53 protein-coding genes, 1 other RNA gene and 3 pseudogenes (1 of these 57 only partly in view) are annotated in these 55,587 nt (G+C 73.4%); 24 read left to right on the forward strand and 33 right to left on the reverse strand.

Annotation, left to right across the window (positions count from 1 at the left end; all coding sequences use genetic code 11):
* Positions 1-96: 96 nt before the first annotated feature.
* Positions 97-1,470: a glycine betaine/L-proline transporter ProP gene (gene proP, locus ACIQR3_RS07390; protein ID WP_403535486.1), complete on the reverse strand. Its 1,374-nt coding sequence runs from the start codon at positions 1,468-1,470 to the stop codon at positions 97-99.
* 389 nt (positions 1,471-1,859) lie between these two features.
* Here proP and ACIQR3_RS07395 point away from each other — a divergent pair, with 389 nt between their 5' ends.
* Entirely contained in the window at positions 1,860-3,938 is a 2,079-nt protein-coding gene (locus tag ACIQR3_RS07395) for a bifunctional glycosyltransferase 87/phosphatase PAP2 family protein (RefSeq protein WP_403535489.1), read from the forward strand.
* Positions 3,939-4,045: 107 nt separating this feature from the next.
* Here ACIQR3_RS07395 and nadE read toward each other — a convergent pair whose 3' ends face one another.
* The 6 genes from nadE to ACIQR3_RS07425 form a co-directional block, all read right to left on the reverse strand.
* Positions 4,046-4,882, reverse strand: coding sequence for an ammonia-dependent NAD(+) synthetase (gene nadE, locus ACIQR3_RS07400; RefSeq protein ID WP_403535491.1), 837 nt, complete (start codon positions 4,880-4,882; stop codon positions 4,046-4,048).
* Between the two features lie 202 nt (positions 4,883-5,084).
* The gene (locus ACIQR3_RS07405; protein WP_403535493.1) at positions 5,085-5,909 is read right to left on the reverse strand and encodes an ECF transporter S component; all 825 of its coding nucleotides are present in this window, start codon (positions 5,907-5,909) and stop codon (positions 5,085-5,087) included.
* Positions 5,906-7,606 carry an ABC transporter ATP-binding protein gene (locus ACIQR3_RS07410; protein ID WP_403535495.1) on the reverse strand — a complete coding sequence of 567 codons (1,701 nt, stop codon included), beginning with the start codon at positions 7,604-7,606 and terminating at the stop codon, positions 5,906-5,908. The genes ACIQR3_RS07405 and ACIQR3_RS07410 overlap by 4 nt, the downstream gene beginning before the upstream one ends.
* A complete protein-coding gene (locus ACIQR3_RS07415; protein ID WP_403535497.1) occupies positions 7,603-8,700 on the reverse strand; it encodes a CbiQ family ECF transporter T component in 1,098 nt (365 codons plus the stop codon). The genes ACIQR3_RS07410 and ACIQR3_RS07415 overlap by 4 nt, the downstream gene beginning before the upstream one ends.
* Positions 8,690-9,352, reverse strand: coding sequence for an SCO2322 family protein (locus tag ACIQR3_RS07420; protein WP_403535499.1), 663 nt, complete (start codon positions 9,350-9,352; stop codon positions 8,690-8,692). The genes ACIQR3_RS07415 and ACIQR3_RS07420 overlap by 11 nt, the downstream gene beginning before the upstream one ends.
* Positions 9,349-10,545: a prenyltransferase/squalene oxidase repeat-containing protein gene (locus ACIQR3_RS07425; protein WP_403535502.1), complete on the reverse strand. Its 1,197-nt coding sequence runs from the start codon at positions 10,543-10,545 to the stop codon at positions 9,349-9,351. The genes ACIQR3_RS07420 and ACIQR3_RS07425 overlap by 4 nt, the downstream gene beginning before the upstream one ends.
* Positions 10,546-11,031: 486 nt before the next feature.
* On the opposite strand from ACIQR3_RS07425, the gene ACIQR3_RS07430 reads away from it, so the two are divergent.
* From ACIQR3_RS07430 to ACIQR3_RS07440, 3 genes are read left to right on the forward strand one after another with little or no spacing between them, the layout of a single operon-like run.
* Positions 11,032-12,741 (forward strand): glycosyltransferase, encoded by a 1,710-nt coding sequence (locus ACIQR3_RS07430; RefSeq protein ID WP_403535504.1) that lies wholly within the window; start codon positions 11,032-11,034, stop codon positions 12,739-12,741.
* Positions 12,735-13,469: a class I SAM-dependent methyltransferase gene (locus ACIQR3_RS07435; RefSeq protein WP_215174597.1), complete on the forward strand. Its 735-nt coding sequence runs from the start codon at positions 12,735-12,737 to the stop codon at positions 13,467-13,469. The genes ACIQR3_RS07430 and ACIQR3_RS07435 overlap by 7 nt, the downstream gene beginning before the upstream one ends.
* Positions 13,466-14,539, forward strand: a complete 1,074-nt coding sequence (locus ACIQR3_RS07440) for a prenyltransferase (RefSeq protein WP_403535506.1) — start codon at positions 13,466-13,468, stop codon at positions 14,537-14,539. Before ACIQR3_RS07435 ends, ACIQR3_RS07440 begins: the two co-directional genes overlap by 4 nt.
* Positions 14,540-14,552: 13 nt before the next feature.
* Here ACIQR3_RS07440 and ACIQR3_RS07445 read toward each other — a convergent pair whose 3' ends face one another.
* From ACIQR3_RS07445 to ACIQR3_RS07475, 7 genes and pseudogenes are all read right to left on the reverse strand, one after another.
* Entirely contained in the window at positions 14,553-14,840 is a 288-nt protein-coding gene (locus ACIQR3_RS07445) for a hypothetical protein (RefSeq protein WP_215174602.1), read from the reverse strand.
* 148 nt (positions 14,841-14,988) lie between these two features.
* Entirely contained in the window at positions 14,989-15,846 is an 858-nt protein-coding gene (locus tag ACIQR3_RS07450) for a hypothetical protein (RefSeq protein ID WP_403535508.1), read from the reverse strand.
* Positions 15,847-15,937: 91 nt separating this feature from the next.
* Positions 15,938-16,903 (reverse strand): N-acetylmuramoyl-L-alanine amidase, encoded by a 966-nt coding sequence (locus ACIQR3_RS07455; protein WP_403535510.1) that lies wholly within the window; start codon positions 16,901-16,903, stop codon positions 15,938-15,940.
* Between the two features lie 22 nt (positions 16,904-16,925).
* Positions 16,926-17,576, reverse strand: coding sequence for a class I SAM-dependent methyltransferase (locus ACIQR3_RS07460; RefSeq protein WP_403535513.1), 651 nt, complete (start codon positions 17,574-17,576; stop codon positions 16,926-16,928).
* Positions 17,577-17,667: 91 nt separating this feature from the next.
* Positions 17,668-19,422, reverse strand: coding sequence for an MFS transporter (locus ACIQR3_RS07465; protein ID WP_403535516.1), 1,755 nt, complete (start codon positions 19,420-19,422; stop codon positions 17,668-17,670).
* Between the two features lie 148 nt (positions 19,423-19,570).
* Complete coding sequence (locus tag ACIQR3_RS07470) at positions 19,571-20,212, reverse strand: response regulator (protein WP_403535519.1); 642 nt, start codon at positions 20,210-20,212, stop codon at positions 19,571-19,573.
* Between the two features lie 841 nt (positions 20,213-21,053).
* Positions 21,054-22,190, reverse strand: a pseudogene (locus ACIQR3_RS07475) (sensor histidine kinase); the annotation flags it as partial.
* 220 nt (positions 22,191-22,410) lie between these two features.
* Between ACIQR3_RS07475 and ACIQR3_RS07480 the strand changes: the two are divergent.
* Positions 22,411-23,331, forward strand: coding sequence for a MaoC/PaaZ C-terminal domain-containing protein (locus tag ACIQR3_RS07480; protein WP_403535521.1), 921 nt, complete (start codon positions 22,411-22,413; stop codon positions 23,329-23,331).
* A 66-nt stretch (positions 23,332-23,397) separates the two neighbouring features.
* On the opposite strand, the gene ACIQR3_RS07485 is transcribed toward ACIQR3_RS07480, so the two are convergent.
* Complete coding sequence (locus tag ACIQR3_RS07485; protein ID WP_403535524.1) at positions 23,398-23,571, reverse strand: hypothetical protein; 174 nt, start codon at positions 23,569-23,571, stop codon at positions 23,398-23,400.
* A gap of 97 nt (positions 23,572-23,668) precedes the next feature.
* Complete coding sequence (locus ACIQR3_RS07490; protein ID WP_403535527.1) at positions 23,669-24,814, reverse strand: hypothetical protein; 1,146 nt, start codon at positions 24,812-24,814, stop codon at positions 23,669-23,671.
* A gap of 208 nt (positions 24,815-25,022) precedes the next feature.
* Here ACIQR3_RS07490 and ACIQR3_RS07495 point away from each other — a divergent pair, with 208 nt between their 5' ends.
* From ACIQR3_RS07495 to ACIQR3_RS07505, 3 genes are read left to right on the forward strand one after another with little or no spacing between them, the layout of a single operon-like run.
* Positions 25,023-25,862, forward strand: a complete 840-nt coding sequence (locus ACIQR3_RS07495) for a Nif3-like dinuclear metal center hexameric protein (RefSeq protein WP_403535530.1) — start codon at positions 25,023-25,025, stop codon at positions 25,860-25,862.
* Complete coding sequence (locus ACIQR3_RS07500) at positions 25,859-26,602, forward strand: zinc ribbon domain-containing protein (RefSeq protein ID WP_403536756.1); 744 nt, start codon at positions 25,859-25,861, stop codon at positions 26,600-26,602. The genes ACIQR3_RS07495 and ACIQR3_RS07500 overlap by 4 nt, the downstream gene beginning before the upstream one ends.
* A gap of 20 nt (positions 26,603-26,622) precedes the next feature.
* Positions 26,623-27,885, forward strand: a complete 1,263-nt coding sequence (locus ACIQR3_RS07505; RefSeq protein ID WP_403536758.1) for a bifunctional RNase H/acid phosphatase — start codon at positions 26,623-26,625, stop codon at positions 27,883-27,885.
* On the opposite strand, the gene eda is transcribed toward ACIQR3_RS07505, so the two are convergent.
* Both eda and yaaA read right to left on the reverse strand, forming a co-directional pair.
* Positions 27,871-28,527 carry a bifunctional 4-hydroxy-2-oxoglutarate aldolase/2-dehydro-3-deoxy-phosphogluconate aldolase gene (gene eda, locus ACIQR3_RS07510; protein WP_403535532.1) on the reverse strand — a complete coding sequence of 219 codons (657 nt, stop codon included), beginning with the start codon at positions 28,525-28,527 and terminating at the stop codon, positions 27,871-27,873. The two genes, ACIQR3_RS07505 and eda, sit on opposite strands and share 15 nt — an antisense overlap.
* 65 nt (positions 28,528-28,592) lie before the next feature.
* Positions 28,593-29,375, reverse strand: a complete 783-nt coding sequence (gene yaaA / locus ACIQR3_RS07515; protein WP_403535535.1) for a peroxide stress protein YaaA — start codon at positions 29,373-29,375, stop codon at positions 28,593-28,595.
* 136 nt (positions 29,376-29,511) lie between these two features.
* Here yaaA and ACIQR3_RS07520 point away from each other — a divergent pair, with 136 nt between their 5' ends.
* Together ACIQR3_RS07520 and rnpB are read left to right on the forward strand one after the other, a co-directional pair.
* The gene (locus tag ACIQR3_RS07520; protein WP_403535538.1) at positions 29,512-30,090 is read left to right on the forward strand and encodes a Uma2 family endonuclease; all 579 of its coding nucleotides are present in this window, start codon (positions 29,512-29,514) and stop codon (positions 30,088-30,090) included.
* 33 nt (positions 30,091-30,123) lie between these two features.
* An RNA gene (gene rnpB, locus ACIQR3_RS07525) (RNase P RNA component class A) lies at positions 30,124-30,526 on the forward strand.
* A gap of 331 nt (positions 30,527-30,857) precedes the next feature.
* On the opposite strand, the gene ACIQR3_RS07530 is transcribed toward rnpB, so the two are convergent.
* Complete coding sequence (locus ACIQR3_RS07530; RefSeq protein ID WP_403535541.1) at positions 30,858-31,556, reverse strand: class I SAM-dependent methyltransferase; 699 nt, start codon at positions 31,554-31,556, stop codon at positions 30,858-30,860.
* Between the two features lie 103 nt (positions 31,557-31,659).
* Positions 31,660-32,124: a glycine-rich domain-containing protein gene (locus ACIQR3_RS07535; RefSeq protein ID WP_403535544.1), complete on the reverse strand. Its 465-nt coding sequence runs from the start codon at positions 32,122-32,124 to the stop codon at positions 31,660-31,662.
* Between the two features lie 188 nt (positions 32,125-32,312).
* On the opposite strand from ACIQR3_RS07535, the pseudogene ACIQR3_RS07540 reads away from it, so the two are divergent.
* The 4 genes and pseudogenes from ACIQR3_RS07540 to ACIQR3_RS07555 all read left to right on the forward strand — a co-directional run bounded on the left by ACIQR3_RS07540 (position 32,313) and on the right by ACIQR3_RS07555 (position 35,989).
* Positions 32,313-33,610, forward strand: a pseudogene (locus ACIQR3_RS07540) (helix-turn-helix domain-containing protein).
* 437 nt (positions 33,611-34,047) lie between these two features.
* On the forward strand, positions 34,048-34,878 hold the full coding sequence (locus ACIQR3_RS07545; protein ID WP_403535547.1) for a helix-turn-helix domain-containing protein: 831 nt from the start codon (positions 34,048-34,050) through the stop codon (positions 34,876-34,878).
* Positions 34,875-35,069 (forward strand): DUF397 domain-containing protein, encoded by a 195-nt coding sequence (locus ACIQR3_RS07550; protein WP_403535550.1) that lies wholly within the window; start codon positions 34,875-34,877, stop codon positions 35,067-35,069. Before ACIQR3_RS07545 ends, ACIQR3_RS07550 begins: the two co-directional genes overlap by 4 nt.
* A 71-nt stretch (positions 35,070-35,140) precedes the next feature.
* Complete coding sequence (locus tag ACIQR3_RS07555) at positions 35,141-35,989, forward strand: hypothetical protein (protein ID WP_403535553.1); 849 nt, start codon at positions 35,141-35,143, stop codon at positions 35,987-35,989.
* Positions 35,990-36,366: 377 nt separating this feature from the next.
* On the opposite strand, the gene ACIQR3_RS07560 is transcribed toward ACIQR3_RS07555, so the two are convergent.
* The 5 genes from ACIQR3_RS07560 to ACIQR3_RS07580 all read right to left on the reverse strand — a co-directional run bounded on the left by ACIQR3_RS07560 (position 36,367) and on the right by ACIQR3_RS07580 (position 39,743).
* On the reverse strand, positions 36,367-37,581 hold the full coding sequence (locus ACIQR3_RS07560; RefSeq protein ID WP_403535555.1) for a phosphatidylserine/phosphatidylglycerophosphate/cardiolipin synthase family protein: 1,215 nt from the start codon (positions 37,579-37,581) through the stop codon (positions 36,367-36,369).
* Between the two features lie 25 nt (positions 37,582-37,606).
* Positions 37,607-38,104, reverse strand: coding sequence for a hemerythrin domain-containing protein (locus tag ACIQR3_RS07565; RefSeq protein WP_403535558.1), 498 nt, complete (start codon positions 38,102-38,104; stop codon positions 37,607-37,609).
* 89 nt (positions 38,105-38,193) lie between these two features.
* On the reverse strand, positions 38,194-38,616 hold the full coding sequence (locus ACIQR3_RS07570) for an ATP-binding protein (protein WP_403535561.1): 423 nt from the start codon (positions 38,614-38,616) through the stop codon (positions 38,194-38,196).
* Between the two features lie 25 nt (positions 38,617-38,641).
* Positions 38,642-38,884, reverse strand: a complete 243-nt coding sequence (locus ACIQR3_RS07575) for a DUF6411 family protein (RefSeq protein ID WP_403535564.1) — start codon at positions 38,882-38,884, stop codon at positions 38,642-38,644.
* 166 nt (positions 38,885-39,050) lie between these two features.
* A complete protein-coding gene (locus tag ACIQR3_RS07580; protein ID WP_403535567.1) occupies positions 39,051-39,743 on the reverse strand; it encodes an SDR family oxidoreductase in 693 nt (230 codons plus the stop codon).
* A 167-nt stretch (positions 39,744-39,910) separates the two neighbouring features.
* Between ACIQR3_RS07580 and ACIQR3_RS07585 the strand changes: the two genes are divergently transcribed.
* Positions 39,911-40,840, forward strand: coding sequence for a helix-turn-helix transcriptional regulator (locus ACIQR3_RS07585; protein WP_403535569.1), 930 nt, complete (start codon positions 39,911-39,913; stop codon positions 40,838-40,840).
* A gap of 18 nt (positions 40,841-40,858) precedes the next feature.
* Here ACIQR3_RS07585 and ACIQR3_RS07590 read toward each other — a convergent pair whose 3' ends face one another.
* Positions 40,859-41,842, reverse strand: a complete 984-nt coding sequence (locus ACIQR3_RS07590; RefSeq protein WP_403535572.1) for an ABC transporter substrate-binding protein — start codon at positions 41,840-41,842, stop codon at positions 40,859-40,861.
* Between the two features lie 178 nt (positions 41,843-42,020).
* Here ACIQR3_RS07590 and ACIQR3_RS07595 point away from each other — a divergent pair, with 178 nt between their 5' ends.
* A complete protein-coding gene (locus tag ACIQR3_RS07595; RefSeq protein ID WP_215168735.1) occupies positions 42,021-42,752 on the forward strand; it encodes a hypothetical protein in 732 nt (243 codons plus the stop codon).
* A 353-nt stretch (positions 42,753-43,105) separates the two neighbouring features.
* Here the strand turns inward: ACIQR3_RS07595 and ACIQR3_RS07600 are convergent, their stop codons facing one another.
* A complete protein-coding gene (locus ACIQR3_RS07600) occupies positions 43,106-43,438 on the reverse strand; it encodes a MazG-like family protein (RefSeq protein ID WP_403535575.1) in 333 nt (110 codons plus the stop codon).
* Between the two features lie 23 nt (positions 43,439-43,461).
* Entirely contained in the window at positions 43,462-44,007 is a 546-nt protein-coding gene (locus ACIQR3_RS07605; RefSeq protein WP_403535578.1) for a DoxX family protein, read from the reverse strand.
* A gap of 236 nt (positions 44,008-44,243) precedes the next feature.
* On the opposite strand from ACIQR3_RS07605, the gene ACIQR3_RS07610 reads away from it, so the two are divergent.
* A complete protein-coding gene (locus ACIQR3_RS07610; protein WP_403535581.1) occupies positions 44,244-44,570 on the forward strand; it encodes a nuclear transport factor 2 family protein in 327 nt (108 codons plus the stop codon).
* A gap of 60 nt (positions 44,571-44,630) precedes the next feature.
* Positions 44,631-45,602 carry an aldo/keto reductase gene (locus ACIQR3_RS07615; protein ID WP_403535584.1) on the forward strand — a complete coding sequence of 324 codons (972 nt, stop codon included), beginning with the start codon at positions 44,631-44,633 and terminating at the stop codon, positions 45,600-45,602.
* Positions 45,603-45,905: 303 nt separating this feature from the next.
* Here the strand turns inward: ACIQR3_RS07615 and ACIQR3_RS07620 are convergent, their stop codons facing one another.
* Positions 45,906-46,922 carry a Gfo/Idh/MocA family protein gene (locus ACIQR3_RS07620; protein ID WP_403535586.1) on the reverse strand — a complete coding sequence of 339 codons (1,017 nt, stop codon included), beginning with the start codon at positions 46,920-46,922 and terminating at the stop codon, positions 45,906-45,908.
* 89 nt (positions 46,923-47,011) lie between these two features.
* On the opposite strand from ACIQR3_RS07620, the gene ACIQR3_RS07625 reads away from it, so the two are divergent.
* The 5 genes from ACIQR3_RS07625 (at position 47,012) to ACIQR3_RS07645 (ending at position 52,142) form a co-directional block, all read left to right on the forward strand.
* Positions 47,012-48,355: a multidrug effflux MFS transporter gene (locus tag ACIQR3_RS07625; protein ID WP_403535588.1), complete on the forward strand. Its 1,344-nt coding sequence runs from the start codon at positions 47,012-47,014 to the stop codon at positions 48,353-48,355.
* Positions 48,298-49,482: a serine hydrolase domain-containing protein gene (locus tag ACIQR3_RS07630; RefSeq protein WP_403535591.1), complete on the forward strand. Its 1,185-nt coding sequence runs from the start codon at positions 48,298-48,300 to the stop codon at positions 49,480-49,482. Before ACIQR3_RS07625 ends, ACIQR3_RS07630 begins: the two co-directional genes overlap by 58 nt.
* 87 nt (positions 49,483-49,569) lie before the next feature.
* Positions 49,570-50,559: a small ribosomal subunit Rsm22 family protein gene (locus tag ACIQR3_RS07635; RefSeq protein WP_403535594.1), complete on the forward strand. Its 990-nt coding sequence runs from the start codon at positions 49,570-49,572 to the stop codon at positions 50,557-50,559.
* A gap of 38 nt (positions 50,560-50,597) precedes the next feature.
* Entirely contained in the window at positions 50,598-51,269 is a 672-nt protein-coding gene (locus tag ACIQR3_RS07640) for a TetR/AcrR family transcriptional regulator (RefSeq protein WP_403535597.1), read from the forward strand.
* A 144-nt stretch (positions 51,270-51,413) separates the two neighbouring features.
* The gene (locus ACIQR3_RS07645) at positions 51,414-52,142 is read left to right on the forward strand and encodes a bifunctional DNA primase/polymerase (RefSeq protein ID WP_403535600.1); all 729 of its coding nucleotides are present in this window, start codon (positions 51,414-51,416) and stop codon (positions 52,140-52,142) included.
* A gap of 55 nt (positions 52,143-52,197) precedes the next feature.
* On the opposite strand, the gene ACIQR3_RS07650 is transcribed toward ACIQR3_RS07645, so the two are convergent.
* The 4 genes and pseudogenes from ACIQR3_RS07650 to ACIQR3_RS07665 all read right to left on the reverse strand — a co-directional run bounded on the left by ACIQR3_RS07650 (position 52,198) and on the right by ACIQR3_RS07665 (position 55,156).
* On the reverse strand, positions 52,198-53,172 hold the full coding sequence (locus ACIQR3_RS07650; RefSeq protein ID WP_403535602.1) for a hypothetical protein: 975 nt from the start codon (positions 53,170-53,172) through the stop codon (positions 52,198-52,200).
* Positions 53,159-53,248: pseudogene (locus ACIQR3_RS07655) on the reverse strand (iron transporter); the annotation flags it as partial. The pseudogene ACIQR3_RS07655 and the gene ACIQR3_RS07650, both read right to left, overlap by 14 nt.
* A 16-nt stretch (positions 53,249-53,264) precedes the next feature.
* On the reverse strand, positions 53,265-54,098 hold the full coding sequence (locus ACIQR3_RS07660; protein WP_403535605.1) for a heme ABC transporter ATP-binding protein: 834 nt from the start codon (positions 54,096-54,098) through the stop codon (positions 53,265-53,267).
* Entirely contained in the window at positions 54,095-55,156 is a 1,062-nt protein-coding gene (locus ACIQR3_RS07665; protein WP_403535608.1) for a FecCD family ABC transporter permease, read from the reverse strand. The genes ACIQR3_RS07660 and ACIQR3_RS07665 overlap by 4 nt, the downstream gene beginning before the upstream one ends.
* Positions 55,157-55,230: 74 nt before the next feature.
* Between ACIQR3_RS07665 and ACIQR3_RS07670 the strand changes: the two genes are divergently transcribed.
* Positions 55,231-55,587 carry the 5' portion of a PhzF family phenazine biosynthesis protein gene (locus ACIQR3_RS07670; RefSeq protein ID WP_403535611.1) on the forward strand. 333 nt of this gene lie beyond the right edge of the window, so only the first 357 of its 690 coding nucleotides appear in the window; the start codon lies at positions 55,231-55,233; its stop codon lies off the right edge, out of view.

A 55,587-nucleotide genomic window follows, 5' to 3' on the forward strand; every position in this document is an offset into this window, starting at 1 on the left:
GAGGACGGACACCCCCCACCCCGGCCCCGACCCACCCGCACACGACTGGGCGCTACGCGCACCCCCACCGGACCCGCACAGGCGCCGCAGGCACCGTCACCGCTCCACGGACGGTCCGGACCCCGGCAGCGGACGCCCCGCCGACTCCGTCATGAACCACACCGCCACGCCACCGACGACGGCCGCGGCCATCATGTAGTACGCGGGCATCATCAGGTTCCCGGTCGCCCCGATCAGGGCCGTCACCACCAGCGGCGTCGTCCCGCCGAACAGGGACACCGACACGTTGAACCCGATCGACAGCGACCCGTACCGCACCCGCGTCGGGAACAGCGCCGGCAAGGCGGACGGCATCGCGGCCGTGAAGCACACCAGCAGCAGTCCCAGCGCGGCCATGCCCAGGCCGACCGCCGGCAGGCTGCCCTCGCGGATCAGCAGCAGCGCCGGTACCGACAGCACCAGGAACCCGACGCACCCCGCCGCGATCACCGGCCGCCGCCCGACCCGGTCGGTCAGCGCCCCCGCGAACGGCTGGACGATCATCATCAGGGCCATCACCGCGAGCACGACCAGCAGACCGTGCGTCTCGTCGTACTTCAGCTCGCTCGTCAGGTAGCTCGGCATGTACGACAGCAGCATGTAGTCGGTGACGTTGAAGACCAGCACCAGCCCGACACACAGCAGCAGCGCCTTCCACTGCCCCTTCACCATGTCCCGCAGCGGCACCTTCACCCGCGCCGTCTCCGACTTCTCGACCTCCGCCGCGAACGCCGGCGTCTCCTCCAGCCGCATCCGCAGGTACAGGCCGATGATGCCCATCGGGCCCGCGATCAGGAACGGGATGCGCCAGCCCCAGGACGTCAGGTCACCGTCGGACAGCAGCGCGGTCATCAGGGTCACCAGACCGGCCCCGCCGATGTATCCCGCGAGCGTCCCGAACTCCAGCCAGCTTCCCAGGAACCCGCGCCGCTTGTCCGGCGCGTACTCCGCGATGAACGTCGACGCCCCCGCGTACTCACCGCCGGTCGAGAACCCCTGCACCAGTCGCGCCGCCAGCAACAGCACCGGCGCCCACACGCCGATCGTCGCGTACGACGGGATCAGCCCGATCGCGAACGTCCCCGCCGCCATCAGGATCATCGTCAGGGCGAGGATCTTCTGCCGCCCGATCCGGTCGCCCAGCGGACCGAAGACCATGCCGCCCAGCGGCCGGACCAGGAACGCCGCCGCGAACGCGCCGAACGTCGACAGCAACTGGGCCGTCGGATTCCCCGACGGGAAGAAGACCTTGCCCAGTGTGACCGCGATGTAGCTGTAGACGCCGAAGTCGAACCACTCCATCGCGTTGCCCAGCGCCGCCGCCTTCACGGCACGCCGGACGAGCGCGGGGTCGGTCACGGTCACACCGGGCGGTGGCGCCTGCGTGCGGGAGGGCGGAGGAGAGACAAGGGCAGCGGTGGCAGCCGACAAGACTTCGCTCGCCTACCTTTCGACGGGGACAAGGACGCGACCCGCACGGCGGCGCTGTCGCCGGGCCGAAAAACGACCATAGGCGGCAATCCCCTGCTCACACCCCGTGCCGAATTCATTGCACAGTGCACCAAAAGGGCGTCCACGCAGGGACGTCTTCCGGCCGCGAACGGTTCCGGACCGGCCCCCGCTGTGATCCTTGTCGCTCTCCGGAGGGGCGCTCGAACCGCGACCGCACTATCGTCATCCGGACAAAAGGAGAGCGGCCGTCAGGTGAAGACGGGGTTGCCTGCGTCCCTCTCCGGGGGTGGTGCGAGCCTCATAAGGTTCGCAAAGGAACTCACACGCACGGGACGCGTGGGACGAGCGGGGCGGGAGGCCGACGAGGCGTGGCGAATGCGGAGCACAGCGGGCGAACGGTGGCGGCGGAGGCCTTCGGGGCGAGAGCCGTCGGAGCCGCCGGGGGACGCCTGCACCTGGCGCGAGCGGGACTGTGGCTGATCGCCGCCGTCCTCGCCGTACGGCAGCTCGCGGTGGTGCTCAGCACCCCGCGCGGCGAGCGGCTGACGGACCTGGAGACCTGGGTGGGGCCGCAAGGGGTCCTGCACGTCGAAGGGTCCCTCTACGACTCGACCCGATTCACCGGCACCCCCTTCGCCGGACTGGTCCTCAAACCGCTCACCCGCGCCGCCGAACAGGCCCTCGGCTGGGGCTGGACCTTCGGCACCCTGCTGCTGGTCGTGGCCCTCGGCCTGGTCGCCGCCCGCGCCCTGCCCCGCCCGGTCGGCCGCCGTACCGCGCTCCTCGCCGCCCCGGTCGCGGTCAGCCTGCTGATGATCTCGCTGCCGGTGCGCAACACCCTCTGGCTCGGCCAGACCAGCATCGTCCCGGTCCTGCTCGTCCTCCTCGGCTGCCTCGCCGTCCGCGGCGAACGCGCCGGCGGCCTGCTCATCGGCATCGCCGCCGCCTTCCAGCCGACCGTGCTGCTCTTCGTACCGCTGCTGTGGTTCACCGGCCGCCGCCGCGCCGCCGGCGCCACCGCCGCCGCCTTCGCCGTCTGCACGGCGCTCGCCTGGGCCGCGATGGCCCAGGACTCGTACACCTACTGGGTGCACCACATGGCCGGCGTCGGCCTCGGCGGCGCCGCCGACGACCTCGCCAACCAGTCCCTGCACGGCGCCCTGCTGCGGCTCGGCCTGAACGGCCCGCTGGAGATCGCCCTCTTCGCCGTCCTCGGCGCCGCCGTCGCCGTCCTCGGCCTGCGCCGCGCCGTGCGCTACGCCCGCGACGGCCAGCTGCTCCTCGCGGTCGCGATCACCGGCTGCGCGGCCATCGCCATCTCACCCACCACCTGGCAGCACCAGCTGCTCTGGGTACTCCTCGCGGTCGTCGGCCGGGTCGGCAAACGCGCCTCCGACCGGTACGTCTGGCCGGTCGCCGTCGTCCTCGTCATGGCGCTCCCGGCGAAGATGATCCTGCCGAACATGGCGGCCCTGTACACGGTCCGCGACAACGTCGTCCTGCTCGCCGTCCTCGCCGCCGCCACCGCCGTACCGTTCCTCTCCCGCACCTCCCCGTACTTCGACGCCCCCGTCCCCACCGAGTACGCGGCCCCCGTCCCCGCCCGCTTCCGGCGCATCCCCCTCCTCCCGTTCCTCCGCCGGGCCCTCACCCGCCCGAACCTGCTCCTGGAACTCCTGCTCATCCGGGTCACCTACGCGGCCTACTCCAAGGTCCGCCTCGCGGCGACCGGCGGCACCATCTCGGGCGGCCGGGCCCGCGCCGAGGAGCACGGCCACCAGATCCACGGCATCGAACGCTTCCTGCACATCGACATCGAGCACGCCGTCAACCACGCCGTCGTCAAGATCGACTGGCTGCGGGACTTCTTCGACTTCTACTACACGTCGTTCCACTTCGTCGTCCCGCTGACCGTCCTCGGCGTCCTCTACTGGCGCCGCCCGGTCGACTACCGCTGGGCCCGCGCCTCCATCGGCTTCGCCACGCTGCTCGCCCTGGTCGGCTTCTGGCTCTACCCGCTGGCACCGCCGCGCCTGATGCCGGACCTCGGCATCATCGACACGGTGAACGGCGTGCAGGACTTCACCAAGCCCGACTACGGCACGCTCACCGCCCTGACCAACCAGTACGCGGCGATGCCGTCGCTGCACTTCGGCTGGTCGCTGTGGTGCGGCCTGACGATCGCGATCATCGCGCCGAAGTGGTGGATGAAGGCGCTCGGCCTCCTCCACCCCCTGTTCACCGTCTCCGCCATCGTCGCCACCGGCAACCACTGGGTGCTGGACGCGGTGGGCGGCGCGGCGGTCGTGGCCGGCGGTTTCGGCCTGACGTACCTGTTCCAGGGCCCGCGGGCCCGTACGGTCAAGGCCGCGGCGAGAGCCGCCGGTACCGGCGGCGGCCCTTCGCCCGCCCCCGCGAAGGAGGCGAAGGACCCCGCCCCGAGCTGACCTGGTACGTACTCCGTAGTCTCCGTACTCCGTACTCCGTACTCCGTACTCCGTACTCCGTACTCCGTACTCCGTACTCCGTACTCCGTACTCCGTACTCCGTACTTCTAGCGCCACCAGTCGTCGAGCGGCGTGACCGGAACGGTCCGCTTGTGACGGGTGGCGAGGTACACCGACTCGACCTTCGCCGCCACCTCGGGAGCGACCTCCTCGCCCTCCAGGTACGCGTCGATCTCGGCGTACGTCAGGCCGAGTGCCTCCTCGTCGGGCAGCGCGGGCCGGTCGTCCTCCAGGTCGGCCGTCGGCACCTTCTGCCAGGTGCTGGACGGCGCGCCCAGCTCCCGCAGCAGGGCGGCGCCCTGGCGCTTGGTGAGGCCGGTGAGCGGGGTGAGGTCGACGCCGCCGTCGCCGTACTTGGTGAAGAAGCCGGTCACCGCCTCGGCCGCGTGGTCGGTGCCGACGACGACCATGCCGAGCTGCCCGGCGATCGCGTACTGGATCACCATGCGCTCGCGTGCCTTGATGTTGCCGCGCACGAAGTCCCGCAGCCGGGGCTCGCCCGTCAGCTCCGCCAGGCCGAGCGCCGACTCGTGGGCGACGGCGTCCGCGCCCGGCTTGACGTTCACCGTGACCGACCGGTCGGGCCGGACGAAGTCGAGCGCGATCCGGGCGTCGTCCTCGTCGGCCTGGACCCCGTACGGCAGCCGTACGGCGACGAAGGTGGCGTCGTGCCCCTCGGCGCGCAGCTCCTCGGCGGCGAGCTGGCACAGCCGCCCGGCCAGCGTGCTGTCCTGACCGCCACTGATGCCGAGGACGAACCCCTTGGCCGGGGTCGACCGAAGATAGTCCTTGAGGAAACCGACCCGCCGCCGGATCTCGTCGGCGGGGACGACGGCCGGCTGGACACCGAGTTCGGACACGATCTGCTTGCGTAGGTTCTGCATCAACGCACTGTATCCATCCGGGTCCGGCCGAAACCCACGTCAGTGGCGGGCCGTCCAGCAGCCGACGGGCACCTGGCGCGCGGAAGACCTGTCCAGTCCACAGCCCCGTGCCACCCACCCGCTCATCCGGGCACCCCCATGACAGCAGGAGCCGGAACGCTCACGTATCGCGGGAAGATGGCAGTCACCCCGCGACGAGTGGTCACACTGACTCGAAGGTGACCGGCGCCTCGAACGCCGCCCGGCGGGTGGCCCGGCGCAGGGCCTTCAGGACCGGGGTGCCGAGGGCCAGGGTGAGGACGACCGTCATCACCGCGCGGCCCGTGTCCCAGCCCAGGGACGTGGCCAGGCAGTACGCGGTGAAGCGGGCCAGGTTGCCGGCGAGGCCGGCGTCGGGGTCGGGAGCGATGTCCGAGCCGTCGGGGTTCAGGAAGGGCCAGCCGGCCGCGTTCATGAAGACGCCGTAGGCGAACGCGGCCAGGAAGCCGTACCCGGCGAGCAGGAGCAACTCCGAACGGCCGCGCAGGCGGTCCGGGAAGGGCAGCAGGCCCGCGCCCATCGTGAACCAGCCCATCGACAGCATCTGGAACGGCATCCACGGGCCGACCCCGCCGGTGAGCAGCGCGGAGGCGAACATCGTCACCGAGCCGAGGACGAAACCGAAGCCGGGGCCGAGGACCCGGCCGCTCAGGACCATCAGGAAGAACATCGGTTCCAGGCCGGCGGTGCCCGCGCCCAGCGGGCGCAGTGCCGCGCCGGTCGCGGCCAGGACGCCGAGCATCGCGACCGCCTTGGGGCCGAGCCCCGACTCGGAGATGGTCGCCGCGACCACGGCCACCAACAGCACCAGGACGCCCGCGAACAGCCACGGCGCGTCCTGGGCGTGGGCGTTGACCGCCGCTTCGGGCGGGGCGAGGAAGGGCCAGGCGATGCTCGCCAGGCCCACCGCGCTGACCAGCGCCAGCGCGGCGACGGAGCGGGGGCCGAGGCGCACGGCGCGGACCCGGCGGGGGCGGCCGGGGGTCATGCGAGGGCCTCCCGTGCCAGGGCGTCCCGTACCTGGGCGACCGTCAGCCAGTGCTGCGGGGCGAGGACCTTGGCGACCTGCGGGGCGAAGGAGGGGGAGGCGACCGACACCTCCGTGGTCGGACCGTCGGCGATCACCTCGCCCTCGGCCAGCAGCACGACCCGGTGGGCCAGTTCGGCGGCGAGTTCCACGTCGTGCGTGGCCAGCACGATGGCGTGGCCCTCGGCGGCCAGCGACCGCAACAGGGTGACCAGGCGGGACTTGGCGCCGTAGTCCAGTCCCCGGGTCGGCTCGTCGAGGAGGAGCAGGGGCGGGCGGGCGGTGAGGACCACCGCCAGGGCGAGGGTGAGGCGCTGGCCCTCGGAGAGGTCGCGGGGGTGGGCGGTGTCGGCGACGCCGGGGAGCAGGCCGGACAGCAGCGCGCGGCAGGTGCCCGGCTCGGCGTGCGCGTCCCGGTCGGCGGCCAGGCACTCGGCGGCGACCGTGTCGGCGTACAGCAGGTCGCGCGGCTCCTGCGGGACCAGGCCGACCCGGCGTACCAGGTCGCGGGGTGCCGTACGGTGCGGCACCAGGCCCCCGGTGCGCACGGACCCGGCGCTCGGCTCGACCAGCCCGGTCAGCGCGCCCAGCAGCGTGGACTTCCCGGCGCCGTTGCGGCCCATCAGGGCGACGGTCTCGCCGGGGGAGACGGTGAGGTCGACGCGGCGCAGCGCCGGGACGCGGCCCCGGCGGACGGCGAGACCGCGCACCTCGGCGGCGTACGGGACGGGGACCGGAGCGTCGGGTGCGCGGCGCCGGCGCGGGAGCCGGCGGGAGGCGGGCGGGCGCGGGGCCGGGAGCGCGGCGGCCGGGGCGACCGGGGCCACCGGCACCGGGGGCCGGGCGGCCAGCCGTTCCCGCAGCGGTGCCGCCCGGCGGCGGGCGTCGCGGACCGTCAGTGGCAGCGGGGACCAGCCCGCCAGCCGGCCCAGCTCCACCACGGGCGGGAACACCGGCGACACGGCCATCACCTCGGCCGGGGCGCCCAGGACGGGCGCCGCGCCCGGCGCGGGCAGCAGCACGATCCGGTCGGCGTACTGGACGACCCGCTCCAGGCGGTGTTCGGCCAGCAGGACCGTCGTCCCGAGGTCGTGGACCAGGCGTTGCAGCACCGCGAGGACCTCCTCGGCGGCGGCCGGGTCCAGCGCGGAGGTCGGCTCGTCGAGGACCAGGACCGACGGGTGCGCGGTGAGCACCGAGCCGATCGCGACCCGCTGCCGCTGCCCGCCGGAGAGGGTGGCGATCGGACGGCCGCGCAGCGGGGCCAGGCCCAGCAGGTCCAGGGTCTCCTCCACCCGGCGGCGCATCACGGCCGGGGGCAGGCCGAGCGACTCCATGCCGTAGGCGAGTTCGTCCTCGACGGTGTCGGTGACGAAGTGGGACAGCGGGTCCTGGCCCACCGTGCCGACCACGTCGGCCAGTTCGCGCGGCTTGTGGGTGCGGGTGTCGCGGCCGGCGACGGTGACCCGGCCGCCGAGGGTGCCCCCGGTGAAGTGCGGGACCAGACCGCCGACCGCGCCGAGGACGGTGGACTTGCCGACGCCGGACGGACCGGCGAGCAGCACGAGTTCGCCCTCCGGCACCTCGAAGTCCACGCTGCGCACGGTGGGTCCGGCCGCCCCGTCGTAGGTCACGGAGACGTCTTCGAAGCGGATCACGGTACTTCCTCGACTCGGGGCGCGGGGGTGACGAAGGCGGGCAGCAGGCCGAGCAGACAGGCCGCCGCCGGCCACAGCGGGAGGACCGGCGCGGTGAGCGGCACGACACCCGGGTGCAGCGCCGCCGGGTCGCGTACGGCGGCCAGCGCCATGAGCCCCGCGACCGCCGCCCCCGCCCCGGCGGTCAGCCAGGCCCGTACGTCCCACCGGTCCGGCCGGTACCGGGTGCGCACCGACCGGCGGCCCCCGAGCCGCAGCCCCGCCAGCGCGGCGGCCAGCCCGGCCCCCAGCACCGGCAGCCCGTACGTGCCGCCCTCGGCGGTCAGCAGCCCGTACGTCCCCGCGCAGACGCCGACCAGCCCGCCCAGCGTGAGCCCGGCGGTGACCCGGCGTACGGCGACGGGGACCTGGGCGGTACGGCCGTACCCGCGCGAGTCCATCGCGGCGGCCAGCGCGACCGACCGCTCCAGGGCGCCCTCCAGCACCGGCAGTCCGACGTGCAGCAGACCCCGTACGCCGCTGTCGGGCCGGCCGCGCAGCCGGCGGGCGGCACGCAGCCGCCGGACGTCCGCGATCAGGTTCGGGGCGAAGGTGAGCGCGACGACGACGGCGACACCGGCCTCGTACAGGGCGCCGGGCAGCGACTTGAGCAGGCGGGACGGGTTGGCGAGGGCGTTGGCCGCGCCGACGCAGATCAGCAGGGTGGCCAGTTTCAGACCGTCGTACAGCGCGAAGACCAGCGCCTCGGCGGTGACCCGGCCGCCCAGGCGGATGCCCTGCGCCCAGTCGGGGAGCGGGACTTCGGGCAGGGTGACGAGGACGTGCGTGCCCGGGACGGGGGAGCCGAGGGCGACGGTGAAGAACAGCCGGATCAGCAGCATGGCCAGGGCGAGCTTGACGAAGGCGCCGTAGGAGCGGGCCCAGGGGGCGTGCGTGCGGCGGGCGGTCACCACGTACGCGGAGACGGCCAGGAGGAGACCGAGCAGCAGCGGGTTGGTGGTGCGGGTGGCGGCGGTACCGAGGCCGAGGGCCCACAGCCACCAGGCGCCGGGATGGACACCGCCGGTCGCGCCCCCACCGCCCTCACGCACCACGACCGCGCCGCCTCGCCTGCCACACCGCCGCCGCGCCGAGCACCGCCACGACGGCGACGCCGGCGAGCAGGCCCACCGAGGGGCCGCCCCCGTCGGAGTCCTTCCCGGCGGCCGGGCTCGCGGGAGCCGTGGGCTCGCTCCCCTTGTCCGCGACCGCCTCCCCGCAGCCCGTCTCCGGATACCCCGCGATGGCGCACAGCAGGGCGTTCGTGTCGTACCGCAACGGCTTCGCGACGGAGGCGAGCGCCTCCGCCGTCGTCGCGTCGGCGTCGACCCGGGCGCAGGCCGTGCGGGGTTCGGGCGGGGTCTCGCCGGAGGGCGCGTCGGCGGACGTACCGAAGTCCAGGACGAGGGCGATCCGTTTGGCGCCGTCCCGCGCGGGCGTCCGCGCGCAGATCTCCGCGAAGTCCGCCGTCCCGCGCGGCCGGGCCGCGTCCCCCGAGTCCTCGCTCACCGCGAACCGGAACCCCTGGACGTCCCCGTCGTCGGGCCGGGCGGAGGACGGACCCCGCGTGGCGTACGTCCACCGGTCGCCGTCGCGGTCCCAGAACGACCAGTAGCGGTAGCCGGCGGCCTGCGCCTGCCCCGCGCCGGCGACTCCCACGGCGAGGAACAGCGCGGCCAGGGCCAGGAGGGCGGCCCGGCGGATCACGGCTGCCGCTTCCGGTTGCTGATCAGGAAGCCGATGCCGATGCCGACGACCGCGAAGACACCGACGTACCACCAGGTGCCGAACGGGGAGTCGGCCTTCCCCTCCTCCTCCTTCTCGTCCGTGTCGGTGGGGCTCGGCCCCGTCGCGTTCAGTGCCTTCACCAGGTCGGTGCCGCCGAAGTCGGTCGGGTCGGCGCCGGCGGCGTGCGCGGCGAGGACGAGCTGGGCGTAGGCGGCGGGGCCGCTCTGCCTGGCCCAGCTCCCGGCGTTCTTCTCCAGCCACGCCAGCGGCTCGGCCGCCCGTTCCGCCCCGCCCTGCGCGGCCAGCGCGACGACGGCGTCGGCGGTGTTGCCGTAGTCCGGCTGGTCCTCGGCGCCGGCGAGGGCGGAGGTGAGGTGGCCGTCCTTCGCGAGGGCTTCGGTGAGGTAGGCGGCCCCGTTGGCGGCGGCCTGCTCCCGGTCGCCGCCGTCGGCGCACGCGGCGTCGCCCGCCGCCTCGCCGGGCCCGGTGACCAGGCCCTTGCCGAGCGCGCCGAGCACTCCGGCGGCGGTGGCGTCCGCGTTGGCGGTGAGCTTGCCGTCCTCGTCCGGCTGGAAGGCGAAGGCACCGTCGCCCTTCGCGCAGGGGAGGGCGAACGTCAGCAGCGCGTCGTAGGGGGACTTGCCGCCCTTGGAGATCTTCGCGGGGTCGGTGCCGGTGGCGGTGAGCGCGCCGATGACGACGGAGGTCGAGTTGGCGTCGCTGGCGCCGCCGGGGGAGTAGCCCCAGCCGCCGTCCTCGTTCTGTACGGACTTCAGCCAGGTCAGGGCGGAGTCCACGGCGTCGTCGTGGCCGCCGAGCGCGGCGAGGGCCTGGACGGCGGCGGCCGTGCTGTTGGTGTCGACGGCGGTCTTGGCGCCGCAGTCCGCGGCGGTGGAGGAGCGGTAGGGCGCGAAGGCACCGTCGGCGCACTGCTGCCCGGTGAGCCAGTCCACGGCCGACGGCGCCGGGGTGACGCCCTGCGTGTCCTGCGCGAGCAGCGCGAGGGACTGCCGCCAGACCCCGTCGTACGTCGGGTCGGAGGTACCGAAGAGCCCGGACGGCAGGGAGGGGGACGCGGACGGTGACGGGCCGGCGGCCACCGAGGGAACGGCGGCGGCGCCGACCACGGCCACGGCGGCCAGCGCCACGGCGCTGCGGCGAAGGACGTTCATGAGCGGCGGATGCCTTTCCCTGTGCGGGGACGGGCAGCACGGGGCACCCCCGGCGGCTCGGCCCCGTATGCCTCGACGGTGCCCGTGCGCGGCGGGTGCCGGGCACGTGAGCCGGTCACGGTCCCGTCCGGACGATCCGGCTGCACCCCCCTTGCTGGAGGGCTCGCGGATGGGGGTCCCCCGGTTCGAGCGAAGTCGAGAAGTGGGGGAGGGTCGGCGCCGGAATTGCACCGGCTTCCTCCCGTACGGGTGTGATACGACCTCGCTACTTTACCCGTCCCTGTGACGGGCGTCAGGAACGGGCGTCGGGGACAGGCGCTCACCCCGCCCCTCCCGGCCTCTCGTGGCACGAATCACCTGATCCACCGGTCACAGTGACCTTACTTGCCGGTAGATTCGAAGCCTCCGAACGATCAAGTCTGGAACTTGTTCCGATCAATGTCCCGACGTAATGTCGCGGGAACGTGCAGGCAGAAGGGGACCCAGGTGACCGCTGAGGCCAGTCGGACGGGGCCCTTTCAGGACGAACGGCCGCTCCGCATCGCGCTCCTCACCTACAAGGGCAACCCGTTCTGCGGCGGTCAGGGCGTCTACGTCCGCCACCTCTCCCGCGAACTGGCCCGCCTCGGCCACAGCGTCGAGGTCATCGGCGCCCAGCCCTACCCGGTGCTCGACGAGGGCCTCCCGCAGCTGTCCCTGACCGAGCTGCCCAGCCTCGACCTCTACCGCCAGCCCGACCCGTTCCGCACCCCGAAGCGCGACGAGTACCGGGACTGGATCGACGCGCTGGAGGTCGCCACCATGTGGACCGGCGGTTTCCCGGAACCGCTCACCTTCTCGCTCCGCGCCCGCCGCCATCTGCGCGCCCGGCGCGGCGACTTCGACGTCGTGCACGACAACCAGACGCTCGGCTACGGCCTGCTGGGCGACGTCGGCGCCCCGCTGGTCACCACCGTCCACCACCCCATCACCGTCGACCGGCGCCTCGAACTCGACGCCGCCGAGGGCTGGAAGCGCCGGTACTCCGTGCGCCGCTGGTACGCCTTCACCCGCATGCAGAAGCGCGTCGCCCGCCGCCTGCCGTCCGTGCTCACCGTCTCCGGCTCGTCCCGCCAGGAGATCGTCGACCACCTCGGCGTACGGCCCGACCGGGTGCACGTCGTGCCCATCGGCGCCGACACCGACCTGTTCTCGCCCGACCCGGCGGTGCCGAAGGTGCCGGGCCGGATCGTCACCACCTCCAGCGCGGACGTCCCGCTCAAGGGCCTGGTCTTCCTCGTCGAGGCCCTCGCCAAGACCCGCACCGAGCACCCCGACGCCCACCTCGTCGTCGTGGGGAAACGTCCCGTCGAGGGGCCCGTCGCCCAGGCGGTCGAGCGGTACGGGCTCGAAGGCGCCGTCGAGTTCGTCAAGGGCATCTCCGACGCCGAACTGGTCGACCTGGTCCGCTCGGCCGAGGTGGCCTGCGTGCCCTCGCTGTACGAGGGGTTCTCGCTGCCCGCCGCCGAGGCCATGGCCACCGGCACGCCGCTGCTCGCCACGACCGGCGGGGCCATCCCCGAGGTGGCCGGTCCCGACGGCGAGACGTGTCTGGCGGTGCGGCCCGGCGACGCGGGCGCGCTGGCCGCCGGGCTGAACCGGCTGCTGGGCGACGCCGCACTGCGCGCCCGGCTCGGCGCGGCCGGACGGGAACGCGTCCTCGACCGCTTCACCTGGGCGCGCGCCGCCCAGGGCACGGTGGCCCGGTACCGCGAGGCCATCGCCCGCGCGTCCTCGCCGGGCGCCGTCCCCCGTTCGTCTCCGTCCCAGGCGAGCCCCATCACCGGTCGGCCTCCGGCGGGCGCCGTGACCGGTCGGCCTCCGGCGGGCGCCGTGACCGGTCCGTCGCCGGCGGGCGCCGTGACCGGTCCGTCTCCGACGGGCGCCGTCACCGGTCCGTCCCCGGCGGGCGCCGTCACCCGTCCGTCCCAGTCGGGCGCCGCCACCGGCCCGCGTCCGGCGGACACCATCACCGGCTCCTCCCCTGCGGACGCCCCCGCCCGCCCGTCCCCGGCGGACGCCCCCGCCCGCCCGTCCCGGACGGGCGCTCCGGCCGCCGGTCCGGTCGCGGCGCCCAGCCGTGGCGACCGGGCCGCGGCGCCGAGTCATGGCCGCGGTGCGGCCCCGGCAGAACCCGAAAGCAGGACCACGTGCTGACCGTCGACTTCTCCCGGTTCCCGCTCGCCCCGGGCGACCGCGTCCTGGACCTCGGCTGCGGTGCCGGCCGGCACGCCTTCGAGTGCTACCGGCGCGGCGCGCGGGTCGTCGCCCTCGATCAGAACGGCGACGAGATCCGCGAGGTCGCCAAGTGGTTCGCCGCCATGGAGGAGGCGGGCGAGGCCCCCGAGGGCGCCACCGCGACGGCGATGGAGGGCGACGCGCTGGCGCTCCCCTTCCCCGACGAGTCCTTCGACGTCGTCATCATCTCCGAGGTGATGGAGCACATCCCCGACGACAAGGGCGTACTCGCCGAGATGGTGCGGGTGCTCAAGCCCGGCGGCCGGATAGCCATCACCGTGCCGCGCTACGGCCCCGAGAAGGTCTGCTGGACCCTCTCCGACGCCTACCACGAGGTCGAGGGCGGCCACATCCGCATCTACAAGGCGGACGAACTGCTCGCGAAGATCCGCGAGGCAGGCCTCAAGCCCTACGGCACCCACCACGCGCACGCCCTGCACTCCCCGTACTGGTGGCTGAAGTGCGCGTTCGGCGTCGACAACGACAAGGCGCTGCCGGTCAAGGCGTACCACAAGCTGCTGGTCTGGGACATCATGAAGAAGCCGCTGGCCACCCGGGTCGCCGAGCAGGCGCTGAACCCGCTGATCGGCAAGAGCTTCGTGGCGTACGCGACCAAGCCGCACCTGCCGACGGTGGACGCCGCGTGACGACGCCCCGCACGGAACACCTGGTCCTGCCCGGGGTCCTCACCGCCGACGAGGCCGCCGCGACCGTACGCGGCATCCTCGCCGTCCAGCGGGAGGACGGGGCGATCCCGTGGTTCCGGGGCCACCACCTCGACCCCTGGGACCACGTCGAGGCGGCGATGGCGCTGGACGCGGCCGGCGAACACGAGGCCGCCGAGCGGGCCTACGCCTGGCTCGCCCGGCACCAGAACCCGGACGGCTCCTGGTACGCGGCCTACGCCGACGGCGACGCCGCCGACGTCACCGACCGGGGCCGGGAGACCAACTTCGTCGCCTACGTGGCCGTGGGCGTCTGGCACCACCACCTCTCCACCGGCGACGACGCGTTCCTGGACCGCATGTGGCCCACCGTGTACGCGGCGGTCGAGTGGGTGCTGCGGCTCCAGCAGCCCGGCGGCCAGATCGGCTGGCGGCGCGACGACGACGGCACCGGCGCCACCGACGCGCTGCTGACCGGGAGTTCCTCCGTCCACCACGCGCTGCGCTGCGCCCTGGCCCTCGCCGAACAGCGCGAAGAGCCGCAGCCCGACTGGGAGTTGGCGGCCGGCCTGCTGCGGCACGCGATCCGCCGCCACCCCGAGCGGTTCCTCGACAAGAACCGCTACTCGATGGACTGGTACTACCCGGTGCTCGGCGGCGCGCTCACCGGAGCCGAGGCCAAGGCCCGTATCGAGGAGGGCTGGGACCGGTTCGTCGTCCCCGGCCTCGGGGTGCGCTGCGTCGTCCCCAACCCCTGGGTCACCGGCGGCGAGTCGGCCGAACTCGCCCTCGCGCTCTGGGCGGTCGGCGAGTCCGACCGGGCCCTGTCGGTCCTGCAGTCCGTCCAGCACCTGCGGGACGCGGACAGCGGCCTGTACTGGACCGGGTACGTCTTCGAGGACGACGCGATCTGGCCGCGGGAGCTGACCAGCTGGACGGCCGGCTCCCTGCTGCTCGCCGTCGCCGCCCTCGGCGGACACGAGGCCACCTGCCAGGTCTTCGGCGGCGACCGCCTGCCGCGGGGGCTGGACACCGACTGCTGCGCGGCCTGATCGTCCGGCGAGGTCAGTGCCGGTGCAGGCGGTTGGCGACGGCGTGGCCGACGAAGAGGTACACGACGGCGGCCAGGCCGTAACCGGCCACCACCCGCGCCCACGCCTCGTCGAAGGTGAACAGGTCACGCGACCAGCCCGCCAGCCAGGCGGCCGCGTCATGGACGAACTGGACCAGGTCGTTGGCCCGGTTGGCGTCCAGCAGGTACATCAGAATCCACAGTCCGAGGATGACGGCCATGATGTCCGCGATCACCGCGACGGCCGTCCCGGCGGAGTTGGAACCACGATAGCGAGACATGCCTACCGTCTGGCCCCGCACGCCTGTTTGAAACCACGGGCGGCGCAAGGGAGTTGACACGGCCGACTCGACGTGGCTCGACTCGGCTCGACGGGACGGCGACGGCCCCCGCCCGGAGGCGGGGGCCGTCGCCGTGGTGTGCGCGGGCTCAGCCGCGCTGGATGCCCGAGGTGTCCTGGAGGACGCCGCGGCGGCCGTCCTGCGTCTGGGCGACCAGACCGGGACCGCGCTGCTCGACCGCCAGGTACCAGGTGCCCGGCGCCAGCTCCGCGATCGGCGTCGGCGAACCGTCCTCCGCGAACAGCGGACGCGGCACCGGCACCGCGAACCAGAACGGCGCGAAGTCCCCGGCCGGCTGCGCCGCCGGCTGGGCCTGCGCGGGCTGCGGCTGCGGCTGCGGCTGGGCCTGCTGAGGCTGCGGCTGGCCCGGGTACGGCGAGCCCGGCTGCGGCTGCCCCGGCTGCCCGCCGTACGCCCCCTGCTGCGCACCCGGGTAGCCGTACCCGCCCTGCGGCTGACCGCCGTACGGCTGCGGCTGGACCGGGCGGGGAGCGGGCAGCAGGGCGCCCTTGAGCGCCGGGACCAGCGGCGTGGCGATCGCGGCGGCGGCCATCACCACCGTGGCGACCAGGGCGAGGATCAGCCCGGTGCCCGCGCCGATGCCGTCGCTGCTGCTGCCGTTGTCGAACGCGCCGGCCGGGTCGAAGACGTTGCCGAGCGCGCTCCAGGCGGCGAACACCGCGAAGGCGGCGCCGAACTGGCCGAGGTCGAGACCGGCGACCTTGCGGGGCTGCGGCAGCGCGCGGGCCACGACGACGAGCGCGGCGCCGATGATGCCCGCCAGGACCACCCCGAGCACGATCGGCCCGCTGCCCCACAGACTGGGAATGTCGGCGCTGTCCGAGGCGCCTTCGATCGAGTAGATGTCGAGGAACGACGCGATCAACAGCAACACCGCTGCCACGATCACCACGCCGTCGCCTCGAGTGAGGGAGCGGATATTCACTTCAGGTCCTTCTCGGGTCGTCGTCTCGTCGTCAACGGACGACACTATCCTCCGCACGTTCGGGCTGTCCGCCGGGATGCGGGCCTGATCGCTACCCGCGCAGGAAACTCACGATTCCCTCAGAGATCCCCTGTGCCGCCTTCTGCCGCCAGGCCCCGTCGGTCAGCAGCGCCTCGTCCTGGGCGTCGCGCATGTTGCCGCACTCCAGGAACACCTTCGGCACCGTCGAGAGGTTGAGACCGCCCAGGTCCGTGCGGGTCACCAGGCCGGTGCCGCCGCCGAGGTAGTTGGCGGGGGCGGTGCCCGTCTCCCGTCCGAAGCCGTCCGCGACGCGTTGGCCGAGGTCGGCGGAGGGGGCGACGATGGCGCGGGTGTCGGCCGCGCCCTGGTGCACCGCACCCGGCAGGATCACGTGGAAGCCGCGGTTGCCGGCCGCCGAGCCGTCGGCGTGGATCGAGATCGCCGCGTCCGCGCGCGCCTCGTTGCCGATCCTGGCCCGCTCGTCCACACAGGGCCCGTACTCCCGGTCGCCGTCCTGGGTCAGCTTCACCGTGGCGCCCTGTTCCTGGAGCAGGTCGCGCAGCCGGTGGGCGACGTCGAGGGTGAAGCGGGCCTCGGTGTAGCCGGCGTTGGTGGCGGTGCCCGTGGTGTCGCACTCCTTCCAGTGCGTACCGACGTCCACCTTGCGGTTGATCTCGGTCGGGTACTGGAAGTTGGCCGGGTTGTGGCCCGGGTCGATGACGACGACCTTGCCCTTCAGGGAAGCGGGGGCGGGGGCGGCGGGGGTGGCCGCCGGGTCCTTGGCGTCGTCGCGGGGGGAGGCCGGGCGGGTGCCCGTGGCCGGGGAGGCGGGGGTGGCGGCGGGTGCCGGGGAGGCCGTACCGGCGGCCGCCGCCCGGTCGGTGCCGCCGTCGCCGCCGGGCGCGCCGACCGCCGCGTACACCCCCCAACCGAGCAGCGCGCCCGGCACGAGGGCGGCCAGCGCCACGGTCAGCGGACGGCGCAGCGGGGAACGGCGGGGCTGGTGCGGTGCGAACTCCGGTCCTGTGTACGACACGCCTGCGACTCTAACCGCGCCCTCAGATCCCCGCCCCCGTACGCCGCAGGACACGCAGCGAGCCGGTCGCCGAGACCTCGGTGAACGCGCCGGACGCCAGCGCCCTGAGCCAGACGCGGTACGGGGCCTGGCCCGTGAACTCGTCCACCGGGTCCGGGAAGACGTCGTGGACGACGAGCAGCCCGCCTTCGGCCACTCGGGGGGCCCAGCCCTCGTAGTCGGCGGTGGCGTGCTCGTCGGTGTGGCCGCCGTCGACGAAGACGAGGGCGAGCGGGGTCCTCCAGAGGGCGGCGATCGCCGGGGACCGGCCGACCAGCGCGACGACGTGGTCCTCCAGACCGGCCCGGTACAGGGTGCGGCGGAAGGCGGGCAGGGTGTCCATCACGCCCAGCTCCGGGTCGACCGTCTCCGGGTCGTGGTAGTCCCAGCCGGGCTGCTGCTCCTCGCTGCCGCGGTGGTGGTCGACGGTGACGGCGGTGACCCCGGCCGCGCGGGCCGCGTCGGCGAGCAGGAGGGTGGAGCGTCCGCAGTACGTGCCGACCTCCAGCAGCGGCAGCCCGAGCCGTGCGGCCTCCACGGCCGCCGCGTACAGGGCCAGGCCCTCGTCGGCGGGCATGAAGCCCTTCGCGGCCTCGAAGGCGGTCAGGATCTCGGGGCTCGGGGTCGGGGACATGGGGGACCTCGCTTCTCCGTCTGTGAGTCCCCTGCATGCTGCCGCACCCCCGGTCGCGGCGGACGACAGGGGGTGCGGTCGGGGTCCGGGGCTACGCGGAGACCGTCTCGCCCGGCAGGGACAGGTCGAGGTCGACCGGGTGGCGGGTGCCGGTGTGGGTCGCCGAGTGGGCGAGCGGGCCGTGCCCCGCGGCGCGGGCGGCCAGGACGTACGGGCCCGGGGCGGGCACGGGCAGCGCGTAGCCGCCGTCGGGGGCGGAGAAGGCCGCGCCCGCCTGCCGTCCGTGCCGGTCGATCAGCGTGACCTTGGCACGGGCGACGGGCGTGCCGTCGGCGGCCAGCACGCGACCGCGGAAGCCGCTCAGCACCTCTTCGGCCAGTGCTTCCTCGGCGCGGGCCAGGTTGGCGTCCTCCTCGCTGCTCGCGCGCAGCTGGGTGTGGGCGGAGGGGCGGCGCCGGGGGAGGAAGAACGCGAAGACCAGGCCGGCGGCGACCGCGGCGGTCGCGATCAGGAACGAGACGCGGAAGCCGTGCATCGTCGGGACGGCGACGCCCCCGACGTCGTCGGCGGTGTTGGCCAGCACCATGCCGATGACGGCGCTGGACACCGACGTACCGATGGATCGCATCAGGGTGTTCAGGCCGTTGGCCGCACCCGTCTCCGAGGCCGGGACCGCGCCGATGATCAGCGCGGGCAGCGAGGAGTAGGCCAGGCCGATGCCGGCGCCGAGCAGCACCGAGGTGACGACCGTCTGCCAGGCGGCGCTCATCAGGCCGAGGCCGCCGCCGTAGCCGACCGCGATGACCAGCAGGCCGACGATGAGGGTGGTGCGGGGGCCGTAGCGGGCGGAGAGACGGGCGTAGACCGGGGCCGTGAACATCATCGTCAGGCCGAGCGGCGCCACGCACAGGCCGGCGACGACCATCGACTGGCCGAGGCCGTAGCCGGTGGCGGCGGGCAGCTGGAGGAGCTGGGGGAGGACCAGGGAGACGACGTAGAAGGAGACGCCCACCATGATCGAGGCGAGGTTGGTGAGCAGGACCTCGCGGCGTGCGGTGGTGCGCAGGTCCACCAGGGGGGCCTTCACGCGCAGTTCCATCAGGCCCCACAGCAGCAGGACGACGACGGCGGCGGCGAACAGGCCGAGGGTGGTGGGCGAGGACCAGCCCCAGTCGCTGCCCTTGGTGATGGGCAGCAGGAAGAGGACCAGACCGGCGGAGAGGCCGAGGGCGCCGGGGAGGTCGAAGGTGCCCTTGGCGCGCAGCGGGGACTCCGGTACGACGGCCAGGGTCAGGGCGATGGAGAGGACGCCGAGGCCGGCGGCGCCGTAGAACAGGGCGTGCCAGTCGGCGTGCTGCGCGACGAGGGCGGCGGCGGGCAGGGCGAGGCCGCCGCCGACGCCGATCGAGGAGCTCATCAGCGCCATCGCCGAGCCGAGCCGCTCGCGCGGCAGCATGTCGCGCATCAGGCCGATGCCGAGGGGTATCGCGCCCATCGCGAAGCCCTGGAGCGTACGGCCGGCGATCATCGGGAGCAGGGCGTCGGTGAACGCGCTGACCAGCGCGCCGACCACCATCACGGCCAGGCTGAGGATCAGCATGCGCCGCTTGCCGTAGAGGTCGCCGAGGCGGCCCATGATCGGGGTGGCGACGGCTCCGGACAGGAGGGTGGAGGTCAGGACCCAGGTGGCGTTGCTGGGCGTGGTCTCCAGGAGTTGGGGCAGGTCCTTGATGACCGGGACGAGCAGGGTCTGCATCACCGCGACGACGATGCCCGCGAAGGCGAGGACCGGGACCGTGGCCCCGGTCGCCCGCCTGGTGGGTTCGTCGGTCGTCGTGTGGCTCATTGCGTGCGGTCCTCCGGGACGGGTGTGAGCGGATGCGTGCGAGGACGTACGCGCAGGGGCGGCGTACGGGATGTGTGTATGCCCAACCCGGTTTGCCGAAGCACCTATTCCGTTGCTTCGAGTCCCTAAGTAATTCTTGACCTGCTCTTTAGATCCACCCTTGGTGGCGGGCCTCGCTGAGGGCTTCCGCGCGGTTGCGGGTGCCGGTCTTGCCGATGGCGGCGGAGAGGTAGTTGCGGACCGTCGATTCGGACAGGTGCAGGGCGGCGGCGATGTCGGCGACGGTGGCGCCGTCCGCGGAGGCGGCGAGGACGTCGCACTCGCGAGGGGTGAGCGGGTTCGGTCCGGCGCTGAGCGCGGCGGCGGCCAGGGCGGGGTCGATGACGGTCTCGCCGGCGAGGACGCGGCGGATGGTGCCGGCGAGTTCCTCGACGGGGCCGTCCTTGACGAGGAAACCGGCGGCGCCGGCCTCCATCGCGCGCCGGAGGTAGCCCGGCCGGCCGAAGGTGGTCAGGATCAGCACCCGGCACTCGGGGGCCCGCTCGCGCAGCTCGGCGGCGGCGTCGAGGCCGCTGCGGCCCGGCAGCTCGATGTCCAGGAGGGCGACGTCGGGGCGGTGCGCGAGTACGGCCTCGACGATCGCGTCACCGGTGGCCACCTGGGCGACGACCTCGATGTCCTCCTCCATGCCGAGCAGCAGCGCGAGCGCGCCGCGCATCATGCCCTGGTCCTCGGCGAGCAGGACGCGCGCCGGCCGTGCCGGGCCGTGCGCGTGCGGCGTCTCGTCCATGGGCCCAGAGTACGGGCGCCGCGGCGGGCGCAGCCGCGGGCGCCGCGGCGGGCCGGAACGGGGGCGAGGCGCGTCCCGCGCCCGGGTGGAGGCGGGGCGAATCCTGTCCCGCTCCCGGGGGGAGGCGGTCCGTTCCGGGTCGGGGGTGGTCCGTTCCGGGATGGGGGGCGGTTCGTCCGGGTCGGGGGTGGTCCGTTCCGGGATGGGGACGGTTCGTCCGGGTTGGGGTGGTCCGTTCCGGGATGGGGACGGCCCGTTCCGGGTCGGGGGTGGTCCGTTCCAGGATGGGGACGGCCCGTCCGGGTCGGGGGCGGGGCGGTCCGTTCTGGGTCGGGGTCGGGGAAGGGGACGGGGACGGCGACCCGGCCGTTCCCCCGGGAACGGCGGGCCGTCCCGCTCACCTCCCCGTGACCCCCGCCGCAGACGGGACCGCGCCGGCCGCGTCCCCCACCGGCAGCTCCGCCCGCACCTCGAACCCGCCCTGCCCCGTCACCCCGGCCGTCAGCGCCCCGCCCGCCGCGGCGAGGCGTTCGGCCAGACCGGTCAGGCCGGTGCCGGGAGTTCTTGGGGCGGCGGGGCCGCTCGGGGCACCGGCCGGGCTCATGCCCGGACCGACGGGGGCGCCGGAAACGCCGGTCAGGTCCGCCCCCGGACGGCCTGGGCGTGGGCCGCCCGGGCCCCCGGTGGCGTCGGTACGGCTCACCCCTGGGCCGCCGGCGGCGTCCGTACGGCCCACGCCCGGGCCACCCGGGCCACCACCACCCGGGCCACCCGGACCCGGACGGCCCGGACCCGGACGGCCCGGACCCGGACGGCCCGGACGACCGAGGCCGCCGGAGGCACCGGCCGGGCTCATGCCCGGACCGACGGGGGCGCCCGGGGCGCCGGTCAGGCCAGCCCCCGGACCGCCGGGGGCGTCGGGGGCGTCGGGGGCGTCGGTCCGCCCCGTCCCCGGCCCGTCGTCCGTGACGGTCAGCCGCACCCGCTCCGTACCACCGAGCACCGTGATCTCGCAGCGGCTCGCCCCGCTGTGCCGTACGACGTTCGTCACCGCCTCCCGCACCACCCACCCGAGCAGTGCCTCGGTCCCCGGCGGCAGCGGCGGGCCCGAGCGGCGCACCACCGGTTCCACGTCGGCGGCGCGCAGCGCGGAGCGGGCCCGGTCCAGCTCCGTACCGAGGCTGCCCTCGCGGTAGCCCGTCACCGCCTCCCGGATCTCGGTGAGCGCCTGCCGGCCCACCGCCTCGATGTCGGTCACCTGGGCGACGGCCGCCGCGGGGTCGCGGGCGGACAGCCGGCGGGCGGCCTCCGCCTTCACCACGATCACCGACAGGGTGTGGCCCAGCAGATCGTGCAGGTCGCGGGAGAAACGCAGCCGCTCCTCGGCCACCGCTCGCCGGGCCAGTTCCTCGCGGGCGGCCCGCAGTTCCCGTACCGCGTCGGACAGGCCCAGGATCGCCGCCGTCACCATCGTCGACAGCAGCGTGCCGTACGCGATGTTCAGGCCGTTCCAGCCGTCCCTGACGCCCGTGACCACACCCGCCAGGGTCGCCAGGGCCCAGCCCCACCGGACCGGCCGCCGGCCGCGCAGGGCCGCGCCCGCCGCCAGGCCCAGCAGCGGGAAGAACAGGGCCCAGGTGCCGCCGTAGGCGAGGGTCAGGGCGCAGGTCAGCAGGCCCATCAGGAGCAGGGCCGCCCGTGTCGAGGGCGCCCGGCGCCTGGCGGGGTCGAAGGAGCGGAACGTGACGTAGATGTACAGCGAGTTGAAGGCGAGCAGGCCCGCGCCGGCGAGGACGGGGTCGGACGTGTCGTCCTGGAAGATGTTGGCGAGCGAGCCCAGGCCCATCAGCAGCCAGGGGAGCAGGGCGAAGCCGGTGGGCGGCGGGCCCGGCGTCCCCTCCCGGCCGCGCGGCTCGCGCGCCAGGTCCCAGGCGTCCAGTCGGCAGGAGATCCCGCGCAGCGCTCGTGGCCGAGTCATGGTCCTTGTCTTCCCCTTCCGCCTCATGTCTCCGGCCCTGTCCGGTCTCCGGTCCGGTCCGGTGCAGTCCGGTCTCCGGTCCGGTCCGGCTCTGTCCTGCACGGCCCGATTCTGGTCGCGGGGCGGCAGGGCGCGGCAGAGACGCCCGTACGGCTTCCGGCGGGACGAATGTCCTGGTTCCCTCGGAGCAGCCAGTGCCCCGACCGCCGTCAGGAGAACCGTGCCCATCGACGCAGCCGTCGCCCTCGCCGCCGCGCCCCGTACCGGCGAGATCACCTGGGACCACAAGGACGTCCAGCTCTACCACCTCGGCATCGGCGCCGGTGTCCCCGCCACCGACCCCCGCGAACTGCGCTACGTCCTGGAGTCCCGGCTACACGTCCTGCCGAGCTTCGCCACCGTCGCCGGCGCGGGCGCGCCCGGTGTGATCGCCGGGCTGGACCGGCCCGGCGTCGACGTCGACCTGGCCCACGTCCTGCACGGCGGCCAGCGGGTCCGGACGGCGCGGCCCCTGCCGGTGCGCGGCACGGCGGTCGTGACCTCCCGGATCACCGCCGTGTACGACAAGGGCAAGGCGGCGGTACTGGTCCTGCGGACCGAGGCGGCGGACGCCGACGGGCCGCTGTGGACCGACGACGCCGAGATCTACGTACGGGGAGCGGGCGGGTGGGGCGGTGAGCGCGGGCCTTCGGGGCGGGCCGAGGTGCCCGGCGGGGAGCCCGACGCGGTCGTGCAGCGGCGGGTGCGGGAGGAGCAGGCGCTGCTCTACCGGCTCAGCGGCGACTGGAACCCGCTGCACGCCGATCCCGTCTTCGCGGCGCGCGCCGGGTTCGGGCGGCCGGTGCTGCACGGGCTGTGCACCTACGGCATGACACTCAAGGCGGTCGTCGACACGCTGCTCGACGGGGACGTGACCCGGGTGCGGGACTACCGGACGCGGTTCGCCGGGGTGGTGTACCCGGGGGAGACGCTGCGGGTGCGGATGTGGCGGGAGCGCGCGGGGACGGGCGCGGGCACGGTGGTGCGGGTGGCGGTGGACGCCGCGGGGCGCGGGGAGGCGACCGCCCCGGTGCTGACCGGAGCGGTCACCGTCACCGATGCCGCCACCGATGCCGTCACCGGCGGCATCCGCATCCCGTGACGTCCCGTGACACGCGACGGCCCCGCCCGTCATGGTGACCGGGCGGGGCCTCGCGTGTACGCCGTGTCAGGCGGCGGCCGTCCCGCTCTCCTCGGCCGGCTTGCGATGACGGCCCTGCGGGGTCGTCTCGCCGTCCTGTGCGGAGACCGGACCGCGGTGCCGGCCGTGGCCGGAGTCGGTCGTCGTCCGAACGTCGGCACCGTCGGCCCGCATCGGCTGGTTCGTGCTGGCGTCGTTCATCGGAAGGAATTCACCCCGTCAACATGATCTTTCTAACAGCCGAAGGAGTGTATCCGGGACGCCTCGGGGCGAATCCAGACGGCCGCGCCAACCGGCACTACTTTGTTACAAGCCGCGCCAGCGGTGCCTCCTGGAGCGGAACCGGACGGGACGGGGCGCCCGCCGCCGGGAGTTCCGGGTCCGGCTCGGGTTCCGGGTCCGTACCTCCCGGCACGGCCAGCGCGGCTACGGCGCAGGGCCGTTCCGCCGTGGTGTACGGCAGCCGGAGCAGCCCGTCGGCGGACCACCAGCCCGCGCCCGCCAGCCAGCCGCGCGGCGCCGGCAACTGGTGCAGCTGCCGCCGGTCGGGCCGCCACATCCCGACCCAGCTGCCCGTCGGGCCGTCCACCCGCAGCGCCACCGCGCACCGCTCCGGCGTCAGCATCTGGCCGGGCTGGACCGCGAACGGCGTCAGGGCGCGGTCCGGCAGCCGCAGGCACCGCGGGAACCGCACCGGCAGCGTGCTGCCCAGCACCCCCCAGCCCAGCCGGGCCCGCCCGGGGGAGGGCGCGTCGGAGCGGATCAGCAGCAGCCCGCTGTCCGGGTCGGCCAGCAGCAGCCGGTCGTCGCTGCCGGCGGCGATCTGGAGCAGGGGCGAGACCTCACCGCCCCGCTCCAGGTCCACGACGACCGTCTTGACGACCGGCCCGGCGGGCCCGGCCTCCTCCCGGTCGAGCGCGAGTATCCGGGCCGTACGGTCCAGCCACACCCCGCCCGAGCAGCGGCCCGGCACCTCGGCCAGGTGCTCGGGGCCGAAGGCGCCGCCGGCCACCAGCCACACGGACGCCGACCGCGGGCCGACCTCCAGGGCGTACGCCGTCTCGCCGTCCGGCGCCGGGGGCAGCAGCCGCAGCCGGGTCCCGTCGTCCGGGCACTCCACGCCGCCCAGCGGCAGCTCACCGGTGCCGGGCCCCTGGGTCGGGTACAGCAGCGTGAACACGTGCCGCCCGCCCGCCCGGCGGTGGATCAGCACCCGTCCGTCGCCCATCGGCTGCACCTCGGTGCCCGGCTCCTCCGGCCGGCTGCCGGGCAGCGGCACCGCGTACGGCTCGGGACCGTCCAGCGTCCAGCGCTCCGGGTAACGGCCCCCGTCACGGCCGGCCAGCCGGGCCGCGTACGCCGCGTCCACGGTGAGGGAACAGCCCGCCCGCGGTGTCCCGTCGCTTCCCTGGTCCGCCGAAGGCTCGATAGCACAGGCTGTCATCGTTCGGTCACCTCCGGCGACGAAGCTAGTTTCGTACGCACGGACGTGGTCCCGACGACCGTCCGCTTCACACAAACGGATGGAAGCGAAACGGTTAACCTGAGGATCGAGCGGCGGATGTGCTGGTCCGGGGCGGGCCGCGGGCGGGCCGGGAACGGGGCGGCGGTGGCGGTACTGCGCCGCGAAACAGGCAGGTAGCCTTGGGTCCGTGCCCCGTCTGTCAGAAGTCATCGCCGCGCTGGAGAACCTGTGGCCCGCCGAGCGGGCCGAGTCCTGGGACGCGGTCGGCACCGTCACGGGGGAGCCCGGCCAGGAGGTCCAGCGGGTCCTGTTCGCCGTCGATCCCGTCCAGGAGATCGTCGACGAGGCGGTGGACCTCGGCGCCGACCTGCTGGTCACCCACCACCCCCTGTACCTGCGGGGCACGACCACGGTCGCCGCCTCCACCTTCAAGGGCCGCGTGGTGCACACGCTCATCAAGCACGACATCGCGCTGCACGTCGCCCACACCAACGCCGACACCGCCGACCCGGGCGTCTCGGACGCGCTGGCCGGTGCCCTGGACCTGCGGGTCACGGGGCCGCTGGTGCCGGACGCCACCGACCCCGCCGGGCGGCGCGGACTCGGCCGGATCTGCGCCCTGGACCACCCGCTGACCGTCCGCGAGCTGGCCGCCCGAGCCGCCGCCCGGCTGCCCGCCACCGCGCAGGGCATCCGCGTCGCCGGCGCCCCCGAGGCCCTGGTCCGCACGGTCGCCGTCAGCGGCGGCTCCGGCGACAGCCTCTTCGAGCACGTACGGGCGGCCGGTGTCGACGCCTTCCTCACCGCGGACCTGCGCCACCACCCGGCGTCCGAGGCCGTGGCGCACAGCCCCCTCGCGCTGCTGGACGCCGCGCACTGGGCCACCGAGTGGCCCTGGTGCGAACTGGCCGCGAGCCAGCTCGACGAGATCTCCGACCGGCACGGATGGGACCTGCGCGTCCACGTCTCGAAGACGGTCACCGACCCCTGGACCAGCCACTCCCCTTCACCTGGAGCCCCCAACTGAACGCCGCGCCCGCCGACCAGATCCGACTCCTCGACGTCCAGGCCCTCGACGTCCGCCTCCAGCAGCTCGCGCACAAGCGCCGGTCGCTGCCCGAGCACGCCGAGCTGGAGTCGCTGAGCAAGGACGCCACCCAGCTGCGCGACCTGCTCGTCGCCGCGCAGACCGAGGAGAGCGACTGCGCCCGCGAGCAGACCAAGGCCGAGCAGGACGTGGACCAGGTGCGCCAGCGCGCCGCCCGCGACCAGCAGCGCCTGGACTCCGGTGCCGTCACCTCCCCGAAGGACCTGGAGAACCTCCAGCGCGAGATCGCCTCCCTCGCCAAGCGCCAGGGCGACCTGGAGGACGTGGTCCTGGAGGTGATGGAGCGCCGCGAGTCCGCCCAGCAGCGGGTCGCCGAGCTGACCGAGCGGGTCGCCTCCGTGCAGGCGAAGATCGACGACGCGACCGGCCGCCGGGACGCCGCCTTCGAGGAGATCGACCGCGAGGCCGCCTCGGTGACCAAGGAGCGCGAGGTCGTCGCCGGTTCCGTCCCCGCCGACCTGCTCAAGCTCTACGACAAGCTCCGCGAGCAGCAGGGCGGCATCGGCGCGGCCAAGCTCTACCAGCGCACCTGCCAGGGCTGCCGCCAGGAGCTGGCGATCACCGACATCAACGAGATCCGCGCGGCGGCCCCCGACACGGTGGTGCGGTGCGAGAACTGCCGTCGCATTCTCGTGCGTACGTCCGACTCGGGACTGTAGGTCTGCTGAGGGTGGTGGCTGTGCGGGAGTTCGTCGTCGAGGCCGACGGCGGGTCGCGGGGCAACCCGGGTCCCGCCGGGTACGGCGCGGTGGTGCGGGACGCGGCCACGGGGGAGACCCTGGTGGAGGCCGCCGAGTACCTGGGCGTCGCCACCAACAACGTCGCCGAGTACCGGGGCCTGCTGGCCGGCCTGCGCGCCGCGCACGGGCTGGACCCGCGGGCCACGGTGCGCGTCCGGATGGACTCCAAGCTCGTCGTCGAGCAGATGTCGGGCCGCTGGAAGATCAAGCACCCCGCCATGAAGCCGCTCGCCACCGAGGCGCGGTCCGTCTTCCCGCCGGACCGGGTGACGTACGAGTGGATCCCGCGCGCCGACAACAAGCACGCCGACCGGCTGGCCAACGAGGCGATGGACGCGGGGGCGCGGGGCAAGCGGTGGTCGCCGTCGGCGTCGACGGCGGAACTGGACAGTGACGGAGGCGGTGGCGGCGGCGGTGACGGCGGGACGGCCGCCGAGGCGGGCGGAGACGGAGGAACGGCCGCAGTCGCGGGCGGTCTCGGTGGCACGGCCGCAGTCGCGGGCGGTGTCGCTGGCACGGCCGCCGATGTGGGTGCCGCGCGGACCGTCGCCACCCCCGGCTGGGGACCCCCCGACATGGGCGCCCCCGCCACCTTCGTCCTCCTGCGCCACGGCGAGACCCCCCTCACCCCGCAGAAGCGTTTCTCGGGCAGCGGCGGCAGCGACCCCTCCCTCTCGGACACCGGCCGCGAGCAGGTGGAGAAGGCTGCCGCCGCCCTCGCCCGGCGCGGCACTGTCCAGGCGGTTGTCACCTCCCCGCTGGCCCGCACCCGGCAGACCGCCGAGATCGTCGCCGCCCGCCTGGGCCTCGACGTGAGCGTGGAGGAGGGCCTGCGCGAGACCGACTTCGGGGCCTGGGAGGGTCTCACCTTCGCCGAGGTCCGCGAACGCTGGCCCGACGACCTGAACGCCTGGCTCACCTCCCCGGACGCCGAGCCCACCGGCGGCGGCGAGTCCTTCGCGGCGACCGGTGCCCGGATCGCCGCCACCCGCGACAAACTGGTCGCGGCGCACGCGGGCCGCACGGTTCTCCTGGTCTCCCACGTGACGCCGATCAAGACGTTCGTCCAACTCGCCCTGGGCGCCCCCACCGAGTCCCTGTTCCGCATGGAACTGTCGGCGGCCTCCCTGTCGGCGGTGGCCTACTACGCCGACGGCGGCGCCAGCGTCCGGCTCTTCAACGAGACGTCACACCTGCGCTGAGCCGAGCCCCGCCGCCTCCCGCGCCAGCGCCTCGACCCGCCCCCAGTCCCGCCCGGCGACCGCGTCCTTCGGGAGCATCCAACTCCCGCCCACGCACCCGACGTTGGGCAGGGCGAGGTACTCGGGTGCGGAGGCCGGGGTGATTCCGCCCGTCGGGCAGAACCGCGCCTGCGGCAGCGGGGCGGAGAGCGCCTTGAGGTAGGCGGTGCCGCCCGCCGCCTCGGCCGGGAAGAACTTCATCTCCCGCACCCCGCGCTCCAGCAGCGCCACCACCTCCGACGTGGTCGACACCCCCGGCAGGAACGGCACGCCCGACGCCCGCATGGCCTCCAGCAGCGCCTCCGTCCACCCCGGGCTGACCAGGAACCGCGCCCCGGCCGCCACGACCTCGTTGACCTGCGCGGGTGTGAGGACCGTCCCGGCGCCGACCACCGCGTCCGGCACCTCGGCCGCGATGGCCTCGATCGCACCGACCGCGGCCGGCGTCCGCAGCGTGACCTCGATCGCCGGCAGCCCCCCGGCGACCAGCGCCCGCGCCAGCGGTACGGCGTCGGCGGCGTCGTCGACGACCACGACGGGGACGACGGGCGCGAGGTCGAGTACGGAAGCGGAGGGCACGGTCGCGGTCGCGGGAGAAGTCATGCCCTCATCTTCACCAGGGCACGCAGCTGACGCAACGAACGTTGCACATACTGCAACACCCGCTCTCAGTGAACCTCATCCACCAGCACATCCAGCGCCCACGGCCGCCCCGCCCGCGCCGGCGCCTCGGCCTCCACCACGTACCCGAGATCCCGCAACGCCTCCACCAGCTCGGCGGGCCCCTCGGGCACGCCCCCGTCCGCCAGCAGGCTCCGCACCATCCGCCCCTTGGTCGCCTTGTTGAAGTGGCTGACCACCTTGCGGGTGGGCGCGTGCAGCACCCGTACCGTCGCCGTCCGCTCCGCGACCTCGCCCTTCGGCTTCCAGGCCGCCGCGTACGCCGCCGACCGCAGGTCCAGCACCAGCCCGTCCCCGGCCGCCTCGGGCAGCACCTCGGCCATCGGAGCACGCCAGTGCCCGGCCAGCGCCCCGAGCCCCGGCAGCTTCACCCCCATCGAGCACCGGTAGGAGGGAATCCGGTCGCCGACCCCGACCGCGCCCCACAACCCCGAGAAGACCAGCAGTTCCCGCCCGGCCCGCCGCTGCGCGGCCTGGTCGAGGGAGCCCAGGTCCAGGGCGTCGTACAGCACCCCGGTGTAGATCTCCCCGGCGGGCCGCGCCCCGGCCGTCCGCAGCGCGGCGTTCTTGCCGACCTCGCCCCGCAGCCCCTCGCTCAGCCCGAGCACCTCCCGGGCCTTCTCCTCGTCCGCCGCGCACAGCTCGACCAGCTCGTCGAGCACGGCCGCCCGTGCCTCGGCGAGCCCCGGCAACGACAGCGACTCCGGCTTCAGCGGGGCACCCCGCCCGGACGGCGCCTTTCCCTCGGACGGCGGCAGCAGGACAAGCACACGTACTCCTTCGATCTGGCTGTCGACCAGGGTACGGCCCGGTTGTGTGCCACGATCGAGGGAACGGTTCCCGATCCCGGCGACAGGTGATCTTCCGATGTCCCACTCTGGCGAGCGACCGAAGGAGGGGCGTGACATGACCGGCAGGGCCCACGAACCACTCACGCAGGCAGACGTCCTGCTGGAGGGGTTCCTCGCCCTCGACACCCCGGAAGGCTTCCGGGCCGAGCTGATCGAGGGGGAGATCGTTGTGACACCGCCGCCGGACGGGGATCACGAGGACTACATCGGGCTGATCGTCAGCCAGGTGATCAGGCAGTCCGCGACCGACATGCAATTCTCGGGCAACAAGGGCCTGAAACTGAGCAGCGGAGGCGCCTGCCCCAAGAACCACGTGCTTCCGGACGGCACCTTCGCCCCGACCCGGCTGCGGCTCTACCGGGGCGCCGCCTCCTGGATGCCCTGCGAGGGCGTCGCGATGGTCCTGGAGGTCACCTCCACCAAGCCCCAGGCCGACCGCGAAGCCAAACGCCGCTGCTACGCCCGCGGCGGCATCCCCCTCTACCTGCTCGTCGATCGAGAGACGTCCTCGGTCACGTTGTTCAGCGACCCGGAGGAGAACGACTACCGCGAGCACTGCACCCGCCCCCTGGGCAAGCCCCTCACCCTCCCCGCCCCCTTCGCCTTCGACCTGGACACCGCGGACTTCCTCTGACGCCCGGCCCGGTACCATGGTCGGCACGGCAGACGAGCCGGGCGGGCGGCCGCGTGGAGTCCCTCACGGGACTTCCCGAGGAACGTCCGGGCTCCACAGGGCAGGGTGATGGCTAACGGCCACCCGGGGTGACCCGCGGGACAGTGCCACAGAAAGCAGACCGCCCAGCGCTCAGGCGCTGGGTAAGGGTGAAACGGTGGTGTAAGAGACCACCAGTGCCCAGGGCGACCTGGGCAGCTAGGTAAACCCCACCCGGAGCAAGGTCAAGAAGGAAGCACCCCGGTGCTTCTGCGCGGATGACTGAGGGCGGCCCGCCCGAGTCCGCGGGTAGACCGCTGGAGGCCGGTGGCAACGCCGGTCCTAGATGGATGGCCGTCGCCGGACGGTCCGCGAGGACCCTCCGGAACAGAACCCGGCGTACAGCCCGACTCGTCTGCCGCTACCTGCGGCTTTGCCTTAGAAAGGGCCTCTGACCTGCGTCGGAGGCCCTTTCCGGTCTTTCGGGGGCTTGCCGCGTCAGGCGGCGGAAAGTCCCTCGGAAGTCCCTCGGAAGTCCCTCGGACAGCGCTGGAAGTCCCTGAAAAGTCCCTGGAGCAGAGGGGGGGACGACACGTCTGAGCGGGAACAGGCCGACGAGGTTTCGCGCCGTTGCTCGGCCCCGCAGGCTCACCTGCACCTGCACCTGCACATCACAGGAGCGGGTGTCGCGGCGTCGTTGCCTTGATTCTGCCTGCTGCACAAGGCGACGGCGTCCTGCGTCCAGGGCTTCAGGCTTGCCGGACGGCCCTCACGAGCAGTGTGTCCGCGCTGCGCGGCGTGTCGATCGTCGACAGCAACCGTTCGACGCTGATTCGGGTGAATGCGGACTCGTCCAGGGCCTTCATCCAGACGTTTTCCTGCAGGACCCAGCGGCGCAACGTGGCCGTTTCCCCGTCCGGGGCCTTCGCCGGGATGTCGGCGGGAACGACGTCGGCCTCCGCCGGCGTGCCGCCCAGGTAGTGGGCGAGGGTGGAGAAGGCCAGCAGGCCGCCCGGTCGCAGCGCGGTGGCTGCGGCCGGGAGCAGTTCGTAGGGGTCGGTGAAGTCGACCGCGCCGAAGACGCTGTACAGCACGTCGTAGGTGCCGGCCTCTGCCCGCAGGTGCTTCACGACGTCGGATCGGATGATGCGCAGGTGGGGGGAGAGGTGGCCGTACAGGTCGGTGGCCATGGCGTGCTGGGCGGGTGAGGCGTCTACGGCGTCGACTCGGGCGGGGGTGTGATGGGTGGCGAGGTGAGCGGCGTGCCGGGCCGCTCCGGCGCCGAGGTCTCCCACGACTTTGCCGGTGAGGTCGCCCAGGACCTCGGAGCCGGGGCCGCCGTCCTGGCTCCAGATCCAGTGGAAGGCGTCGGGTACGGCGCGGTCGCGTTCGGCGCGGGTGCGGCCGAAGTGGTGCCAGAGGTCGGTGGTGGTCGTCACCCGCGTCATCCTGGCGGGTGCGGCCCGTGGCCGGGCGGGCTTCGCGGAACTTCACCCGCACGCGAGCCGGGCCCCGCTGAGGGTCGGCGTGGGGCCCGGCCCGTCGCTCCCGTCAGTGCGAGTCGTTGCCGGGGTGGCAGGGGCCGCACGTCGCGGCGTCCGCCCACAGTGGCAGGTCGACCTCCCAGCCGTCGGCCGCGATGATGTGCGCGGTCCTCATCACGGAGCCGTCGTCCTTCATCTCGACGTGGGGCACGTGGTGGAGAAAGGCGCCGGCGTTGAAGCGGTCGCACAGCTCGGCGTACGCCACGGTGTCCAGGATGATCGTGTGGACGCCGATGTCGACGAGCTTGCTGGGCGCCAGCACCGACTTCTGGCCGCGGTGGTGCATGGCGGTCAGCAGGTAGGCGTAGCCCTGTCCGAGGACCCGGGCTGCCATGACCGAGTCGTACGGGTAGTCGCGCACGAGGAGCCGGACCTGCTTGTCCCACAGGCCGGCCGGCACGACCTCCCGCGCCGATCGGACCGGGCCGGTCGTCGGGTCGGTGGCCGGGGGGAGTACGACAGCCGTTGCCATGATGCCTCCGATGGACGGTGCCCCGCAGCTTTGGGGCTCTGCCATCCACAACACCGCCCCCAGACGCGGGGAGGTGGTCAACTAACCACCCCTGCAGGGGGTTTGCATGCCCTGCAAGCGGTCTCGACGGCGTTGTGGACCTCCCCGTACCGTGGAAGCCCCGGTCGTGCGGCGTGGGAGGGGGACCTGTGCCAGGTGACCCGTGGAACACCGCCGAGGCTCGCGAGTTCATCGAGCAGCGGCGTCCCGGCGCACTCATCCGGCTCGGCCGCGAACACCACAACTGGACCCTCGCCACTCTCGGTGACCGGCTCGGCTGCTCGCCGGCCACTGTTTCCCGGCTGGAGCGCCGCGCCAGGGTGGTCGACCTGACCCTGGTGCACCGCGCCGCGCTGGAAGTCGGCGTCCCGCGACACATCCTGGTGCATTCACTGGCGCCACCCGCCCCGAACGTGTCGGCCGCCACTAGAGTGACGGCCAGTTCGCACGTCGAGGAGGACCCGATGCGCCGCCGCACGCTGTTCGCCGCCACGGCGGTCGCCGGACCGGCCACCCTGCTGATGGGCCTGGACGAGGCCCTGGCCGACACGCCCGCCCCGACCGGCGCCGGGGCACTGGACACCCGGCTGGCCACCGCCCGCGAGCTGTACGACAAGGGCGCGCACGGCCCCCTGCTCGCCGCCCTGCCCGGCCTCATCGGCGACGGGCATGCCGCCGCGGCCTCACGCCGGGACCTGGATCAGGCCCGCCTGTCCTCCGTCTACAGCCTGGCCGCTTCCGTGCTGAGCAAGATCGGCTCCTACCATCAGGCCAGGCTCGCCGCGGATCGTGCCCGTACCTGGGCCGAGGTATCCGGCTCGCCCCTCGCCTCCGCAGCCGCCGCCCGCGAACTGGCGATCGTGCTGCGCCACCAGGACCGCACCACCGCACCGCCGAAGCCCAGCGCCTGATGACGGCAGCCGCCTCCGGCGTCGAAGCGACCGGCCTGCGCACCGACGCGGCGGCATCGGCGTACGCGCAGATGCTGTGCACCCTCGCCTACACCGCCGCCCGCGGCGGACACCGCGCGCAGGCCCTGGCGATGACCGAGGAAGCCCGCCGCGCAGCCCGCCGACTGCCGTCGAGCGCACCGGCCGGCCGCTTGTTCCCCATCACCCCGGCCGCTGTCGACCTGTACGCCGTCGGCGTGCACTGGGCCCTCGGGGATGCGGGAGCCGCTCTGGAAGCCGGGAAGGACCTGCGGCCCGAGCAGTTCCCGACTGCCGAGCGCAAGGCGCGGCTGGGCACCGACATGGCTCGGGCCTGGTGGGCATGGCAGCGCCCGCAGCAGGCAGCCCAGGCGCTGCTGTCCGCGTACCGATCCAGTCCCGGAGAAGTCCGGGACCGGCCCGCCATCCGCAAGATCGTCACCGAACTGGCTGAGCAGCACCCGCGCGTCACCGGGGTACGGGAGTTGGAGTCAGCAGTACGGCGTCAAGCGGTATGAGCAAGACAACGCCAAGGTTCGCACGTACGCTCGTAACTCCTGGCTCGGCGACCAGTGCCGGGACGAGGTGCAGAGAACAAGACGCGGCGTGCTCCTCCCCGCACCATCCGGGAAGGGCCACGCCGCGCTCTGGAATGAAGCTGCTCAGCCAGCAGCATTTCGAGCTGAGGCCGCGAAGCTGATCGGCACAGTGCTCGTCTCGCCACTGCCCTAGAGGTATTCACTGGTGGTGAGGCCGTCCTGGGATTGCGTTGTCCGAGAGCATCAGCCCGACGAAAGGACTGGCAGCGCCAGTAATCCCCAGCTTGGGTGGCGCGGTGCTGTGGCGCATGCTCGTTCGGGGGAGATGCCGACTTCATGCCGTACGCGGTCGCGGACTGTGCGTAGCGTGGAACAAAAGTGACGCGTTGACGAGGTCGTACGGGAGGAGTCGCGGCGTGGACGACGAGGTTCAGCAGCCGGAGTACGAGTTCGGGACGGGCATCCTGTGCGTGTTCGGGCGGCAGTTGAAGTTGTTCCGGGAGCGGGCCGGGATGGACCGGGCGAGGCTGGGTTCCCTGACCGGGTACTCGGCCTCGACGATCGCCTCGTTCGAGCAGGGGAGACGTATCCCGCCGCCGAAGTTCATCGACCGGGCCGACGAGGTGCTGGAAGCGTGCGGGGTGCTGAAGGCGAGTAAAGAGGAGGTGGCTCGGGCTCAGTATCCGGCGTTCTTCCGGGATGCGGCCAAGTTGGAGGCCGAGGCGGTCGAGCTGCATGTGTATGCCAACCAAGCGGTGCCCGGTCTCTTGCAGACCGAGGAGTATGCGCGGGCGGTGTTCACCAACTGGCGGCCTTTGCTGCACGAGGACGTAGTCGAGCAGAGGGTGGCAGCACGTCTGGCCCGGCAGGAGATCTTCGGCCGCACGCAGTTGCCCACCCTCAGCTTCGTCGTCGAGGAAGTGGTTCTACGGAGGCCGTTGGGTGGGTGGAACGTCATGCGAGGGCAGTTGGAGCAGATCTTGCTCCAGGGCCAGCGGCGTAACGTCGAGTTCCAGGTGCTGCCGACCGAGCGGGACGAGCACGCTGGACTGGCTGGTCCCTTCACCTTGATCGAGACCAAGGAAGGGCGGAGGATCGCGTACGTGGAGGCGCAGCAGGACAGTCGCCTTTACACAGCGCGGAAGCAAGTCCGAGAGATCGAGGAGCAGTACGGACTCCTTCGAGCCCAAGCGCTCACTCCGCGCGAGTCGCTGGCCTTCGTCGAGAAGTTGCTTGGAGAGAGATGAACGTCGAACAGCCCGTATCTGAGTCGACCTGGATCAAAAGCAGTTACAGCAGTGGAGCGGGCGGCGAATGCATAGAGGTCGCCCCCCACCCCGGCAGGGTCCACGTCCGCGACTCCAAGGACACCACCCGCGCCGCACTCACCGTGCACCCCACGGCATGGACCGCGTTCGTCGGGTTCGCGGCCCTCTGACAGGGGCAGGGCCCTCGGCGGAGTGTGCTTGCCGGGGGCCCGTGCAGCGGGGAGCACTGTAGGTTGCTGCCATGAAGCAGGGTGCAGAGATCGAGAACCCCGAGTCGCGTTTCTTCACGCTGTTGCTGGCGGCAGCGAAGCTTCCGGGTGTGCGCATCGACAGGGAGACGTACCTCCGCAGTGCGCTGGCGCGCCACTGCTCGGAGGACGACATCCGCAGGGCGGTGGAGGAGACTCCCGCTGCGGCGGGCATCCGTGCCGAGGTCCTCGACAAGGCGGCCAACGACTCCATCCGCTACGAGACCGCCAAAGTCAGCGCTCTCTCCGCCGCCGCCGGGATACCCGGCATCCTCGCCCTCCCCGCCACAGTGCCGGCCGACACGGCACAGTACGTCGGTCACATGCTGCGTATCTCGCAGAAGCTCGCCTACCTGTACAGCTGGCCCGATCTGTTCTCCGGCGAGGGCGATGACGTCGATGACGCGACCAAGGCCGTGCTCACTCTGTTCTTCGGCGTGATGTTCGGCACCAAGTCGGCGAACGTCGCGGTGGGGAAAGTTGCGGGGATGATGGCGGAGCAGGTCGCCAAGAAGCTGCCCCAGAAGGCACTCACTCACGGGGTCGTCTACCCCCTGGTGAAGAAAGTCGCGGGCTACCTCGGTGTCAAGATGACGACGCAGTCCTTCGCGACGACCGTTTCGAAAGCCATCCCTCTCGTAGGAGCCGCCGTCTCCGGCAGCCTCACTTTCGCGACCTATCTGCCGATGGCCAAGAGGCTCAAGAAGCACCTCGCCGGCCTGCCCCTCGCGGAACCCTCACACCGGGTGGCTGACGGGGATGTGCTCGACGGTGAAGTCGTGGAAGAACACGAGTCCTTCTCTCACCCCACGGCCGGCGAGTTGGAGAAGCCGCAGTCTTGACACCGCGAACGCCGCTGCGGTGGTGATCACCGTGGACCGTGAGGACCAGTCTGAGCACCGGACACCGGCGGCGAAGTCAGAGGGATGAACTACGAGTTCGTTTCCCGGATCAGTGACCGATCGGTGTGGCGCTTGGCTCCATCCGTGTTTCGCGGAACGCGGCTTCGCGTGGTGGAAGCCGATGCCACTGGTGTAGATCCGGCCGAGATCCGCGTGGCGGGTGGGGCGGTCCGGGCGCGAGCCGGTGCGGCCTGCTGGAGATGTTGCCCGCGGCCGAGGTGGTCACCGAGGGGAACGGTGCACTGCTCCTGCTCGACGCCACCCCGCCCGGCGGCCGGCTGTCCCGGCGGTACGCGCTTCCGTGGGCGGGCAGGTCGTCACAGGTAGCGGCGAATGGGCTGGACGGCGTATTCGCGGGTGCGTTGCAGGAGGTTGCGTCTCCTCCAGCGGCCGGGCCGCATCAGTCGGCTCGCCGCCGTGTCGGCGTCGAAGTGGGCGTCGAGGGTCGCGGTGAACTCCTCGTCCAGGACGGCGAGCATGACTTCCTCGTCGTGGGCGAGGGAGCGCCGGTTGAAGTTGGTGGAGCCGACGAGAGCCGCCGTGCGGTCCACGGTGATGACCTTGGTGTGCAGCATCGTCGGCTGGTACTGGTACACCTTCGCCCCGCAGGCGAGCAGGTCCTCGTAGAAGTGCTGTCCGGCCAGCTGGCAGACCCGCTTGTCGGTGTGCGGGCCGGGCAGCAGGATCTCCACCTCGACGCCGCGCCGTGCGGCGGCGCACAGCAGCTCGACGAAGTAGGCGTCCGGGGAGAAGTAGGCGGTGGCGAGCCGGAACCGCTCCTCGGCCGACTCGATCATCACCCGGATCAGGGTCTGCATGTCCTGCCAGCCGAAACTGGCCGAACCGCGTACCACCTGCACCACCGCGTCGCCCTGCGGGCGGTGGCCGGTGAACCGGTCCCGGTCGTCGAAGAGCTCGTCGTGGCACTCGGCCCAGTTCTGCGCGAACGCCGCCGCGATGCCGTCCACGGCCGGCCCGCGGACCCGCACATGGGTGTCCCGCCACTCACCCGGACCGCGGGCGTCGCCGCACCACTCCTCGGCGATGCCCACGCCGCCGGTGAAGGCGGTCTGCTCGTCCACGACCAGCACCTTGCGGTGGCAGCGGTGATTCTGCTTGAGCGGTGACAGGTACAGCGGCTTGCGGAACCAGGCCACCTGCACGCCCGACCGGCCCATCTCCGCCAGCAGATCCTTGTCGATCAGCCGGCTGCCGAAGCCGTCCAGGAGCAGCCGCACCCTGACCCCGTCCCGGGCCCGTTCCGCCAGTGCGTGCGCGAACTCGCGGGCTATGGCGCCCTTCCAGTACACGAAGGTCATCATGTCCACCGTGTGCTCGGCGGACCGGACGGCGTCGAGCATGGCGGGGAAGATCTCGTCGCCGTTGCGCAGGGCGAGCAGCGCGTTCCCTTCGGTGGCCGCGATGCCGATCAGACGCTCCAGCCGGCGCCGTATCCGCACCGCCCGCTCGCCGAGGGCCCCGCCGCCTCGCGTGCCGTCCGCGGTGGCCGGTGTCTGCTCGGTGCTGGTCATTCTTCGCCTTCCGGGCCGGGAGAGGTCAGTCGTCGGCGGCGGCGACCAGCTCGCGCACGTTCTCGACGCCGCCGCAGCCGGATTCCAGATACCGCGCGCGTGCCTTCAGGAACTTCTGTCCCAGTGCGGCGCGGCGGTCCTCGGCGACGTTCTCCCGGGCATCGTTGAGGAGGGTGCGTTCCTCCTCGTCCGCGTGGTGGTTGACCGCCGTGACCAGTTCTTCGAGCTTTTCGTCCCATGCGTCGGAGGCGGTGTCCTCCACCTCCAGCAGGGCCAGCAGCGCCTCATTGGCTTCGTGGTGTTCGTGCACGCTGTGGTCGACGTCCTCGCCGTCGACGTTCTTGTACCGCCGCAGCGCCGGATAGACCTCGTCCTCCTCGGCCGAGGCGTGTGCGATGAGCAGATCCGCGAACTCCTTCAGGGCGGCGGCACGGTCCGCTTCGGCGTTCCGCAGGACGCGGAAGAGGTCCTCCATGCGGCGGTGGTCCCGCAGGATGAGTTCGACGACATCGGTGGACGACACGGGGACTCCCTGACGTGCGTGTGACGGTGATACGACCTCGCGGATACCCGGGTTTCCGCGAACGAGACGTACTGGCTGGTGAGCGCGGGTCAGTGGGACCCGGTCGTGGGGGCCGACGGACAGAAGCAGACCGTGACGGCCTTGCCGTGGGGGCAGGGGCGCGCTTCCCAGCCGTCGGCGAGGGCATCGACGAGGAACATGCCGCGCCCGCCGAGACGGTCGCGGCTGGGCTCGCGCGGTGTGGGCAGGGCGGCGTCGTCGTCGTGCACGGTGATGTGCAGGCACCGGCCGTCCCAGGTCATCACGAGGCGGGCCGTGGAGTGGGCGTGGAGGTGGGCGTTGGTGACGAGTTCGGAGACGGTCAGCAGCACGTCGTCCACCGTCTGTGCGCGGCTGTGCGTCCAACCGAGGCCCTCCAGGTGCTCGCGCGCCCAGTCGCGTGCCGCCTTCGGCCCGGTGCTCATCGGGAGGGAGCGTGCCCAGCCCACCGCCCGCACTGACGATTCGTCCACTGTGGCTCCTCTCTTCTGTCCGGGGTCAGAACGGCATGCGGCCACGGGCCCGCCGGCCCGCCGAACCGCTGCGGCCGACCGCCCTGGAACTGCTGCGGAAGGGCTTGCTGAGCGCGCGGCCGAGGACGCCCGGCGCCTTGCCGCCGGTCCGTGACCCGACGCCGAGCGTGCGCTGGGTGCCGCGCTGCGGGTGGTGGGACAGGCGCGGCAGGAGGAAGGCGAGAACGGCGAGTACGACACACACGGCGACTATGCCGACGATCATCATGGCGGAACTCCTTCGCTCTGAGACGTGACTTCCGCGTGCCCGGGGGAGGCGGAGCCATGCCGTGGAACGGGGGAGTGCCGGAGGCCGGGGGGGCGAAGGCCGCTTTTCCGTGCGCTGGTGAGGAGGGCTGCGACCAGCGGCGTCACCACGGCGTGCGCTGTCGGGGTCAGGCGGGCTGGCCGATGGGGCGGATGGTCAGGGTGTTGAGGTCGACGCCCGCCGGCTGGTCGAGGGCGAAGCAGACGGCCTCGGCGATGGGCTGGGGAGACAGGGCGAAGGGGGGAACGCTGACGCCGTTCCAGAACGGTGTGTCGATCATGCCGGGGTTGACGACCGTGACACCGACGCCGCGGGTCGTGGCGAGCAGGCGGAGGTTCTCGGCGAGTCCGGTGGTGGCCCACTTGGTGGCCGAGTAGAGGTTGCCGGGGGAGTTCTTCAGCCCGGCGACGCTGCCGATCAGCACCAGCCGTCCGCCCTTGGCCTCCAGGTGGGGGAGGGCGGCGTGGGCCAGCAGGGCGGGGCCGAGGACGTTGGTGAGGACCATCGGCGCCCACGACGTCGGGTCGCCGGCCCCGATGGAGCCGCCGGACATGAAGCCGGCGTTGGCCACCGCCGCGTCGAGGGCACCGAAGTGCTCCACGGTGCGGGTCACGGCGGATTCGGTGGCCTGCCAGTCGGCCGCGTCCGCGACCAGGCCCAGCAGCCGGTCGGGGCGGCCGGTCTCGTCGAGGAAGGTCTTCAGTCTGCTCTCGTCGCGGCCGGTGACCGCCACGCGGTGGCCGCGGTCGAGGAGCAACCGCGCGGTGTGCGCGCCGATACCGCTGGTCGCGCCGGTGATCAGTACGGTCTTGCTGGACATGGTCGGGCTCCTGAGGCGTGGATGGGGGGCGGCGGCCCGTGCTGAGCGCCGCTCGAGCAGTTCGCCGACCTCATGGAACCGGCGCCCTCGGAGGGGGACAAGGTCGTGTCCATGGGGGGTATGAACACGACCCCTCTCCCGGCGGATCCCCTGGGTAGCCTGGACGGATGGAACTTCCGCCCGAGAGCCGCACCGCTGATCGTGTCGACAACCGCTCGGACATCCGCGGCTTCCTGACGAGCCGGCGCGCCAAGCTCTCCCCGGAGCGGGTCGGACTGCCCACCAGCCGACGCCGGCGGGTTCCCGGACTGCGGCGCGAGGAGGTCGCGGCCCTCGCCGGCGTGAGCACCGAGTGGTACACGCGCCTGGAGAAGGGCCACATCGGCGGCGTCTCCGAGGACGTACTGGAAGCGGTCGCGCGGGCGTTGCTCCTCGACGAGGACGAGCGCACCTACCTGCTCGACCTCGCCAGAGCGGCCCGCCCCGCCCGCCGCGCCGCACACCGCCGCAGGGACGTCAGGATTCCGCCGTCCGTCCAGTGGATGGTGGACTCCATGACCATGGCCCCCGCCTTCGTACGCACCGGCCGGCTGGACATCGTCGCGAGCAACGCGCTGTGCAGGGCCCTGTATGCGCCGATGTTCGACAGCGACACCACCCGCGAGCGGGGCTGCCCCAACTTCCCCCGCTACTTCTTCCTCGACCCCGGCTCCCGCGATTTCTTCGTCGACTGGGAGGAGGGCGCGCGGGCCACGGTCGCGGTGCTCCGCGCCGAAGCCGGACGTGCACCTCATGACCGGGCCCTGCGCGAGCTGGTCGGTGAACTGTCCACGCTCAGCCCCGACTTCCGCACCATGTGGGCCAGTCACGACGTACGGATCCGCCACGAAGGCGTCAAAAGGCTGGACCATCCCGAGGTCGGCCGCCTGGAGATGACCTTCCGCTCCCTGGACCTGCCCCTGCCGCAACGGGCCGTGCACGACCTGATCATCTACACGGCCGAGCCGGGCACCCCCTGGGAGGACCGCCTCACACTGCTCGCCAGTTGGACAGCACCGCAGACCCCACCCACGGAACCGGTCCGCCCGCTCCGCTGACCTCACGCCCCGTGCGGCTCAGCCGAACAGCGCCTCCAGATCCAGTTTCTCCCCCTCCTGCCCGAACAGTCCGTCCGCCTCGCTCAACCGGGCCAGCTTCTCCAGGGACGCCATGTCCACCTCCGCCGGCCAGGCCGGCAGGATGAGGTTCTCCCTGGCCTCCGCGCTGATCTTCGTGTACTCCGTGAGGACCTGGCGGGCCTCGTCCGGGTGGGCCGCCGCGTAGCGCAGGGATTCGGTCATCGCCTCGCTGAAGTCCTTCACCAGCTCCGGGTTCTCCTGCTGGAGCTTCGTGGACGTGAAGTACGTCGCCACGGTCAGGGCCGGATCGGTCTCCGCGAAGGGGGACGCGATCACGCGGGCGCCCTGGGCCTTGGCGATGGTCTGAGCCGGTTCGCCCATCCACGCCGCGTCCACCCGCCCGTCGGCCAGCGCGGCCGGCATCTGGTCGAAGGGGATCTCGGCGAACTCCACCTCCGACGGGTCGCCGCCGTCCGCGCGCACCGCCTCCCGCACCGTGGTGTCCCCGATGTTGTGCAGGGCGTTGACCGCGACGGTGCGGCCGGCCAGGTCCTTCGCCGACTTGACCGGGCTGTCCTTGGCGACCCCCACACAGGTGACGTCCGCGCCCACCGTGCCGTTGGAGGCCGCGCCGTTGGCCACCGACGTCACCGGTACGCCCTTGACCTGGGCGATCATCAGCGACGTCGTGTTGCTGAAGCCGAACTGGAACTGCCCGATCAGCACACTCGGCACGATCGCCGCGCCGCCCTGGGCCGCCACCGCCTCCACCTCGATGCCGCGGTCGCCGAAGAACCCCTTCTTCCGCCCCAGATAGAGCGGGGCCACGTCGACGATCGGGATGATGCCGACCTTCACCCGGGTCGTCCCGCCGTCGGCGGAGGACGCCGGACCGTCCGGTCCCGAGTCCGGCGAACCGCACCCCGCCGAACCGGCCAGGGTGATCACTGCTGCGGCAAGTCCGAGAACGCGCCTGATCATGGACCCTCCTCACGGTGGCACTGCGGATGGTGCGGACGGCGTGAGTGGTGCACTTCTTCGGCGACAGCAATCTATAGAGGCGGCCCCGCGCTGTCAGTACTCCGCGCACCGGACCGTAAACGACGTGCGTCCGTTCGACGTCCTGGGTTACGTTGTCCCTGTTCGAAGGGGGGCCCACGTGGCGAAGCTGAACCAGATCATCGCCGTCGAGAAGGGCGTCAAGAGCAAGTCGCTCCAGGACGTCACCGCCGCGCACCAGAAGGTGCTCAAGCCCGCGCTGCTCGCCGGGATCTCGCGTACGTACCAGCCGAAGGACGAGGAGGGCGAGCAGCTGCCGCCCGAGTCCACGCGGGTGCAGGTGCAGGCGGAGGACGTGCTGCGGGAGACGGCCGCGTCGCTGACCCGGCTGTTCGACGTGACCGCGACCAAGGACTGGGCCAACTGCACGGCGCGCGCCGACGTCACGGTCGACGGGCGGACGATCGTCGCGGACGTCCCGGTCAGCTATCTGCTCTTCCTGGAGAAGCAGCTCAGCGACCTGCACGCCTTCGTCAAGAAGCTGCCCACCCTCGACGCCGCCGAGTCCTGGGCCCTCGACCCGTCCACCGACTGGTGGAAGACCGAGCCGGTGCGCACCATCCGTACCAAGAAGGTGCCCCGCAACCACGTCAAGGCGGAGGCCACCGAGAAGCACCCGGCGCAGGTCGAGGTGTACTACGAGGACGTGCCGATCGGGTACTGGACGACCGTGAAGTTCTCGGGCGCGCTTCCCGCGCGGCGGGTCAACGAGCTGGCCGAGCGGATCGAGAAGCTCCAGCAGGCGGTGAAGTTCGCCCGTGAGGAGGCCAACGGCGCCGAGGTCACCGACCAGCGGGTCGGAGACGCGGTGTTCGGCTACCTCTTCGGGTGAGACCGCCCGCCCCTCGTCTCCCCCGCGTGCGAGCGCGGGGGTGCGCAAGCTGAAACTGAACGTTCAGCCTGAAGTGGCGTGTGGCCGTACCGGGCCCGCGCCGTCAATCTCAGACTCTCGCTCCAGTCTCAGCATCGCCGCCGATCGCCGGGTCGACGGAGCCGGACGAACGCCGTCGGATGGGAGTTCGAATCTCTCCTGCACCGCTTCCTGGTGCGGTAGTTCAAAGGAAGAACACGACGGCCTGACGACTGATCCGGTCTCCGCACTGAAACCGGCGTGCGCATCAGGTGGCAGCCCCAGGGGCCCGGGAGCAGGCTACGCTCCCGGGTCCCGCCACGTTCCCCCGCGGATCAGCGGGCGCCGTGCGGCCGCGCGGCCACCCGTTCCAGATGGCCTGCGAAGACCTGCCGGGCCTCCGGCGTCAAGGTGCGCAGCGCCACCAGGGCCGTGATGGCCACGTCGCACAGCTCCGCCTCGACGTCGTCCCAGGTGTGGGTGACGCCCTTGCGCGGGTTCTGGCCGGTCACGCCGATCACCGCCTCGGCGACCTCGCCGACCTCCTCGGAGAGTTTCAGCAGGCGCAGCAGCAGGCCCTCCCGGCCGGCTCGCTCGGGCCGGCCGGTCTCCAGCCGGTGCCACAGGTCGTCGATGACGGAGAAGAGGTCGGTGCGCTCGTCGGTCATGCGGAGCAGCCTGCCAGGTCACCTCAGTCGAACAACGGTTCCTGTTCGCCCTCCGCCGCCCGCCGCATCCGCCGGTTGCGCCCGCCGACCACCACCGCCGTCGCCGCGGCCGTCACCGCGAAGGCCACCGGCACCATCCAGTTCCGGTTCACGGCGTGCCCGAGGGCGGCGTCGACGGAGAGGCGGCCGGGGCCGGTGACCGCGAGACCGGTCGCCGTCAGGCCCAGCGAGGCGGCGTACTCGTAGCCGCCGCCCTGGGCGAAGAAGCCGTGCGGGGCGTGCACCGCCGCCGCGCCCGCCATCGCGCCGGCCGCCGCAGCGCCGGCCGCCGGGGTGGCCAGGCCCATCGCCAGCAGCAGCCCGCCGCCCGCCTCCGCCAGCCCCGCCATCGTCGCGCTCCGCTTCCCCGGGACGTAGCCCATGGCCTCCATGGCCTGGCCGGTCCCCTCGATGCCGCCGCCCCCGAACCAGCCGAGCAGCTTCTGCGCGCCGTGCGCGGCCAGCACCCCGCCGGTCCCCAGCCGGAGCAGCAGCAGGCCGACGTCGCGCCGGTCGTAACAGCAGGTCATGGTGGACTCCTTCGTCGAGCGGCAGCGCCGCCCCCGGGTCTCATGCTCACCCGGGTCTCTCGCTCCCCGGGTCTCCTGCTCCCCGGGTCTCCTGCTCCCCCCGGTGGGGTCTCATGCTCCCCCCCCCCCCCCCCCGGGGCTCCTGTTTCCACCGTCGCACCCCACGTGCCCGGCGGGCCCGCCCCCGGGCGCCGTTCGGGTGGCGGGGGGCCACGGGCGGTGTGAGGCTGGCGGCCATGACGATCCAGACGACCCGACTGAGCGACCCGGCCGTCCGTGCCTTCGTCGCCGCGGTGAACGCCCATGACCGCGAGGCCTTCCTCGCGCTGCTCGCGCCCGACGCCACGATGTCCGACGACGGGGCCGACCGGGACCTCGACGACTGGATCGACCGGGAGATCTTCTCCTCCCACGGTCGTCTGGAGGTCGACAACGAGTCCCGGGGCGGCCGGGCCCTCGTCGCCCGCCACCGCAACGACACCTGGGGCGAGATGCGCACCCGGTGGACGTTCACCGTGGACGACGACGGGAAGATCACCCGCTTCGAGACCGGGCAGGCGTAACGGCGCGCGGCGCGGGCGGGGGTTGCCTTCGGGTGCGCTTCAACTCCTAGCGTCCCGCCCATGGAGAAGATCCACGGAAACAGCGACAGGGTGCTCGGCTTCGGGTGCTGGGCGATCGCCGGGGAGTGGTGGGACACCGCCGGGCAGCCGCTCGGCTGGGGGAAGACCGACGACGAGGAGTCCGTACGGGCGATCCACCGCGCCCTCGACCTCGGCGTCACCTTCTTCGACACGGCGGACGTCTACGGTGCCGGGCACAGCGAACGGCTGCTGGGCCGCGCCCTCGGCCGGCGCCGCGCGGACGTGACCGTCGCCACCAAGTGGGGGAACCTCTTCGACGAGCGGACCCGCACCCTTACCGGCGCCGACCCCACACCCGAGTACGCCCGCCGCGCGCTGACCGCGTCCCTCGCCCGGCTCGGCACCGACCACGTCGACCTCTACCAGCTCCACCTCGGCGACGTCGAACCCCGCCGGGCCGCCGAACTGCGCGACGCCTGCGAGGAGTTCGTCGAGGAAGGGCTCGTGCGGGCGTACGGCTGGTCCACCGACGACCCGCGGCGGGCCGCCGTCTTCGCGGCCGGGGCGCACTGCACGGCCGTGCAGTACCGGGCCAACGTGCTCCAGGACGCCCCCGAGATGCACGCCCTGTGCGAGACGGCGGACCTCGCGGGGATCATCCGCAGCCCCCTGGCCATGGGGCTGCTCACCGGCAGGCACGGGAACGGCCGGGCCCTGGAGGCGGGGGACATCCGCAGCGCCCCGCCCGCCTGGCTGCCGGGGTTCGGCGACGGCGGCGGCGCCGAACCCGAGTGGCTGGCCCGGGTCGAGGCGCTCCGCGAGGTGCTCACCAGCGACGGCCGTACGCTCACCCAGGGCGCCCTGGCCTGGCTGTGGGCCCGCGGCCCGCGCACCGTCCCCATCCCCGGGTTCCGGTCGGTCGCGCAGGCCGAGGAGAACGCGGGCGCGATGGCCAAGGGGCCGCTGGGCGAGGCGGAGACGGCCGAGGTCGAGCGGATCCTGGGGCGCTGACGCCCGGAAGCCGGGGACATGTGGCAGCCGTTCCGCGTACCGGCGTACACCTCGCGCGAGCCTGCGCGGGGTCCACCCCCTGCCGGTACCGCGGAACGGCTGCTCCCCCCTCGGGATGGTCCGTCGGCGCCACATGCCCACCGGCGCTCCAATTGTGGAGCTTCGGTGAAGGAGAGTTGAGCATAAGGCGGTTACGGGCCGCAATGCTGCGGACTTCAAGACTCCGCTTGTGTAGATCCGCTAGGCCGTCCCGGCCATCACGGCCGTCCCGCCATCACGGCCGCGACGGCCGGCCCGGCGCGTTCACGCGGGCGTGGCCACCGGCTCCTCGCCCGGGTAGCGCACACCCACGCGGTCCCGGATCGCGTCGAGCGTCCGCATCACCGCCAGGGTGCCGTCCAGCGGGAGCAGCGGGGACTCGGTCTCCCCGGCCCGCAGGGCGCGCATCACCTCCCGGGCCTCGTGCGCGAGGCTGGCCCGCGGGCCGTCCGCCGGGTCGGCCGTGAACTCCTCGGGGTCGCGGCCGTCCCGGTGCAGCACGAAGCGGGTGGGGAAGAAGAAGCCGTCCGGTACGTCGATGCGGCCCGTCGAGCCGGTGATCGAGGCGGAGTTGGCCGTACCGCCGACGATGGAGCAGTGCAGTGCGCCCAGGGCGCCGTTGTCCCAGGAGAGCAGCGCGCCCGTCTGGAGGTCGACGCCCTCCTCCGAGAGCGTCGCGCTCGCCGTCACCCGCGACGGCTCCCCGAGCAGCAACTGGGCGAAGGAGACCGGGTAGACGCCGAGGTCCAGCAGCGCGCCGCCGCCCTGCGCCGGGTCGCGCAGCCGGTGGGCGGGCGGGAAGGGGCCCGCCAGCCCGAAGTCCGCCTGGACCGTGCGCACCTCGCCGATCGCGCCGTCGTCGACCAGCGCCTTCAGCCGCCGGACCAGCGGGTTGCAGTACATCCACATCGCCTCCATCAGGAAGGCGCCGCGCTGCCGGGCGAGGGCGACCAGTTCCGCCGCTTCCCGCGCGTTCAGCGTGAACGGCTTCTCGCACAGCACGCCCCGGCCCGCCTCCAGGCAGAGGCCGGCCGCCGCGCGGTGCGACGAGTGCGGGGTGGCGACGTACACCACGTCGACGTCCTCGTCGTGCGCCAGTGCCTCCCAGCCGCCGTACGCCCGCGCGATCCCGAACCGTTCCGCGAACGCCTTCGCCGACGCCTCGGTCCGCGACGCCACCGCCACGACCTCCGCGTCCGGCAGATCGACCAGGTCCGCCGTGAACCTCGCCGCCATTCCGCCGGTCGCCAGAATTCCCCAGCGCACCTTCTGTTCGGCCACCCGTGCCCACCCTCACCGAATTTGTCGTACAAGCTGATCGTTCGAGCTGAGAGCATAGGCGGCGGATCCGTCGAAGAGGGAGGGGGCGCATGGCCGACCAAGGGGTGTCCGCGTCGCGCACAACACCGCCGCACATACCGCCGCACCCAGCACCGGGCACGTCACCGGGCACGTCACCGGGCACGCCACCGCCGCCGCGCGCGGCCGGCCGTACCGGCCTGCTCGTCATACTCGTCCTCGGCGGTCTGACCGCGACGCCGTCGCTGGCGCTGGACATGTACCTCCCGGCCCTCCCGGAGGTCACCGACACCCTGCACGCGTCCGCCGCGACCGTGCAGCTCACCCTGACCGCGTGCCTGGCCGGCATGGCGCTGGGCCAGCTGGTCATCGGCCCGCTCAGCGACCGGCTGGGCCGCCGCCGCCCGCTGCTGGCCGGCCTCGCCGTCTACGTCCTCGCCACCGCCCTGTGCGCCCTGGCGCCCACCCTCGAACTCCTCGTCGCCTTCCGGCTGGCGCAGGGACTCGCGGGCGCCGCCGGCATCGTCATCGCCCGGGCCGTCGTCCGCGACCTGTACGACGGCGTCGCCATGGCCCGGTTCTTCTCCACCCTCATGCTCGTCTCCGGGGTGGCGCCGATCGCCGCGCCGCTGATCGGCGGCCAGGTACTGCGGTTCACCGACTGGCGGGGCGTGTTCGCCGTGCTCGCCGTCGTCGGGGTGGTGCTCGGCGCCGTCGTCTGGACCAGGCTGCCGGAGACCCTGCCGGCCGCCGAGCGGCACGGCGGCGGGATCGGCGAAGCCCTGCGGTCGATGCGGGGCCACCTCGCCGACCGGGTGTTCACCGGGTACATGCTCGCGGGCGGCTTCGCCTTCGCCGCGCTGTTCGCCTACGTCTCCGCCTCCCCGTTCGTCGTCCAGGAGATCTACGGGGCCTCCCCGCAGACCTTCAGCCTGCTGTTCGGCCTCAACTCGGTCGGCCTCGTCGTCGTCGGCCAGATCAACGGCAAGGTGCTCGTCGGCCGCGTCCCCCTGGAGCGGGTGCTGGCCATCGGCCTCACCGTCGTCATCGCCGCCGCGACCGCGCTGCTGCTGATGTCCCTCGGTGTCTTCGGCGACGTGGGACTGGCGCCGGTCGCCGCCACCCTGTTCGTGCTGATGTCCGCGATGGGCATCGCCATGCCCAACACCCAGGCGCTGGCCCTGATGCGGGTGAAGAGGGCCGCCGGGTCGGCCTCCGCGCTGCTCGGCACCTCCACCTTCCTGATCGGCGCGCTCGCCTCCCCGCTGGTCGGCATCGCCGGCGAGGACACCGCCGTCCCGATGGCCGTCGTCCAACTGGCCGCGGCCCTGGTGGCACTGGCCTGCTTCATGGGAATGTGCCGTCCCTGGAAGGCCGGTACGGCACGCGCGGGAGCGGAGGGGGAAGGAAGCTGAGCGCACCGAGGCTGCGCAGCGACGCGCCGGAACGGGCCGGACTCGACCCGGCCCTGCCGCGTCGGCTGGCCCAGCGGGTCCGGGACCTCACCGCCGGGGAACGCCCCTGGGCGGCCGGGGCCGTCGTCGCCGTCGGCCGCGGACCCGTGCTCGCCGTCGAGGCGGCGGCGGGCTGGGCCGTGCGGTACGCGGCGTACGACGCCCGCGGCGGTACGGGCGTGGAGCTGCCGGCCTCCTCCCGGGTGCCGGTGACCCCCGGCACCCCGTTCGACCTGGCCTCCCTCACCAAGCTGTTCACGGCGGTCGCCGCCGTCCAGCAGATCGAGCGGGGCACGCTCGGCATCGACGCCGAGGTCGGCGGGTACCTGCCGGACTTCCGCGCCGCCGCCGTGCACCGCCTCACCGTGCGGCACCTGCTCACCCACACCTCCGGGCTGCGGCCCGAGCTGCCGCTCTACGACTGCGCCGACGACGCGGAACGGCTCGCGAGGCTCCGTGCCGAGGCACCGGCCGGGCCGGTCGGGACGTACCGCTACTCCGATGTGAACATGCTGCTGCTCCAGCAGGTCCTGGAGCGGATCACCGGCCGCGCCCTGGACGCCCTGGTCCACGACGGCATCACCCGGCCGCTGGGCATGACGGCCACCCGCTTCGGGCCGTGCCCGGGGGCGGCGGCGACGGAGGACCAGCGGCGGCCCTGGGCCAAGGCGGACCGGGGGATGCTGCGGGGCGTCGTGCACGACGAGAACGCCTGGGCGCTGGGCGGGGTGGCCGGTCACGCCGGGCTGTTCTCGACCGCCCGGGACCTGTCGGTGTTCTGCCGGGCGCTGCTGTCCGGCGGCTCCTACGGACCGGCCCGCATCCTCGGCCCCGGCTTCACGGAGCTGCTGCTCGCCCCGCCGGGCCTGGGCTTCGCCCTCGACCAGCCGTGGTTCATGGGGGAACTGGCGGGGCGCGGGGCGGCCGGCCACACCGGCTTCACCGGCACCAGCCTGGTCATCGACCGGGCGACGGACACCTTCGTGGTGCTCCTCGCCAACACGGTCCACCCCTGCCGCCGCCCGCCGGACAGCCGCCCCCGGGCCGCGGTGGCGACGGAGGTGGCCCGCGCGGTGCGGGACCGGTGAGCGGACGTGCCGTTCCTGTCATCCGCCCGCTCACTTGAGCGGACGGGGGACAGGCCGGCGGCGGTTGCTCACCTTTAGAATCGCCGGGTGAACGCCCCCGCACCGCCCGCCGACACCCTGCGCACCGCCCTCGCCGGGCTGCTCGACGGGCTGCCGCCGCGCCAGGCCGCCCAGGCCGTGGAGCGGCTGATCGCCAACTACCGGGGCGCCACCCCGACCGACGCGCCGATCCTGCGGGACCGCGCCGACGTGGTCGCCTACGCCGCCTACCGGATGCCCGCCACCTTCGAGGCGGTGCGCTCGGCGCTGGCCGCGTTCGCGGCGGCCGTGCCCGGCTGGGCGCCCGCCTCCCACACCGACGTCGGCGGCGGCACCGGCGCGGCGACCTGGGCCGTCGGCGCCACCTGGGACGGGCAGCGGACCTCGACCGTGCTCGACTGGGCCGAGCCCGCCCTCGCCCTCGGCCGGGAGATCGCCGCCGCCGAGCCGGCCCTGGCCGCCGTACGCTGGCGGCGCTCGCGGATCGGAGCGGCGCTCACCCTGGACCCCACCGACCTCGTCACCGTCTCCTACGTCCTCAACGAGCTGACCGCCCCCGACCGCGCCGCCCTCGTCGACGCCGCCGCCGGTGCCGCGCGGGCCGTCGTGATCGTCGAACCGGGCACGCCCGACGGCTACGCCCGGGTGATCGAGGCCCGCGACCGGCTCGTCACCGCGGGCTTCCACGTCGCCGCCCCCTGCCCGCACAGCGCCGCCTGCCCCATCGCCCCCGGCACCGACTGGTGCCACTTCTCGGCCCGGGTCAGCCGCTCCTCCCTGCACCGCCAGGTCAAGGGCGGCTCCCTCGCCTACGAGGACGAGAAGTTCGCCTACGTCGCCGCCGCCCGCCCGCCGGTGCCGGTCGCCCCCGCCGACTCCCGTGTGGTCCGCCGCCCGCAGATCCGCAAGGGACAGGTCCTGCTCGACCTGTGCGAGAAGGAACCGGCGCTGCGCCGCGCCACGGTCACCAAACGCCACGGCGACCTGTACCGGGCGGCCCGCGACACGGACTGGGGCGACCCCTGGCCACCCGCGTGACGAGACGCACCGTCTTGCCGTCCTGGTAGATTCGCCCCATGCCCGCTCCCAGACGCCGCAGTGAGAAGTCCCGCAGGGCCATCTACGACGCCGCCCTCGCCCTCGTCGGCGAGGTCGGCTACCCGAGAACGACCATCGAGGGCATCGCCGCCCGCGCCGGCGTCGGCAAGCAGACCATCTACCGCTGGTGGTCCTCCAAGGCGGACGTCCTGCTGGAGGCGTTCCTCGACCTCGGCGAGCGGCAGGCCGCGGAGGCCGCGGAGGCCGCGGAGGCCGGGCGGGAGCAGGAGGCCGGGCGGGGGCAGGAGGCCGGGCGGGGGCCGGAAGGGGAGCCGGGCTCGTACGGCATTCCGGACACCGGTGATCTCGCCGCCGACCTCAAGGCCGTGCTGCGGGCCACCGTCGACGAACTGCGGGACCCGAGGTTCGACACCCCGGCCCGCGCCCTGGCCGCCGAGGGCGTCGTCGACGAGGAACTGGGCCGGACCTTCGTCGCCAAGCTGCTGGAGCCCTCGCTCCAGCTCTACGTCGACCGGCTGCGCGCCGCGCAGCGGGCGGGCGACGTCCGCCCGGAGATCGACCCGCGCATCGCCCTGGAACTCTTCGTCTCCCCGCTGGCCCAGCGCTGGCTCCAGCGCACGGCCCCGTTCTCCCACGAGTACACCGACACCCTCGTCGACTACGCCCTGCACGGTCTCGCTCCGCGCTGAACGGTCTCGCCCAGGAGCCGCCGTCTCGCCCAGGAGCCGCCGGACACCGCTGACCTGGGAACCATGTCCCTTCCCGGTCCCGGCGCGCACAATGGTGGGACCATAGGGCATGCTGATGCGCACGACGGCGAGGCGAGGGGATAGATGAGCGCGGAGTTCGGCGGCCGTAGCGGCCTACAGGGCAGGCTCTCCCACTGGTTGCGCGGACGCCGCCCGAAACAGACCGCCGACGAGGGCGGCCGGGAGACCCTGCTGCTCGCCGCCGCCGCGGCCGGACTGCCGCTCGCGCCCGCCGCGCACCCGGCCGGCTACCGCTGCTCGTGCGACCGCGTCGGCTGTCCCACCCCCGCCCGGCACCCCGTCTCCTTCGCCTGGCAGACCCAGTCCACGACCGACCGCGCGCAGATCGAGCGCTGGGCCCGCCACCAGCCGCAGGCCAACTTCATCACCGCCACCGGCATGGTCCACGACGTCCTCGACGTCCCCCTCCAGGCCGGCCGCGAGGCGCTGGAGCGGCTGCTCGCCACCGGGGTCGAGGTCGGCCCGGTCGCCGAGAGCGACGACGGCCGCATGCTCTTCTTCACCCTCACCCGCGGCACCCCCGAGGACGAGGACGAGTGGTGGCCGTGCGAACTGGACTGCCACCCCGACACCACGGACGAGCACCCGGGCCTGCGCTGGCACTGCCGCGGCTCCTACGTCCTGGTACCGCCCGCCCGGCTGCCCGGTGACCACGGCGTGCACTGGGTGCGGGGCCCGGAGCACCCGCTGCCGGACCCGCTCACCCTGCTGGAGGCGCTCACCGACGCGTGCGCCCGGCACGCCGGCACCGACGCCGACCAGGCGGGCACCGCCTGGCCCCTGCGCCACTGACCCCCGCCCCCCGCGACCGGCCTCCGCGACCGGCCCCCGGCGACCGGCCCCCGCGTCACTCGCCCTTCGCCGAGGTCAGCCCCTGGACCCGCCCCAGGATCGCCACCTCGTCCTCGGCGGCGTCACCCGCCGGGTCGAGGGCGACCTCGTTGGAGACGAACTCCATCGTCAGCGCCTGCTTGATCTCGCCGTCGGTCAGCGCGAGCACGTCCTTGTTGGGCGTGGGCACCGAGGCGCCCCGCGCGGCGGTCTGCTTCTCGTAGTGCCGGGTGGTGAAGAACACCAGCGCGCCGCCGTCCTTCGTGCGCAGCGCCAGCGGCGCGTAGTCGCCGTCGGTCAGCGGTTCGTCGATGTACTGCGTGGCCAGCCCCGGCCGGCTCGCCTGCGTCTTGCGCTGCGCCCGCCAGGCGCTGGTGTGCGCGCCGGGGGCGAAGTCGTCCCCGCCGTCCTGGAGGTAGTTCGTGTAGCTCTTGCTCAACTTGGCGGGGCTGACGGCCAGTTGGGCCGAGTTGGCGGACACGGCCTCCGCCCAGCCGTCCTGGTCGGTCTTGAACTCGGGCACGTCGTCGGGGGCGACCAGCGTCAGGTACGCCACCTGCCAGGTCTCGTCCAGGCCGTCCCGGGTGAACACCAGCAGCCAGCGCACGTCACCGCCCTTGTTGCCGCGGGCGTCGGCGAGGAACCAGCGCGGCCAGCCCGCCTTCTTCGGGATCGTGTAGGTGACGTCGGTCAGCTCCAGCGGGCTGTACGACGGGTTGCCGTCGGGGTTGTTGGCCTTGCCGGCCTTCAGCCGGGCCGCGTCGATGTCGGCGAGGGCCCCGGTGGTGTGATCGGCGTCCAGGGAACCGTCGTACGCCTTGTCCGCCTTGTTGTACGCGGCGGTGAACTCCGCTAGGGCCTCGGCGGCCTCCGCACGGGTGGCTCCGGGCAGCACCTCGCGCTCGCCGTGCACCACCACGCACCCGCTCGCCGTCAACGACAGTGCGATTGCGGCGGCCCCTGTCAGGACGCTCCGGTCAAGCCTGCTCATCAGGTTCCTTCACCTTCCCCTTCCCGGAGGCGAACCCTACCGGTGCCCGGCGCCGCGCGGACGCCGGGACCGGGTACCGGGTCCGGCGGCGCTCACGGGTCGCGGCGCGGGGTGACCAGGACGGCGCCGGTACGCGGGTGGGGGAGCACCTCCACGGGCTGGTCGTAGACCTCCGACAGCAGGTCGGCGCGGAACACCTCGCCCGGCGGCCCGTCGGCCGCGACCCGGCCGGCCCGCAGCACCGCCGCCCGGTCCGCGTAGGCCGCCGCCAGGCCCAGGTCGTGCAGGACGACGACGACCGCGTCCCCGGCCCGCGCCCGTTCCCGGCACAGCCGCAGCACCAGTTCCTGGTGGCGCAGGTCCAGGGCGGCGGTCGGTTCGTCGAGCAGCAGCAGCGGGGCGCGCTGGGCGAGGACCCGGGCCAGGGCGACGCGGGCGCGTTCGCCGCCGCTCAGCGCGGAGAACGGCCGCCCGGCGAACGCGCTCACCTCGGTGCGGGCCATCGCCTCGGCCACCACCGCGTCGTCCTCGTCCGCCGACGGCGTACCGGCGTGCGGGGCGCGGCCCATCCGGACCACCTCCTCGACGGCGAACGGGAAGGACAGCGCGGCGGACTGGGGCAGTACGGCCCGGCGCAGGGCGAGTTCGGCCGGGGACCAGTCGGCCACGGGGCGGCCGTGGACGCGGACGGTCCCGCCGGCCGCCGGGAGGTCGGCGGCCAGGGCGCCCAACAGGGTGGACTTCCCCGCCCCGTTGGGGCCGACGAGCGCGAGGACCTGGCCGGCCCGGACGGTGACGTCGACGCCGTCCAGGACCGGCCGGCCGCCGAGCCGGACGCGTACGTCCTCGGCCTCGGCCAGGACGTCGCCGGGCGCGGCCGGGGCGGGCGGCGCCGGACGGGGCGGTACGAGCCGCGGCAGCCTCATGCCCAGCCTCCCTGTCCGCGCCGGGTGCGGCGCAGCAGCCAGAAGAAGAACGGACTGCCCAGCAGCGCCGTCAGCACCCCGAGGGGCAGTTCGGCGGGCTGGGCGACGGTCCGGGCGGCCAGGTCGGCCGCGAGCAGGACGAGCGCGCCGAGCAGGGCGCTGCCCGGGATCAGGAACCGGTGGCCGGGCCCGGCCGCCATCCGCAGCAGGTGCGGGACGACCAGGCCGACGAAGCCGATGACGCCGGAGACGCTCACCGCCGCCGCCGTCAGCAGCGCGATGACCAGGATCAGGACGATCCGCAGCCGTTCCACGTCCACGCCCAGGTGCCGGGCGGGGCGTTCGCCGAGGGCGAGGAGGTCCAGGCGGCGGGCGTACAGCGGGGCCAGCCCCAGGCCGATCGCCGCGCACGGCAGCACGGCGAGGACCTTCGGCCAGGTGGCCTGGGCGAGCGAGCCGAGCTGCCAGAAGGTGATCTGGTTGACGGCGGCGGTGTCCGCGAAGAACAGGAACAGGCCGATCAGCGCGCCCGCGAAGGCGTTCACCGCGATGCCGGTGAGGATCAGCGTCACCACTTCCGTCCGGCCCCCGGAGCGCGCCATCACGTACACCACCAGGACCGTGACCAGCCCGGCGGCGAACGCGAAGACGGAGACGGTCCAGGTGCCGAGGAAGTTCAGGCCGAAGGCGATGGCGGCGACCGCGCCGACCGCCGCGCCCGAGGAGACGCCGATGACGCCCGGTTCGGCCAGCGGATTGCCGAACACGCCCTGCATCAGCGCGCCCGCGCAGCCCAGCGAGGCGCCGACCAGCAGCGCGAGCACGATCCGCGGGAACCGTACGTTCCACAGCACCGACTCCGCGACCCGGTCCAGTGTGGCGCCGCCGAGCCCGACGCGGTGCAGGGCCGAGCCGACCACGTCACCGACGGGCACCGGATAGGCGCCGGTCCCGGCCGCGACCGGGACGAGGAGCAGCAGCGCGACGGCCAGGCCGGCGGTCAGCAGCCCGGCGGTGGAACGCCGGGTGCCCGGCGGCGGGGCGGGATCGGTGATCACCGCAGTAGCTTAGGTTAGCCTTCCCTACTCTCGCCACCGAAGTGCCGCCCGTCGCCCGGTGTTTCAATGCTCCCGTGACTGATTACGACGTGCTGCGCGTCTTCTGCGCGGCGAACGGCGGCTACGGCAACGAACTCGGCGTCGTCCGGGACGGTTCCGCGCTGCCGGAGCGGGCGGAGCGCCAGGCCTTCGCCGCCAAACTCGGCTTCAGCGAGACCGTGTTCGTCGACGACCCCGAGCGCGGCGTCATCGACATCTACACCCCCACCCTGCGCCTGCCCTTCGCCGGCCATCCCTGCGTCGGCACGTCCTGGCTGCTCGACGTGCCCGAACTCATCACCCCGGCCGGGGTGGTGGGGGCCCGGCAGGACGGGGAGTTCAGCTGGATCGAGGCGCGGGCGGCCTGGGCCCCGCCGCGCACCCTGCGCCAG

Origin of the sequence: Streptomyces sp. NPDC090994, assembly GCF_044768905.1 — a bacterium.
GTDB lineage: Bacteria > Actinomycetota > Actinomycetes > Streptomycetales > Streptomycetaceae > Streptomyces.

What these genes read in the sequence shown, in the direction of transcription:
- nadE (WP_403535491.1), bottom strand. Translation starts at nt 4,882, where the DNA reads ATGCAGAACCTACGCAAGCAGATCGTGTCCGAACTCGGTGTCCAGCCG.
- ACIQR3_RS07645 (WP_403535600.1), top strand. Translation starts at nt 51,414, where the DNA reads ATGAGCGCGGAGTTCGGCGGCCGTAGCGGCCTACAGGGCAGGCTCTCC.
- ACIQR3_RS07405 (WP_403535493.1), bottom strand. Translation starts at nt 5,909, where the DNA reads ATGACCCCCGGCCGCCCCCGCCGGGTCCGCGCCGTGCGCCTCGGCCCC.
- ACIQR3_RS07640 (WP_403535597.1), top strand. Translation starts at nt 50,598, where the DNA reads ATGCCCGCTCCCAGACGCCGCAGTGAGAAGTCCCGCAGGGCCATCTAC.
- ACIQR3_RS07530 (WP_403535541.1), bottom strand. Translation starts at nt 31,556, where the DNA reads ATGACGCGGGTGACGACCACCACCGACCTCTGGCACCACTTCGGCCGC.
- ACIQR3_RS07550 (WP_403535550.1), top strand. Translation starts at nt 34,875, where the DNA reads ATGAACGTCGAACAGCCCGTATCTGAGTCGACCTGGATCAAAAGCAGT.
- ACIQR3_RS07425 (WP_403535502.1), bottom strand. Translation starts at nt 10,545, where the DNA reads ATGAACGTCCTTCGCCGCAGCGCCGTGGCGCTGGCCGCCGTGGCCGTG.
- ACIQR3_RS07585 (WP_403535569.1), top strand. Translation starts at nt 39,911, where the DNA reads ATGGAACTTCCGCCCGAGAGCCGCACCGCTGATCGTGTCGACAACCGC.
- ACIQR3_RS07560 (WP_403535555.1), bottom strand. Translation starts at nt 37,581, where the DNA reads ATGACCAGCACCGAGCAGACACCGGCCACCGCGGACGGCACGCGAGGC.
- ACIQR3_RS07485 (WP_403535524.1), bottom strand. Translation starts at nt 23,571, where the DNA reads ATGAACGACGCCAGCACGAACCAGCCGATGCGGGCCGACGGTGCCGAC.
- ACIQR3_RS07535 (WP_403535544.1), bottom strand. Translation starts at nt 32,124, where the DNA reads ATGGCAACGGCTGTCGTACTCCCCCCGGCCACCGACCCGACGACCGGC.
- ACIQR3_RS07490 (WP_403535527.1), bottom strand. Translation starts at nt 24,814, where the DNA reads ATGACAGCCTGTGCTATCGAGCCTTCGGCGGACCAGGGAAGCGACGGG.
- ACIQR3_RS07575 (WP_403535564.1), bottom strand. Translation starts at nt 38,884, where the DNA reads ATGATGATCGTCGGCATAGTCGCCGTGTGTGTCGTACTCGCCGTTCTC.
- ACIQR3_RS07605 (WP_403535578.1), bottom strand. Translation starts at nt 44,007, where the DNA reads ATGACCTGCTGTTACGACCGGCGCGACGTCGGCCTGCTGCTGCTCCGG.
- ACIQR3_RS07465 (WP_403535516.1), bottom strand. Translation starts at nt 19,422, where the DNA reads ATGAGCCACACGACGACCGACGAACCCACCAGGCGGGCGACCGGGGCC.
- ACIQR3_RS07650 (WP_403535602.1), bottom strand. Translation starts at nt 53,172, where the DNA reads ATGAGCAGGCTTGACCGGAGCGTCCTGACAGGGGCCGCCGCAATCGCA.
- eda (WP_403535532.1), bottom strand. Translation starts at nt 28,527, where the DNA reads ATGACTTCTCCCGCGACCGCGACCGTGCCCTCCGCTTCCGTACTCGAC.
- ACIQR3_RS07445 (WP_215174602.1), bottom strand. Translation starts at nt 14,840, where the DNA reads ATGTCTCGCTATCGTGGTTCCAACTCCGCCGGGACGGCCGTCGCGGTG.
- ACIQR3_RS07580 (WP_403535567.1), bottom strand. Translation starts at nt 39,743, where the DNA reads ATGTCCAGCAAGACCGTACTGATCACCGGCGCGACCAGCGGTATCGGC.
- ACIQR3_RS07590 (WP_403535572.1), bottom strand. Translation starts at nt 41,842, where the DNA reads ATGATCAGGCGCGTTCTCGGACTTGCCGCAGCAGTGATCACCCTGGCC.
- ACIQR3_RS07520 (WP_403535538.1), top strand. Translation starts at nt 29,512, where the DNA reads ATGACCGGCAGGGCCCACGAACCACTCACGCAGGCAGACGTCCTGCTG.
- ACIQR3_RS07660 (WP_403535605.1), bottom strand. Translation starts at nt 54,098, where the DNA reads ATGAGGCTGCCGCGGCTCGTACCGCCCCGTCCGGCGCCGCCCGCCCCG.
- ACIQR3_RS07470 (WP_403535519.1), bottom strand. Translation starts at nt 20,212, where the DNA reads ATGGACGAGACGCCGCACGCGCACGGCCCGGCACGGCCGGCGCGCGTC.
- ACIQR3_RS07610 (WP_403535581.1), top strand. Translation starts at nt 44,244, where the DNA reads ATGACGATCCAGACGACCCGACTGAGCGACCCGGCCGTCCGTGCCTTC.
- ACIQR3_RS07460 (WP_403535513.1), bottom strand. Translation starts at nt 17,576, where the DNA reads ATGTCCCCGACCCCGAGCCCCGAGATCCTGACCGCCTTCGAGGCCGCG.
- ACIQR3_RS07600 (WP_403535575.1), bottom strand. Translation starts at nt 43,438, where the DNA reads ATGACCGACGAGCGCACCGACCTCTTCTCCGTCATCGACGACCTGTGG.
- ACIQR3_RS07625 (WP_403535588.1), top strand. Translation starts at nt 47,012, where the DNA reads ATGGCCGACCAAGGGGTGTCCGCGTCGCGCACAACACCGCCGCACATA.
- ACIQR3_RS07615 (WP_403535584.1), top strand. Translation starts at nt 44,631, where the DNA reads ATGGAGAAGATCCACGGAAACAGCGACAGGGTGCTCGGCTTCGGGTGC.
- ACIQR3_RS07555 (WP_403535553.1), top strand. Translation starts at nt 35,141, where the DNA reads ATGAAGCAGGGTGCAGAGATCGAGAACCCCGAGTCGCGTTTCTTCACG.